Origin of the sequence: Moraxella marmotae, from assembly GCF_042219885.1 — a bacterium.
Taxonomy (GTDB): Bacteria; Pseudomonadota; Gammaproteobacteria; order Pseudomonadales; family Moraxellaceae; genus Moraxella; species Moraxella marmotae.
Genome location: NZ_JBHJHR010000002.1, coordinates 1900832 through 1958502 on the forward strand (window position 1 = coordinate 1900832; position 57671 = coordinate 1958502).

Here is a 57671-nt window from a genome sequence, read left to right on the forward strand (position 1 = left end):
AATCGGCTCAATGTACTCTCGCCGCATCAAATCCACTGCCTGCACAAAGGTCTTGAGCGTTGCTGGGCTGATTGCCCCCAGCGGCACTCGCCCAGAATGCAGCCCATCGATGCCATACAGCTGATTTGGCTCAACATCTAATGCGTCCAAATTCGGTGAATCGGGATTGGTGGCGGTGGTGGCAAAGGCAGGTAAACTGCTTGCCATGAGCATTGCCGCCATCAGTGCTACAAACTTCATATGCGATACCTTTTGTGTGGTCAATCTGGTGCAATCAATCACCAACTGTCAATCAACAAATGCCAATCACTCGACCAACAGGCTCTCACCAGTCATTTCACTTGGCTTATCCATGCCCATCAAATACAAAATGGTTGGCGAAACATCGCACAATCTGCCGCCTGTGCGGACGCTGACTGCCTTATCACCGACATAAATAAACGGTACCAGCTCAGTGGTGTGCTGGGTATGTACCTGTCCGCTTTCGTAGTCTTGCATTTGCTCACAGTTGCCATGATCGGCAGTGATGAGCAAGTGGCCGCCTGCCGCTTTGACATGCTTCACCACTTCGCCAATGCAAGTATCCACCGCTTCAACCGCTTTTACCGCCGCTTCAAAAACGCCAGAATGCCCCACCATATCGCCATTGGCATAATTGACAATCAGCACATCATATTTGCCAGAGTCGATGGCGGCGGTGAGTTTTTCGGTAACTTCAAACGCACTCATTTCAGGTTTTAAGTCATAAGTTTTGACATCAGGGCTATTGACCAAAATGCGATCTTCGCCTTGATACAACTCTTCACGGCCGCCACTAAAAAAGAAAGTTACATGGGCGTATTTTTCGGTTTCGGCAATGCGTAGCTGGGTTTTGCCCAAATTTTGCAGATATTCGCCCAGAGTATTTGCCAAACTGGTTGGGTGATAAGCGATGGTGGTTTTTGGGTTGTTTTCCAATTCGTCAGAGTATTTGGTCAGCATGACAAATGCCGACAGCTCAGGCACAATGTGGCGATCAAAACCGCCAAAATCAGCATCAACAAACGCCAAGCTGATTTCACGGGCTCGGTCAGCACGGAAATTCATAAAAATCACGCCATCATTATCGCAGATCACGCCATCTTCTTCGATGAATGTCGCTTGGACAAACTCGTCCGTCTCACCAGCAGCATAGGCTTGATGGACAGCATCGATGGCACTGTCGGCACGGCGGACGGATTTGCCTTCGGTCAATAGCTCATAGCAGGCTTCGACACGATCCCAACGCTTATCACGATCCATGGCATAAAAACGGCCAATCACGCTGGCGATTTTGGCATCGCCGTCAAATTCGCCATTAATTTGGGCAAAATAACTTTCAATATCGGTCACATAGCTTTCGGCAGACTGCGGCGGCGTATCACGACCGTCCAAAAACGCATGCACAAAAACCTGCATCGCCCCTTGAGACAGAGCCAATTTGGCAGCAGCTTTGATGTGGTCAATGTGTGCATGCACGCCGCCATCAGACAATAAGCCTAAAATATGCACCGCCCCTTCGTTATCCAGCGTGGCTTTGACAGCGTCAGTTAGGGCAGGATTTTGGAAAAACTCACCGCCCGCAATCTCATTCATGATACGAGTTGAATCTTGGAACAAAATCCGACCAGCACCCAAATTCATATGCCCCACTTCTGAGTTGCCAAATTGACCATCAGGCAAGCCGACATCAAGACCTGAACCTGAAATCAGACCGTTTGGACAGCTGGCAGTCAGGGCGTCAAGATTGGGAGTATTTGCTGCCAAAACCGCATTATCTCTGGGATCTTCACGATGTCCCACACCGTCCAAAATCATCAGCACATGGGGGATTTTTTTGTTATCAGTCATGTCAAGCTCCAAGCCAAATGAGAGTAATTTTTCTTATTGTATCATATTTGCATCACATTTTTGTGTCATATTTGATAAAAACTGCGATGAAATGATACGTTGGTTTTTTTTGGTCAAAGTTTTGTACCCAAATTTGTACCAGAATTTTGCACCCAAGTTTTCACCAAATTATTCACTCCAAAACAAAACCTTAGCAAAATCCCAAAATCTGCTTGCAAATTTCGCCCCACTTTTATAAAATCTGATATAAAATCCGACCAGTTGGTTTTTGAAAAAACCATCGTCAATTTTGGGATAAATTTATGACCACAACAGACCTGTTTACATCAAATCAGCCATCATCAGCAAGCCACAATCCGCTTGGCAATTTACTTAAAAATTCACCTGAAAATTTGTCCAACAATCCGATGGATAATTTGCTTGATAACCACCCAAATGATGGCAAAGATGGCACAAAAAAGCGTAAAAACAACCCAGAGTTACTTAAGCATAGCTTAATTATGGCGGCCAAAGACTTGATGGTCAAAGAAGGCGTTGCCAATTTATCGATGCAAAAAGTTGCCGATTTGGCAGGCACCAGTAAAGGCGGTTTGTTTCATCATTTTAAAAACAAAGATGAGCTGCTTGGTGCGGTGATTGGGCTGTTTATCGCCCAGTTAAACACCGCCATTCTTGCCAAAGTTGATGAGTTGGGCGACATTGATGGCAAATTTACCAAGGCCTATGTGCAAGTGATGTTTGAAAACCCAGAAATTGGGCTGGACAGTGGCTGGACGGGGCTGATTCGTGCCATCAATGCCGATGCCATCATGCAGCAGCAATGGCACGCATGGACCGCCCAAAAGCAGCGACAATTTGCCGATACTGACAGCGCCCCACGCTATGCCGTCATTCGCTATGCGGTGCTGGGAGCTTCGTTTGATGCTCATCTAGAGTCAGATGCCGATAAAAAAGCCGACATTTATCAGACACTGCTTGAGCTTTTGCCGTGATGAGTTTTTGACATTGTTAATTTTAGCATTGCTAAATTGTCCGTTTTATGACAATTAGCCAAGCCAAATAAAAGCAAAATCCCCTGTCAGTTTAAACCAACAGGGGGGTATTTTTATTAACATACTAATTAATAAAAATTAAATGGCATAGCCCAAAGCATAAAACGCCACAAGCACAATGGCAATCAGCACTGTGCCAATGTTGAGTTTATTAAACTCACCAGCAATCAAGCGGCCAAGCACCAACGCCCCAAAGCCAAGCATAATGCCAGTAACGATATTTGCCGTCAAAACGATAAACACCGCACAGACCAAGCCACTCATCGCACCGACAAAGTCATCAAAATCCAGCTTTGAGACATTGCTTAGCATCAGCAAACCCACATACATCAAGGCAGGGGCAGTGGCATAGCTTGGCACCAAAAACGCCAGTGGTTGAAAAAACAACATCAGCAAAAATAACGCACCAACGACAATTGCCGTCAAGCCTGTTTTGCCGCCAACCGCCGTTCCTGCTGCCGATTCGATATACACCGCCGCTGGTGCCGTGCCAAAAATGCCCGAAAACAAGCTGCTGATAGAATCTGAAGTCAAAGCACGGCCGCCATTGACGATTTGACCGTCTTTATCAAGCAAATCCGCCTGACCTGCCACCGCACGAATCGTCCCTGTGGCATCAAAAATCGCCGTCATCACCAAAGCAAACACCACTGGCAAAATCGCCGCATCTAACGCACCCATCAAATCCATTTGCATAAATAGCGAATCGGAGCCAAAACTTGGGATTTTTAGGATTGCACCATCGGATTTGACTTGGGGGTCAAAAATTAGCCCAATGATTGTGATGGCAATGATGACCCACAAAATGCTGCCTTTGACACGCAATTTTTCAAGGCCGATAATCGCTGCCAAGCCCACCAAGGACAAAATCACTGGCAAAGAGACAAATTCGCCCATCGTTACTGGCAAGCCTGCGTCATTTTTGACGACCAAACCGACGCCGTTAGCAGCAATGAGTAGCAAAAACAGCCCAATGCCGATACCAGCACCGTGAGCGATGCTCGATGGCAAATTACGCAAAATCCACGCACGAATGCCCGTTACCGAAATCAAGGTAAACACCACACCCATCAAAAAAATCGCCCCCAGTGCCACAGGAATGCTCACGCCCTGCCCCAGCACCAAACTAAATGCCGTAAACGCCGTCAAAGAAATCGCACAGCCGATGGCCATCGGTGCATTTGCCCACAAGCCAATCAAAATCGAACCCAGACCCGCCACCAAGCAAGTGGCGATAAATACTGACTCAGCTGGAAAACCTGCTTGCGAGAGCATATTTGGCACGACAATCACCGAGTACACCATCGCCAAAAAGGTCGTCAAGCCAGCGATAACTTCTTGACGCACGCTAGAGCCACGCTCAGAAATTTGTAAAAATGAAGATAAAGACATATAAAATCCACGCAGTAATTTGCCCAAAAGGACTTGCCATCATCATGGCAACGACTTTGCCACCGATAACGATTAATAAAATTTGTTAATTTTACCGCAAAGATGCAATTAAGCCAAATAAAAACTGACAAAACCGCAAAAATTTGTACAAATTGGTAACTTATTACAATAAAATTTGACAAAATGCGTGGCAAAATTGGCTTTTTGCCCCCAAAATTTGCTACAATGTGGCGAAGTTTTATCAATAGTTGTTAAAAATTATCAATCATAAGGGAAAAATATGCTAAAAAATTCAAACGAAAACATCGCTTTGCCAGATTTTGAGCTGCCATTGGTCGCTGCCGATGCTCAAAAAACAATCAATTTAAAATCGCTCATCACTGACAATGCTGATAATGCCAATAATAAAGGCTTGATTTTATATTTTTATCCCAAGGACAACACCCAAGGCTGCAGCGTGCAAGCCATTGATTTTAGTGCAGATGTAGCAGCATTTGATGCTTTGGGCTATCGCATTATCGGCGTGTCAAGAGATGGCGTCAAATCGCACCAAAATTTCATCAGCAAAAAGCAATTGAGCATTGAATTAATCAGTGATGGCGACGAAAAATTGTGCCAACATTATGATGTCATCAAAGAAAAAATGATGTACGGCAAAGCACATTTGGGTGTGGTTCGCTCAACATTTGTCTATGATAAAACTGGGCAAATGATTGGCAGTTTTCGCAATGTCAAAGCCAAAGAACATGCGGCAAATTTATTGTCATTTTTACAACAATACACACAATCAATTTAACAAAAATAATGAATTGACCAATTGATAATTAATAATAAATTAACAATTGGTCAGCCATCATACCAATCATCATCAAATCTATCGGTTGGCAATATGAAAATTTTGCAGTTGTCATCATCGTTAAAGCATGATGAATCCGAACGGGGCATTTATCCGATTTCTCAGGCTTTGATTAAGGCAGGTCATCAGTCGATTATTGTCGGTAGCGTGGACAAACACCACGAGCTGATCACTCGCTTGGTGCGTGGCGGTGCGATTTATCACCGCTTGCCCATGTCCAAAAAAAGCTGGTTTGCCCTGTTTCAGGTTTTTGCTCTACGCCATTTGATTGATAAATATCAGCCAGACATTATTCATGTGCATTCTCGGACGCCTGCTTGGGTGCTGCATTGGGTGCTGCGTCCTTATCCGCCTGCCAGCCGCCCAAAAATCGTCTCGACTTTGTATGGTTTTTATCCGCTCAATTCTTATTCCAAGGCGATATTTCAGGCTGATGTGTTAATCAGTGCTTCAAAAAGTATTGATAAGCATTTTCGCACAATTTTTGAAAAAACCAAAACCGAAAAAGCGGACAAAACTTGCCAAAAACCAACCATGGTCTGCGTGCCTAGGGGCATTGATGTGCGTAAATATCCTTATCGCCATCATTCGTCCGTGCATTGGCTGCAGCAGGTTTTTGCTCAATTTCCCGAGCTTGAACACAAAAAATGGCTAGTATTTCCCACGCCAGTTGGCTCACAATACGGTCAAGAATGGCTGGTAGATATTTTAGGAAATCTACAAGAAAAATTTCCAAAAATTCACGCCATCATCATGGACGACGATCCAGCAACACGCATGCATCAGTGCGTTTTTTATGAAGAATTTATCCAACGGCTGCACGCCCTAAATCTGAACGAGCGGATTACTTTTGTCGGCAAAAATCCACCAGATATGCGAGAATGGCTGTCTTCTGCCAATGTCGTGCTGGCACTTGCCAATCGCCCAGAAAGCATCGGCATGACTGCCCTGCAAGCCATTCACTTAGGCACGCCCATTGTCGGCTGGGCAAAGGGGGCGTTTGCTGATATTTTGGGCGATTTGTATCCACAAGGCTTGGTCAAAGAACAGACGGCACTGGCACTGTGTAAGACGGTGAGTTTTTTGTTGGCAAATCAAATTCCGCCAGCAATGACTCGTGATTATGTCATTGAACAGATGGTTGTGCAGACGCTTGAAGTATATCGGCAGGTGGTGTCGCCGCCAGTAGATTCAGCTGTCAATCTGACTGCCAGTCAAACCCAAAATCCGACTTAGCCGATAAATCTTGGGTAAAACTGAATAAAACCAATCGAAAGCCCAAATTTTATCATCAAGCCTATTTATTTTTAGAATTTCTAATCACCAACCATCATCAAACGAGCAACCATTTCCAGACCTGTTTGGCGAATGGTTGGTGTGTTAATAGCCTGTACCACCGCCGATTGCGTGCTAAAAATCTGCACTTGCATTTTGGCACGAGTTACCGCCGTATAAATCAGCTCTTTTGACAGCAGGCGAGCATTGCTATCATCAAAAACAATCGCCACTGCCCGCCATTCCGAGCCTTGCGACTTATGCACGGTCATGGCATAAGCAGTTACCACATCGGCATTGGCCAGCACATCGACCGCCACCGAACGCAGCTCGCCGCCATCAAAATAAACCGTCAAGCCTGATTTACCCCATAGACAAATGCCGATATCGCCATTAAATAAGCCCAATTCGTACAAATTTTTGGTGATCATCACCACACGCCCATGATACCAAGGCGATGACGATGGCGGCATCTTGAGTAGCTCTCGGTGAATCCGCGTCAAAAAGCGGTTAATCGCTTCATCACCAAATGCCGATGCGTGCGATGCACTCAAAATGCGGTATTGATTGAGCGTATCAAACAGCTCACTGACCACCGACACTGCCTGAGTGTCGGACAATTTGGCAAATTCAAAGCGTAATTTTTTGCTTTGATAAAAATACTCTTGATAACCTATGCTTAATTGCTCATACAATTTATTTAAATTATCAAACCCAGCGGTGTCGGTAAATTGAATCTGGGCATCGTCGGCACACAGTTGCCAAAAATCACTAAAGTCAATTATATCTGGCTGATTGATAAGTTTTGCCAATTTACCTACGCCAGAATCATCACCAAATCGGCGTGATTCGCTCAAATGCACCCGCAGATGTGCCAACGCCTTGATACGGCATAAATCCGCCAGCACCGCCCCAGCATCGACTGCCGCCAGCTGATGATCATCGCCCAATAAAATCACTCGGCAACCAGACGCAATGGCAGCAAACAGCTGACTGGCAAGCTCCGTCCCCAGCATCGACGCTTCATCAATGATAATCATGTCCAACGGCAGCGGATTTTGGGCATGATATTTTGGTGTGCCTTGACTGCCAATCCCCAGCAGGCGGTGAATGGTTTTTGGTTCGGGCAACGCCATGCCAGCTTCATCAACCAATGCCGCTTGCAGTGATTCGCTCATGCGTTGAGCCGCCTTGCCTGTCGGTGCTGCCAAGCCTAGCCGCAGTGCCGACTTATCCGCCTGCCGACTCAACGCCAGTACAATCTGTGCCACCGTAAAAGTCTTGCCCGTCCCCGGCCCACCAGTAATGATACTAAATGATTGATTTGCCACCAATTTTACCGCAGCCACTTGAGCGGCGTTCATCTGTTTTGGTAAATCATCTAAAGCAAAAACCACCGCAGGTGAGCGGCTGATACGCTCAATGTGTCGCACAAGACTCAGCTCCGCCTGATACGCTCGCTGCGTCCACAAAAACAAATTTGCACCATCATCATAATAACAAATCGGTGCTTGATAATGGGGCAAATCTGCCTGTAAAATGTCGGCAAACAGCCGATGCTGCTTGAGCATTTGAATAAACTTATCCAAAGTCTGTGCCTTGGTAGCAATGACATAGTGCAGACGAAATACTGACAAAAACTGTGCAGATAATTGTTCAATTTGCCAATCGCCCAATTTGTTTTTATCAAGTAAATTTAAATAATTATCAAGCAGTTGCTGCACGATTGTCGGCAGATTTTTTGGCTGATTGGCGATGGTATTTTGTATCAAAACAAACATTTGGGCAAAATCTGGCGGCTGGCTGGCTTGTTGTGCCAGCTGATTCAGTGTCGGCATCAAGCATTGGATTTGCCAATTTGGTAATATGTTCGCCAAAACAAATTCGTCAATCACCGCCTGCGTGCCAATCTGCCACACTGTATGGCCTTCGTCAAGCAGCTCAAACAGCGTCTGCTGTAACAAAAGATAGCTTTGCTCATCACTTTTTGACAGCTCAAAAGGAGCTTGCAAGGCATTTTTACTGGCATACCAAGCGGCATTTTCACGAATGCGCGCCACGACATAACTGCCAATCATATCCTGTGTCATTATTTAGTATTCCTAATTTATTACTAACTTAAATTGCTATCAGTATCAAATTTGCAACGCTAAAAAATTGCGTCCAATGCATGAATTAGGGCTAAAGGTGGCTGCCATACCAAGCGTCCTGCCGTCTTATCATTGGCATCGACACCACGCAAAAACACATATTCCACACCGCCCAAATACTGCATTTCATTGCCAACATAATCAGCAATTCGGATTTTTAGCAGCCGATGCAGTGCCACCTGATAGATTGCCGCTTGCAGCCAATAACCCGCCCTATCCATCGCCGCCATCATTGATGCGTCTTGATAATCGGCTGGCTTGTCGCCCAGATAGTTGGATTTATAATCCACGACAAAAAACCGACCGCCAGACTCATAAACCAAGTCAATCTCACCACGCAAATAACGATAACAGATGCTGTGATGGCTGTTGTGATAATCATCATCAATCAAAATCAGCTGCCGATCGCTGTAAGTTGTGAATATTTCGTTGATTTTGGCAATGCTAAAATCGTCGCCAATCCCCATGGTGAAGTTCAGTTCACGCACTTGTGATGATGGCGGTAAATTTGCCAATGATTGATTAGATAATCTAAATGGTGATTGCATGATGTCATAAAGCCAAGTCACCAATTCGCTATGCTCGTTGCGTACAGGACTGTCGGCTGGGTTTTGTGGGTTTTTGTCCGCTAGGTACTTGTCCGCCAAGCCAAGCCGTCTGCCACGCTCACTGATGATGGCACTGACATGGGCATAAGCGTCAGCAAATGACATTTGTCCAATCACATCGGTGGGCAAATGCTCCAGCACTTGATGTAAAAAATTCCCCGCCAAGCTACCACGCAAAAAGTCACTGCGAATGTCCGCTATGGCAAAACTTGCAGGATCTTGGGCAACTTGAGCAGTCGGCTTAACGGCTGGCTGCTCGGTCAGTACGCCAAGCTGATCCATATCTGGCTCATCGGCCAATGCTGCTTTGGCGGACTTATCCAGTCGTGTAATCAGTGCGGTAAAGCTGGTCTTATACTCACCCACAAAATCCGTGCAAGCCATCACTGCCTGCCAAGCTGCATAGGTTCTGGCGGTAGTACTGGCTGATTGCGATTGATAAGCTGTGCTAATAAAATTGGCATCAGACACCGACAGCCAATTTGCCGAATTTTCCAGACGCTTTGGCAAACTTAGCTGCTTATTGTCAGTGCATTGTAACCACTGAAAAATGGGTATCGTGTCCAAATCACTGGCTCGAAATTTATCACTGATCACGATATACAGCTGCTCAGATGCTCGTGTCAATGCCACATAACCCAGCCGTCTTTTTTCGTCAATTTGCTCTGCCATGTCCTGATTGGCATAAAATTTATCGCCATCTTGCCTATCTGCCCAAGCGGACAAATGCCGCTGATATTGCTCATCGCTATAAGCATATAGGCTCAATTCTCCGTGTTTTTTGGGAGCATTATCCAGTCCCAGTACGTACACGATGGGAAATTCTAGACCTTTGGATTTGTGAATGGTCATCAAATTCACGCCAGATTCACTTGCTAATGCCAGCCGCTTGTTGGTGTCGTTGGCTTCGGTGTGCATTTGCTGCACATACCAATCCATAAAATGCAGCTGATTGAGCGTGGATTGTTCACTCGACAGCTCAACAACTCGCTCAAGGTCTAACAAATACCGCTCGCCCAAGCGTGCCGCCATCAGCCATAATGAAGGCTGTGTTTGTGTTTCATCTTGATTTTTATTGGTGATTGGTGAATTTTGTAAGGCATAAGACAGAGCTGCCGACAGCCCCAGTTTTTGCCATTTGTCATTAATTTTTTTAAGATAAGTTAATAAATGGGATTTAAAAGATGCACCTGCTTGCACCGCTTGGGCTTGGCTGGATTGATCAGTGTAAGCTTGGTCAATCTCAAGCAGCTGCATTGCTGTATCTAAGTCAAAGCCCACCAAATCACTGATGAGCAGTTGTAGCAAATATTGGTTGCGATTTTGGTGAATCACCGCTTGCAGCAGTGTCAGCATATCTGATGCCGCCGCACTGCCAAAGACATTTTGATCTCGTGGCAACACCGAACCGATACCCAACGCCTGTAAAGATTTGCCAATCATCTCAAGCGGTGCAGCAGCGTATGACAGCACGGCAATGTCTTGGGGCAAAATCGCTCGCCCATCAAGCGTCTGTCCGCTTTGTAAAATCTCATTGATATGCCCTGCGATGGTGTCGGCTTGGCGGCGACTTTGTTTGGCTTGTGCCAGATAATCAAAATGCAGCAGCGTGACAGGACTACTACCAAAAGGCTGCTTGCTTTGCTGGTCTGTTTGTTGGCTTATCTGTTGGTCTGCTGGCTGATTTTGCCAACTGAGTGCTTGGGTTTGCTTGTGTGCCAAAATGGTTTGATAATAAATATCATTGCCCAAATTGGCAGGATTTAGCACGCCCTTTTGTTGATTATTTTCAAACCAAGTGTTTAATGCTGCGATCAATTTGGCATTAGAACGGCGGTTCATCGTCAAACTCAAACTTCGATTGATCAGCGGCTCATCGCCAATGTTTTGGTCTTCGGCAAAATGCTTGATAAAATTATAATTGGTAACATCGCCGCCACGAAAGCGATAAATCGCCTGCTTAGGATCGCCAACCAACAACAAAAATCCCTTGGGCAGTTTTGGCTTATCGCCGCCAACGGCTTGATAACGCATAAGATTTTTACGATAATTGAGCAATTCGTCCAGATACACCAAGCGAATCAGCTCGGCTTGCAGTCCGCTGATGTCTTGGGATTCATCAATCAGTGCCACGGGATAATGATGGCGAATGTGGCGAGCCAAATCAGGATTTTTACTTAAGGCATCGTTTAGTCGAACCATTTGCAGCGTAAAAGTCGTCTGTCCAGCACGCTCCATCAAATCGCCAATCTGCCCACGGATTTGTTCGGTGATTTTGGCGGCAGTGATGGCAAAAAATCGATTTACATAGCGGCCAATCCAATCTTGAAAACCCAGCAAATCCGCCAACGCCGTCAAGGGCAATTTTGAAAAATTATCCACATCACAAGCATCGGCTTTGTCGGTAAAAATTTGCCAGCCGCCATCGGCAATCTTTTTGATTTGCCCACAAAACTTGCGTTGCTCATCGTCAAGATAATCCAGAAAATCGATGCCATACTGCTGGGCAAGTGCCACGATTTGCGGTATTTGGTGCAGGGATTTTGTCAGTGCCAATCTGCCGTTGATTTTGATTTTTTTGCGGTAATTTTCATCAAAATATGGCGTAAAACCGCCAAAATCCTGCTGCAAAATCGTATCTAAATGCCGCTTGATGCCTGCCATACCGTCGCACACTGGTAGCGTATCAATCGGCGAACCAAAAAAATTCATCGCCTGATTGACCATTTGTGCCACGCTTGCCACATCAGCAAAAAAATGCGGTGCTTGGTTTTTAATCAGTTGATAAAATTCTGGCTGCGTGTTTTTTAATCGCACTTCTTCGGCACGCAGTCCGTCATGCACCAAGGCGGTGATTTTTTCGCCAGCGTCGTTCAAAATCTCCATGCCTGTTTGATGCCCAATTTGCGTGGCAAATTCTTTGAGCCATTTTTGAGCCAAACTGTCCAGCGTACCAACAAACAGCTTATCTAGCGAAGTTAAAAGCAGCCCTGTACGATAAATCACTTCACCCAAAAACGCTGGCGGCTGATCAAGCACAAATGCCAAAAGGTGCTGATTGATGGGGTCGGCTGCATCATAGCCAGCATGCTGGGCATGTGCCACCATCTCATCAATGCCAAGTTTAGCATCATCAACAAACCATTCGCCGTGCTTGGCTTGCATGGCTTGTAACCACCGCATCAAGCCATAAAAACTGTGCAGCCGCTCGCTGATACGCTCTTGCATCTCAGCAGCGGCAGCACGAGTAAAAGTCGTGGCAATGATGCGTTCTGGGGGGTATTTTTTTTCGATTAATAAGCGAAGGATAATGCCAGTGAGCGTCCAAGTTTTGCCTGTGCCAGCGGACGCTTCGATAAGATACGCCTGATCCAGCGTGCAATCTAGAGCGGCGATGCCTGTTTGAGCTACCAAGGGGGATAAAAGCTGTGTCATGATGCCAAAATGGTGATGGTTTGGGCTATTTTAGCAAATTTATGAGTGAAATTCACGACAAACCATCTCATCATTATTCTAAGAGATTGTGCAAATCATCGATCAAAGATGCGGTCTATTGTTTTGTAGCTTCTTTAAATTCTTTAATGCATTTGATTAAATCCAGTTGATTCAATATCCATACTTCTGCCGCAACCATGAATATTATCACTGACCCCAAGGAGTAAACAAATTCGGGAAATTCAAGTTGCAGACCAGATCCTTCGGTATAATAATTAATCCCTATGGCAACTATTATGGTAGCTACTATAGCAACAAGACATATAGCGACAATAAACCATCGTTGAAACCAAAGCAAACTTGCCTTTCTTGTATCCAGCTCAAATCCACACTTATCGCTTGGTACAATCAACTTTTTTCGATATAGTTTCTCAATTTGATAAGTAAGATTGTTAAAGTTTTTATCAAAATTTTGGAATTTGATAATTATCTCAATGGCATTACAATCCATTTTATTAAAATGCTTGATGTTTTTAAAATATAGCATTCTTAAAATTGGGTTCTTCTCCAAATCATTTTTTAGGCGATAATCACACAAGCAAGCTCTCATTTTGGTAAAATCATTCTCTTGTGTCTTATCCTTTCGTTCAATAACATACTTCCAAACCACCCAAACTGCCGCAAAGACAGATGCTAAGTATTTAAAGTTTGAATTTATATCCATAATATTAACCTATTTTACTAACAACTCTTTTAAAGCAATCACTGTATCACGCACTTTTGCCGCTTCTTCAAATTTTAGCTCACGAGATAGACTTTGCATCTGTTTTTCAAGCCTTGAAATTTCTTTGGCGAGTAATTTTGGTGAGTGCAAAATGTTTTCATCAACGCCAGATAACGCTTCAGACAGCACGATATGCACCACTTCGCTGTTTTCTTCGTCGCCTGTGTCAATCTTATCAGTGATGGCACGGCTGGCGGATTTTGGGACAATACCATGCTCGGCATTAAAAGCAAGCTGCTTGGCACGGCGACGCTCAGTTTCATCAATCGCCTTTTGCATGCTGGGTGTGATGCTGTCGGCGTACAAAATTGCCTTGCCGTTCACATGGCGAGCCGCTCGCCCAATGGTCTGAATCAGCGACCGCTCCGAACGCAAAAAGCCTTCTTTATCGGCATCAAAAATCGCCACCAAAGACACTTCTGGCATATCCAAACCTTCACGCAATAGGTTAATCCCCACCAGCACATCATGCACGCCTGTTCGCAGCTCATGGATAATTTGCATTCGCTCCACCGTGTCAATGTCTGAATGCAAATACGCCACTTTGATGCCGTATTCTTTGAGATAACTGGTCAAATCTTCTGCCATGCGTTTGGTCAAAGTGGTAATCAGCACACGCTCATCAAGCACTTTACGCTGGTTAATCTCGCCCAAAACATCGTCCACTTGGGTCAAAACAGGACGAATTTCCAAAATCGGATCGACCAAGCCAGTCGGACGCACCACCTGCTCAACCACTTGCTCGCTGTTTTGTAATTCATAAGCGGCAGGCGTGGCGGACACATAAATGGTCGCAGGGGCTATCCGCTCCCATTCTTCAAACTTCATCGGGCGATTGTCCATGGCACTGGGTAAGCGAAAACCATACTGCACCAAGGTTTCTTTGCGGCTTCTGTCGCCTTTGTACATCGCACCAATTTGCGGTACGGTTACATGGCTTTCGTCAATAAATAACAACGCATCTGGCGGAATGTAGTCAAACAGTGTCGGCGGTGCTTCGCCAGTAGGACGACCTGACAAATGCCGAGAGTAGTTCTCGATGCCATTACAATAGCCCAACTGCCCAATCATCTCAAGATCGTACTGCGTGCGTTCTTTGATTCTTTGGGCTTCGATCAGTTTATCATGCTCATAAAAATACGCCAAACGCTCGGCAAGTTCGTCTTTAATCGTGCTGCTGGCGGCTTCTAGCTTATCTCTTGGTGTTACATAATGCGACTTGGGATAGATGGTAATGCGTGGCACAGATTTGATATTTTTGCCAGTCAAAGGGTCAAACCAGACGATTTTTTCCACTTCATCATCAAACATCTGCACACGCACCGCCAGACTTTCGCTCTCGGCAGGATAAATATCCAAAGTCTCACCACGGATACGATACGCACCCCGAGCAAATTCCAGCTCATTGCGTTCGTATTGCAGCTCCACCAGTCGCTTGATGATGGCATTGCGATCCACCCTATCGCCCACGACAATGTGCAGCAGCATTTTTAGGTAACTTTCGGGATCGCCCAAGCCATAAATGGCAGATACTGATGCGATGATAATTGCATCACGGCGTTCGAGCAATGCTCGAGTTGCCGACAGTCGCATCTGGTCAATGTGGTCATTGATGGCAGAATCTTTTTCGATAAAAGTATCAGACGCTGGCACATACGCTTCTGGCTGATAATAATCATAATAACTGACAAAATATTCCACCGCATTGTGCGGAAAAAATGCCTTAAATTCGCCATATAGCTGTGCTGCCAGCGTCTTATTGTGTGCCATGATAATCGCTGGGCGGTCACATTCGGCGATTACCTTGGCCATCGTGTAGGTCTTGCCAGAGCCAGTTACCCCAAGCAATAGCTGCCCATGCATGCCATCATTGATGCCACGCACCAATTTTTCGATCGCTTGCGGCTGATCACCTGATGGCTCAAACTCTGTTACCATCTCAAAGGCTTGGCTTGAGATTTGCGTGCCTGAGACATTGATGCCAGTAAGCTTGGCTTGGTCTTGTAATTCACGAGCAAGCTGATTGGTCTGGCGTTCGCTGCGGCTGGTTTTTGGTAATTGCATGATTTGATCTTTTTTTTGGTAATTAATTAACTTGTTGGGGGTGGATATGATAAATTCAAGGTGTAAAAAAGGCGTAATTACAATTACGCCCATTGGATAAAATACAAATCAATATTTAATCAACTTAAACCATCGAACCATCTTCGTTATAAACATTACCACGAAAACCTTCAAAACTTTTATCTTCGATGGCCAAAAACACATCACGAGCTTTATTGCCAACCAGGTTGGTTGTGAAAGCATCAAGTCCACCACTTATCACACCACCCAGCACAGGCACAAGTTTGGTTAGATTAATTACCCCTTTTGTCCCAGTTCTAGTGAGCAATCTAAAACCTATTGCCTTATTAATCTTTGTAAGCATCGCTCCTGTAACATGTTTTTTAACAAAATTTTCAAAAGTTTTTGTACCAATTGTAACACCTATATCTTTTAAGGCTTCATTGGCACCATTGCCCAATAGACACAAATAAATCATTGTTTTAACTTTATCGTGCTTAATATCCAGTCCAGTCATATAAGCAATGGCTGCAACCATGCGGATTTGGACATAAAGTGTTGATGCAATATTGGCAGGCAAAGCAACTGGCATGGTTATTGCACCACCCAATCCAGTAACAAACCCTGCCGAACCAGCTTTGGTATTTTGCCAGCGAATAAGGGAATTAACTTGATCTTCTAAAGTGCCTGGCTCTTTTAAATAATCTTCCGCCATCTCAACAGCCGTACCCAAGCCTACGCCATCAACGGCTTGCTTATACGCCCATTCCATAACTTCATACATTGTTTCTTTACTGATTAATTCACCCATTGAAAAATCCTAATTGTTTGCACCTAAAACAGGTTCATTATATAACAAACCTAAAATAGGTGCAATGAATAATCTAAGAAAATCCATTCATGCCCCAGAGCATGAAAAACTTCGTCAAATTCTCATCAAGCGTCGCCAAGAATTAGGGCTAACGCAACGCACACTTGCTGAACGCTTGGGCGTCATTTACTCTTTAATCGGTAAAATTGAAACTGGCGATAGAAGGTTGGATGTTATTGAATTTATTGAATATTGTCATGCCTTAGAATTATCACCAACACAGGTAATTGATTTAATTAGCTCATAAAAAAAAGAGTGTCTTACGAGTATTTGCACCAGCGATACGCTTGGCAAGTAGCGACACACCTAGGGCATGGCTTGATGAATTGTTATAAACACGAATGGTGTCAAAGTTTTTGGTCATTTACTGCGGCTGGTTTTTGGTAATTGCATGGCGTAATTCTTGATTATTTCAAAGTTAAAATGTGCTTAAAATGCACTAAAAGCATCAATATGCCAAAGGCACAAAAAATACAAATCCTTACCATCATGGGGGCGATGATAAGGATTTACAAGGGTGAATAATAAATCAAATGGCAGATTTTGATTTTATCGGTAGGTTATTTTTAAAATTCAATTAATCAATTAATTTCAAAACTGCTTACTAATATCAACAAACACCTTGCCCTGATGGTGGCGGTAATAAAAATGGTTGCTGTCCACCGCCGAATAAGCCGCATTCAGGCGGGGCATAAAGCCTTTGTAGGCGATTTTTTTGTGGGACAAAGAAAACTGGGCGGCGTATTCGGTTTCTTGTCGCTGAATGTTGAAAATGTCGGCACTGCGATAGCGGCGGTGCTGCACTGAAGTTTCCAAAGTGGTTGCAAAATTCTGCTGACTGCCCCAATTTTCGTTCCACGAAATGCGGACATTGCTTTGGCGGTAAGCGTCCGACAAATCTTTGGCGTTTTCCAAGCCGCTGCCGATGCCGAACACAAAAGAGCGTTTTTCAGACGGCCTATAAAGCGTACTGAGCGATGCCGAATGGCTGCCGCCGTCCAAAAAAGCGCGTTCTTGATATTTTTTATGGCCTGACTGCCAAGCACCAAAAATCTGCCATTTTGGGGACAATATCCGTGAATAGCGGACAACGCCGCCGATTTTATCGTAATAAGGCTCGGTGCCGAACCAGCGTTTTTCGTAAAATGGGGAAACAGAAATTTCCTGTGCAGCGTCCCGCCACATCGGGCCGGCTTCCGCTCGGGCGATTAAATCGTCATAGTCGTGAGCGTCCCAATAAAACGAGCCATAAACCGAAGCCTGAACCCGTGCCGCCCAATGCCCTTTGATTGGTATGGTTTTGTGGGCGGCGGCGTTGTATGCAATGCCGTGTGCCGATTGCGGCTCGGCAAAATGCCAGTTTCCGTATTGTCGTTGCTTGGGCGTTTTGGCGATATTGTCGTCTTGCTGATAAGATGCGTTGCCATAAAACTGCCATTGCCTGCCCTGTTTTATGGCAGCATCAAAACCGTTCAGATATTGTTGCACGGATTCGGGAACATCGGACATTTGGCGGACAGCTTGGATTTGTGCCGCCGCTTCGTTAAACTGCTTATCCTGAGCCAGTGTCAAAGCCTGTTGCAGATGCAGCGGTGCATGGTCAGGATATTCCGCCGCCAGTGCCGACAATGCCTGCTCTGCCTGTCGGTATTTGCCTTCTGCACGCAAAATCAGAGCTTCGGTATAACGGATAATCGCCGAATCGGCATCAGGCAGTTGGCGGTAAAGCGGCAACAAAAAACGAAGCGTGTCGGTATTGACCTGTTCCAAAGCAATATTCATAGCACTGTGCAGCAATTCAGGCTGCTGCAACAGCTCTTCTTTGGTCATGGATTTGGGAGCATTAGGCTCAACTTTGGGCAATGGCTCGGCCGCCTGCTTTGCCTGAAGTATCTGCTCTTGATTCAAATCGGCAAGGGTGTCATTGGGTGTAACCAGTGGTGCAGCAACAACGGCAGCTGGCAGCAAAACAAGAAAAAACGGAAAATATCGCATAATCATCGATTCTGGATAAACGGTATGCCGTCTGAAAATGGCATTTGGTCTTGGCAGATAACACAAAACCCGCTCGGTCAAACCAAGCGGGCTGCGAAAAAAAACAGGCTTATTGTTTTATAGCACCGAATGAGCCTTGTACATCATTGCCTTTAAAGACACCTGACAACTCAGCAGCGGCAGGGCCGTAGAAATTACCTTTCATGGCTACGCCGTCTTTGGTACCTTCAAATGCTGCACCGTTGATTTTGCCTGCCAAAGCAATGTTTGAAGCAGAACCTGCGATGGTTTTTGCACCAAAATCCACATCAAATTTGGCATTACCAGGAATAACATTTTGACCTTTGATTACAGCAGCATCACCGACATAGCTGGCTTTGCCGCTTGTAGGCACATCTTTGGTCACGCTACCGACAGCAAAGACATACGGTGTGTTGCCATTGACTTTATCAATCTGTGCACCAAAACGCACATGGTTGAAGTTTGTGCCACTGGTAATAGTGTGAGCTTTAGAATCATTCATATTGAGAAATCTACCAATATAAAATCCTGGGTATTCTACTGTGATCTGATGACCATCAACAGTAATTACTGATGAGCTACGATCACCACTTACCACTGCTTCTTTATTGGCAGCAAAGCCTTGATTACCCACAGGTGATTTGGCTGGTTGTGGTGCTGGGGCAGGGTTATTCTGAGCTGGTTTATTTTGGTTTGGTGTGTTTTGGGTTGGTTTATTTGGTGTTGCTGGAACCAAAGGGCTTGGTGCATTTGCTGGACCGCCATCATGACCACTAGAGCAAGCCGTCAAAACCGCAGCAGCAACCGCCACGCAAGCAACATTACGGATTAGAGTGTGTTTTGCCATCGTCAAATTCTCCATAAAAAGACACAGCGGTATGCCATGCTGATAACAAATTTAGTCTAGTTTACCCCCCCCCTTGCGGAAAAATCAAGTAATTTTTTTAAAAATTTTGTAAATAATTTTGTAAATCAAATATTTGTTTGTCATTTAAAAAGCAAAATGGCGATTAAATACACCGCCCAAATTATCCAAAACACAAACAAACATCAGCACTTTATAAAAATGCCGATGGTGATTTAAATCGCTATAATCAAAAAATAAATAGCTTACCAAGCCAAATTGCCCGCACTACGCTGACTAATAAAGCCATCAGGGATTTGTCCATTGGCGGCTTGCCAACGAGCGAATGCCTTACGAGTATTGCCGCCTGCGACACCGTCAATGCCTTGGGTGTCATAGCCTTGGGCGGTCAGATTGCGTTGCAGATTTTGCACCTGTGTGCGTGATAGCGGCTGCTCGTGGCGTGGCCATGATTGCACCAAGCCGCTACCGCCAGCGATACGCTTGGCAAGTAGCGACACGCCCAAGGCATAGCTTGATGAATTGTTATAAACACGAATGGCGTCAAAGTTTTTGGTCAAAAGCAATGCCGGGCCATTAGCACCAGCAGGCAGCCACAATTCTGCTTCAGACGCACCGCCAAAATACTCGCCATTGACCGCAGTCAAACCCACACCCTTCCACGCATCTAAACTACGCTTACTGCCCAGCAATGTATAATCAAAACCTGCCGGCAAACGCACTTCATAAAACGGAGCCAAATTGCGTACCCAGCCAGCATTTGCCAAATAACTGGCGGTGGAAGTCAGAGCGTCTTGGCGATTCCACGGATCTTTGTGGCCATCGTTATTGCCATCGACCCCTTCCACAATCCAAGTGCTTGGGATAAACTGCGTATGCCCCATACCACCTGCCCATGAGCCTTTGAGCTGCGATGCACTCACATCGCCACGCTCGATCATCTTGACCATGGCGATCAGTTCATTTTCGGCAAATTCTCGGCGGCGACCGTCATAAGCCAGACTTGACAAGGCATTGACCAAATCAGAATTACCCGTGCCTGCCCCATAAGATGACTCCATGCCCCAAATCGCAACGGTAATTTCTTTTGGCGTACCATAAAGCGACTCGGCGGCAGACAGCACGCTGTAATTTTCACTCAATTTGCTTTTGCCTTGGCTGATGCGATTGGACGACGCTGCCGACTCGACATATTCCCAAGGCATTTTGGTAAATTCTGCCTGACTGCGATCCAAATCAATGATGCGTTGGTTCAGCGTGGCATTTGCCATCAAACTGTTTAGAATACTGGCATTAACCCCTTTGGCAGTGGCACGGCGGACAAAATCGCTACGCCATTCGCCAAAACTGCCATAGTAGGCTTGAGTGGGTGCTGGCGTGGGAGTTGGAGCGACAGCAACGGTCGGCTGGGCAACAGGCTGCGGCTTGGGTGCTGGCTTGACAACCACAGGCTGAGTGGTCGGCTGTGGCTGTTGTGGTGTGGCTTGTACCACCTTAATCGGCGCTCGCTCGGCGGTCGGCTGCGATGTGCAAGATGCCAATAATGCCGCCAAAACGGCCACAGACAAGGCACTGAGCGTTGGGAGTTTTTTCATCATAATTTTTCCAAATTTTTAAATTTAACTTAATAAATAATCAAGAAATTTCACAAGGATTTATCAAAAAAAAATTAATCATCATCGTGTGATTTTTTATGCAATTTTATATAAAAAAATTTACAAATATCTTTTGATAAATTTAATCATCTTTGATAAAAATACCGAAATCATGCACGGATTTCGGTATTCTGGGCATGGCAATGGTTATACCGATGACACGCCTGTCATATCCACTGGCGTATCAACAAACACATTGCCCTTGTCCTTGGCGGCATCATTACGCTTGTTTTGTAGTGCTGATAGATAATCTTCGTCAATCTTACCTGCGATGTATTTACCATCAAATACTGAGCAATCAAAACCATGCACACGGCTGTATTTGGTGTCATTGACCGCTTCGATCAGATCGTTCAAATCTTGGAAAATTAAGCGGTCGGCACCGATGATTTCACGCACTTCTTCGACACTGCGACCTGATGAAATCAGCTCACTGCGTACTGGCATATCGATGCCATAGACATTGGGATACAGTACTGGCGGTGCTGCCGATGCAAAAAAGACATTTTTTGCCCCAGCGTCTCGTGCCATTTGGATAATCTCATGGCAAGTCGTCCCACGCACGATCGAATCATCAACCAATAGGACATTTTTATTTTTAAATTCCAGCGGTACGGCGTTGAGCTTTTGGCGGACGCTTTTTTTGCGTTGCTGCTGCCCCGGCATGATAAAGGTGCGTCCGATATAGCGGTTTTTATTAAAGCCTTCACGGTATTTGACATTCAGACGCAACGCCAGCTCAAGGGCGGAGTTGCGAGAAGTGTCTGGAATTGGAATCACCACATCGATGCCATGATCTTCGCCCCACTCACGCAAAATCCGATCGGCCAGTTTTTCGCCCATACGCATGCGTGATTTATGCACCGAAATATTATCAATAATCGAGTCAGGGCGTGCAAAATACACATATTCAAAGATGCATGGCGTGTATTGACCGTCTTTTATCTCAACGCATTGATGGGTGTGGATATTGTGATGCAAATCAATAAAAATCGCTTCACCGGGGGCGACATCACGCACAATCTCAAAGCCCAACGCCTGCAATGCCACCGACTCAGATGCCACCATGTATTCCACGCCCTGTTCGGTCGAGCGGCGACCATAAACCAAAGGACGGATACCGTTAGGATCACGAAATGCCACCATGCCATGACCAGTAATCAATGCCACCACCGCATAAGCACCGTCGCAGCGTTTATAAACTTTACGCAGTGCTTCAAAAATATCGCTGGGATCTAGTGAAGTTTTGGTAAATTTTTGTAATTCATGGGCAAAAATATTTAGCAAAACTTCAGAATCTGACTGGGTATTTAGGTGGCGGCGATCTTCTTCGTACAACTCTTTTGCCAATTTTTCGGCATTGGTCAAGTTGCCATTGTGTGCCAAGGCGATGCCGTATGGTGAGTTTACATACAAAGGCTGGGCTTCGGCGGTGCTTGATGTGCCAGCGGTTGGATAACGGACATGACCGATGCCACAGTTACCCACCAGACGCACCATGTGCTGATTCATAAACACATCTCGCACCATGCCGTTGTCTTTGCGTAGGTAGAGTCGGTTATCTTTTAAAGTAACGATACCTGCCGCATCTTGCCCACGATGCTGCAGCATGGTTAAGCCATCATACAGCATCTGATTCACTGATTCATGCGCCATGACGCCGATTACACCACACATATTTGCTCCAATTTGTTGGTAAAGTTTTAAAGTTAGAATTTAAGATAATTTTAGTAAAATTTGTACAGCTTTATAAAGCATCAGCCGATATTACACGATTTATTGGCAAAATTATTCATTAGCCAAACTTAAATCCAATGATGCTCCCATCAATCTTTATAGGGATTGTCTAGCTGATTTAAAGTGTCATTCATTGCTTTTTGTAGGATTGTTTTTGCCAATGGTGCATAAGGCAGCAGACTTGGGGCAAGCTGCGAATTTTGCCACGCAGGTAAATTGACAATCCAAGGAGCAATCACGCTCATCACCATCAACACCTTTAGCACGCTTGTCATCGCCCCAAACAAGCCACCGCCCAAGCGATCAATGATGCCCAATTTTAAAAATCGCACCGAGCGTGTCAAAATCCCAGCACAGATATTCACCAGCACAACTGCAACCAGCATGATGCTCAAAAATGCCAAGGCAATTTGTAATATTGGATTGTCCACCAAGCCAACAAACAGCACCGCAAAGTCTTTTGCCAATTTTGAAGCAATAATCAAGGCAAAAAACCAAGCAACAAGCGAAGTTAGGCTCTTGATCAGCCCTGCCAAAAAACCACGCCACAGCCCCAGTAGTACCACCGCCGTGATGACAATATCAATCGCCGACATCATGCCGCCCCATCAGCCATGGCGATCGCCTGTCAAGGCCTGCACACAATCCATCACCAGACCTGGACCTTTATAAATCAAGCCTGAATACAGCTGCACCGCTTTGGCACCTGCGTGAATTTTTTTGACCGCAAGCTCGCCTGTCTCGATGCCACCCACGCCAATCAAATCCACCTTGTGAGCGATACGATCGGCAAATTGCGACAAAATCAGCGTGCTTTGGTGATTGACTGGTCTGCCAGACAAGCCGCCTGTTTCATCGCTATGGCGAAAACCTTCAACGCCTGTGCGTGATAGCGTGGTGTTGGTGGCGATTAAGCCATCAATCTCAAACGCCAAAACCGTGCGTGAGATTTCGTCAATTTGGTGCAAATCCAAATCTGGTGCGATTTTTAGAGCAAGCGGCACATAAAAGCCGTATTGATTGGCAAGGCGGATTTGGCAATTTTTGATACCATCAAGTAGTGCTGACAAAGCATCGGCACTTTGTAGACTGCGTAAATTTTTGGTGTTTGGGCTTGAGATATTGATCGTGATATAGCTGGCATACGGATAAACCCGCTCTAGACAATACACATAATCGTCCAGTGCATTTTCGACAGGCGTTACGGCATTTTTGCCAATGTTAATCCCCAGTACGCCTTGGTATTTGGCACGCTCGATATTGTCAATCATCGCATCGACGCCATGGTTATTAAAGCCCATGCGGTTAATGATGCCGTGTGCTTCTTTGACACGAAATAAGCGTGGTTTGTCGTTGCCGTCTTGGGGTTTGGGCGTAACCGTACCAATCTCAAGATAGCCAAAACCAAGCTCGCTTAGGGCATCGATGTACGCACCGTTTTTATCCAAGCCTGCCGCCAGCCCCACAGGATTGGGCAAAGCAATGCCCATGCATTCGGTTGGCAGTGCTTGCTTGGCATAGACAAAACCCAACAAGTGTGCATTATTGGCAGCTTGCAATATCTCAAACGTTTTTTCGTGTGCTTGCTCAGGATCCATGCTGAACAAAATTGGACGAAGTAACGCATAAGACATAAGCAACCCCTTAGAATAAATAAAAAAGAAATATAAATCGTCTAATTATAACACACTTTTATGGGCAAAAATAAAACAAAAATAAAATTGTGCCAAAATTTTGTGGCAAATTGGCGGTATTGGTAGTTTTTTTGGTGATGATTAGGGTGGTAATTGACTGAATTCACTGCAATTATTTGCAATAAATACAATCAAGAAAAAGGATTAAAAATTCGTAAACCGCCGATGCGGTCAAAATCTGAAGTATTGCGTGTAACCAGTGTCAAATCATATGCCAAGGCGGTGGCTGCTATCATAGAATCACAGTCAGGTCTTGGGTTGGGAATGTGTAGCCCAGCATTGATAAAAGCAGCTTTTTCATCAAATGGCAAAATGCGATTTTGAAACATCGGCATCACCGTGTTATCAATCCAAGTGTCCAAAAGGTCAGCTTGTAAAATGTCGCCCTTGTGCCTTTTGAGCAATGAGCCTTTTTTAAGTTCAAATAACACAATGCTGCTAATAAACAAATCATCATTAGCTTGTTTTATAAACCAAAGTTCAAAGTTTGGATTGGCTTTTGCTGCTTTAATCTTGCGAATTTCTGCAATGATATTGGTATCAAGTAGATACATAAAATCCCTTAAAACTCAATGTCAGCCAAGGCTTGCAACTCTTCTTCTGAGTAGTTTGCCATCAATCTTGTCAAAACTTCATAAGCATTTGATGATGATTGTGATTGCAAGGCGACCAATGCTGCATCAATTTGTTGTTTTGCAGCCAATAAATGGGCTTTGGCTTGCTCATTTTGCATGGCATGATAAGACGGTGCAACTTGGACGAAATTTGCATGGTTGAAGTTTATATAATTTGGCATATAACCCCCTTAATTTTGAGTCGATACCTAAGTGCATTATAGCACAATGGCACAGCACAATAGACATTAAAATTTTGAACAAAATCGTTATGGTGATAAGGAAAAATAAACCAAAACCGCTTGATTTTTTTGTGTCTAAAGCGGATGATATTTGGCTTCGTGATTGAGTAGTGTCTCTTTGATTTGCACGCCGCCAGTATAGCCACCTAACGAACCATTGGCGGCAATCACTCGGTGGCACGGAATGATTAGGCTGATGAGATTTTTGCCATTAGCATTGGCACAGGCACGAAATGCCGTTGGTTTGCCGATATTTTTGGCAAGCTGGGCATAACTGATGGTCTGCCCATAGGGAATCTGCCGCAACGCCTGCCAAACGCTCTGCTGAAATGCCGTGCCGTGCGACAAATCCAAAGCAATATCAAACACTTGCCGAGTGCCTACAAAATATTCGTCCAGCTGCTGACACACCTTTAGTAGTGCCGCTTGATCAGCATCATGGGCATCGAGCAAATGCCGCTTGATTAAGCAAGTATCGGCACTTAGCTTATCGATGAGTTTGGTGGTTTTTTGTTCAAACCAATCGGCAATCAGCAGCCGACCGTCCTTGGCGGTCAGACGCATGGCTGGCAAGTTGTATGGCGAATGATAATGCGTGCTAATCATACAAATTTGTTAATTATTTACTTAAATTTATTTAATTAAATGAATCATTCAATCCATTGATCATTTAAAATCAAGTGGTTATTCGTCTTTTTCGAGTAAAGCATCAACAAATTGCTTTGGCTCAAATGGCTGCAAATCGTCAATGCCTTCACCAACACCGATAAAGCGAATCGGAATGTCGGTATTTTGGGCGATATTAAAGACCACACCGCCTTTGGCTGTACCGTCCAATTTGGTGATGCTGATGCCTGTCAAATTCACCGCTTCAGAAAATACCTGCACTTGATTGATGGCATTTTGACCTGTGCCAGCATCTAGAACAATCATCGTTTCATGCGGTGCGGTTTCGTCGCCTTTTTTGATGACACGCACCACTTTTTCAAGTTCATTCATCAAATAAGTCTTGTTTTGCAGTCGCCCTGCGGTATCGGCAATCAGCACATCGATGCCCTTGGCACGAGCCGACTGCATGGCATCAAAAATCACCGAAGCACTGTCTGAGCCATGCCCTTGGGCGACCACAGGGATTTGATTTCGCTCGCCCCAAATTTGCAGCTGCTCAGTGGCGGCAGCACGGAAAGTATCGCCTGCTGCCAGCATCACGGACTTGCCTTGTTTTTGCAGACGCTTGGCAAGTTTGCCGATGGTGGTGGTTTTGCCCACGCCATTGACCCCCACCACCAAAATCACATAGGGTTTTTTGCTGTCGTCAATCACCAAAGGGGCGACTTTTGGCGTCAAAATCTCAGCAAGCTCTGACTTTAATGCCTTGTACAGCGAATGCGAATAAATCAAATCGCCACGAGCGGTCTGCTCAGTCAGATTTTTGATAATGCGATTGGTGGCATTGACACCGATGTCAGCAACCAATAGCTGGTCTTCAACTTCTTCAAGCAGCTCATCATCAATCTCTTTGCCGCCCACCAAAACATTCATCAAACCTTCGGACAGATTTTTACTCGACTTTGATAGCCCTGCTTTCATGCGGGCAAACCAGCCGCCTTGTTGATTTTCGCTCATAATTGACCTTTTATAAAACTTTGACAAATATTAAATGCAAATATTAAATACTAAAAGCTAAATGCTAAGAATAATTTGCTTTGATTTTAGCACAGTTTGCCAATGCTGTGTTGATTTTTGTCATCATCTGCCCATCACCTAAGCCAAAAATTATCAAAATAAAACTGATGGTATTTTTAGTAAATTTTATTAAAATGGATAAAATAACAGCTGATGATAAAAATTTTGGCAAAATTTTGCGATTTTTGTCAAAACAGTGTAAGATTTTAGCTCCAAACTGCGTCTAATGTGTGTACCGATTTTATGAGTATCCATTATGCAAAAGACAACGCAAACCAAATCCGCTGTTGGTATCAAATTTATCATCAGCCTGATGGCGATTGTTGTGGCATTGATTTGCCTGTCGCCATTTTTTAGTAATGCTCAAGCAAACACCGTCCCTGATATGCTTGCTAAGCTCAAAACACCGACCGCCCAAGCTGCCCCTGCTTTGGCAAAAAACAAGCCCACGCTGATCAAGTTTTGGGCAAGTTGGTGTCCGCTGTGCCTATCTGAGCTTGGGCATACCGAACAATGGGCAAGCGATGAGCGGTTTAAGGCGGCAAATTTAATCACGGTGGCATCGCCTGATTTTTTGGGCGAAAAAGAAGACGGTGAATTTCAGACTTGGTATCAAGGGCTTGATTATCCCAATTTACCAGTGCTGGTAGATGCTGGCGGCAGTATCGCACAAAGCCTAAATATCGCCGTTTATCCTTCGTGGGCGGTGCTAAATCCACAAGGCAAAGTGGTGCGTATCATCAAAGGCAGCATCAATGAAAACCAAGCCTTGGCACTCATTGACAATCCCAATGCTGATATTAGCCAATTAAAAACCCAGCCCACCACTTTTCACAAAGCAACAGACACAAAGGCAAAACCAATGAATACCAAAACCATCTATCTGGCAGGCGGCTGCTTTTGGGGCTTAGAAGCCTATTTTCAACGCATTGATGGCGTCGTCGATGCCGTCTCAGGCTATGCCAATGGCAAAACCGCCAATCCTACTTATGAAGATGTCTCACACCGCCACAGCGGCCATGCCGAGACCGTCAAAGTTACTTATGATGCTGAAAAATTGAGCTTAGATGACATTTTGCAGTATTATTTTCGTGTCATCGACCCAACCAGCTTAAACAAACAAGGCAACGACCGTGGCGAGCAATACCGCACTGGCGTGTATTATACCGATAATGCCGAACAAGCCATCATCACCGCTGCCTTAGCTCGTGAGCAACAAAAATACAGCCAAGCGATTGTTGTCGAAAACCAACCACTACAACATTTCTACGAAGCTGAAGAATACCATCAAGATTATCTTATCAAAAATCCTAACGGCTACTGCCATATTGACATCAAAAAAGCCGATGAGCCATTGCCTAATAAAGGTGGACAAACGCCCAAAAAAGGCTTTGATGCTGCCACTTATCATAAGCCAAGCGATGCCGAGCTTAAAAAAATCCTAACCGATGAGCAATATCGAGTTACCCAACAATCAGGCACAGAATACGCCTTTAGCCATGAGTACGACCATCTGTTTGCCCCGGGGATTTATGTCGATGTCGTCAGTGGTGAGCCATTGTTTAGCTCTGCTGATAAATTCAACTCAGGCTGTGGCTGGCCGAGCTTTACTCGCCCCATCAATGCCGCTGCCGTAACCGAGCATGACGACACCAGCTTTAATATGCACCGCACCGAAGTGCGTAGCCACGCTGCCGATTCGCATTTGGGACATGTATTCCCTGACGGCCCAAAAGACAAAGGCGGCTTGCGTTATTGCATCAATGGAGCCAGCCTAAAATTTATCCCATTGGCACAGATGGACGCTGAAGGCTATGGCGATTACAAAGATAAAGTTCGTTAATTTGATTAAAATTCAATTGATTAAAATGTAATAAACTTCATAAATTAAATAAATTGAATTAAATCAGTCTTAATGATTGGCTTATTAAAAAATACCTGAGTTTTTTGACTTGGGTATTTTTTTATGTTTTTATGGTTGTTTTTGGGATTGCTTTGTTGAGTTTTGCTGATTTTTGGTGGTTTTTGGGCGTTTTTTTGGATAATGCAGATAATATTGCCATTTGGTGGTATTGTGCTTGATTGTCATCGCTGATAAATTATTGCTATGGTATAAATTGCAATCATTCACATTTTGTAAAAAAGAATTATTTGCATTTTTGGTCAAAACATTATAAAATTACACCCAATCTCAATAGTATATTTTTAATGAAGTTTTTACAAAATATGCTGATATTTTACGATTTTATATAAACAAATCTACCCAAGCAAAGGAGTTCATCATGTCGTTTTCTTATGCTAAATTGGCTGCCTTAGGTGCAGCTTTGTTGGTGTCAAGCAACAGCTTTGCCGACATTACCCTGTATAACGGTCAGCACAAGGAAGCTGCTCAAGCAGTGGTTAATGCCTTTACCAAAGCCACAGGCATCAAAGTCATCATCAACAGCGGTAAAAGCGATCAGCTGGCAGGTCAGCTGCAAGAAGAAGGTGCTAACAGCCCTGCCGATGTGTTCTATTCTGAACAAATCCCACCACTAGCAGCGTTATCTGCTGCCAAGCTGCTTGAGCCTTTGCCTGCCCAAACCATCAAAAATACACAGCGTGCAGGCGTGCCACTGGCTCCCAAAAAAGACTGGGTTGCTCTAAGTGGTCGCTCTCGTGTGGTCGTTTATGATGCTCGTAAATTGTCCGAAAAAGACCTAGAAAAATCAGTGCTAAACTACGCCACACCAAAATGGAAAGGTCGCATCGGCTATGTGCCAACTTCTGGTGCGTTTTTGGAGCAAGTGATTGCCATTGTGAAGCTAAAAGGTGAAGCAACTGCTTTGACTTGGCTAAAAGGTCTAAAAGCCAATGGTAAAGCCTACTCAAAAAATACCGTCGCTCTACAAGCAGTTGAAAATGGTGAAATCCCAGCGGCATTGATTAACAACTACTACTGGTACGCTCTTGCCAAAGAAAAAGGCGTTAATAACCTACATTCTCGCCTAAACTTTATCCGTCATCGTGATCCGGGTGCATTGGTTTCTTATTCAGGTGCAGCGGTACTAAAACACTCAAAAAACAAAGCCGAAGCCCAAAAATTCGTACAATTCTTATCAAACAAACAAGGTCAGCAAGCCTTTGCATCAGTGCGTGCCGAGTACCCTTTGGCAGCTGGCGTCAAATCAGCCTTTAACCTAGAGCCATTTGACAAATTGCAAGCCCCTGTGGTTTCTGCGACCACTGCCGCCGATAAAGAATTGGCAAACAAACTGCTTGAAAAAGCTGGCTTGAAATGATTTAAAGTGAGTTTGGTTTGCATAAGCCAAACTCAACAAACTCAAGCGGCTTAAGTGCTTATAAATTTAAGTCGCTGAACTGCTTAAATATTTAAATTGATTTATAAGCATTTAAATATTTAATAACAAAACATACAATGTGGCAATTTGGTAATAATAAGAATTGGGCAAAATTCGACAAATCAATTTGGCAAACCAATTAATTGAGCAGTTTGGTCAAATTTGGTGAGTTTGATCGATTTGATGAGCTTTACCCAATCATTGCCCAAAATGCCATGTCGGTCGGATAATTTTGTTGTCCGACCGCTTATCTTTTTTGGTCATCTGGGATTGGTATGCAAAATCGCTCTTTGCCTTTGTGGCTTTCATTGACAACCCTACTGATCGGCTTGCCTTTGTTGCTGCCGTTTTTGTATGTGTCATTGCGTGCTTATGATGTGGGCTGGGTACGCAGTGCCGAGCTGCTGTTTCGTCCACGAATGTGGGATTTATTACAAAACACTTTATTGCTCATGGGCTGTGTTACCAGCGTGGCGATTGTGTTGGGGATTATCAGTGCGTTTTTGTTAGAACGATTTGATTTTTTTGGCAAATCGTTTTTTCAGACTGCCATGACGCTGCCCTTGTGCATTCCTGCCTTTGTCAGCTGCTTTACATGGATTAGCTTGACTTTTCGTGTTGAAGGCTTTTGGGGCAGCATCATGATTTTGAGCCTAAGCTCATTCCCACTTGCCTATTTGCCCGTATCCGCCACGCTAAAACGGCTCGACCGCTCACTCGAAGAAGTCAGCCTATCACTGGGAAAAACTCGCTGGCAGACCTTTTTTCATGCCATTTTGCCGCAGCTGAAGCCAGCCATTGGTAGCAGCATTTTGCTCATCGCTTTACATATGTTGGTAGAATTTGGGGCGGTGTCCATTTTAAATTACGACACCTTTACCACCGCCATTTACCAAGAATACGAAATGTCCTTTAATAACAGCACCGCCGCCCTACTGTCTGCTGTGCTGATGGCGATTTGTGGCATTGTGGTGCTGGCAGAAAGTCAGTTTCGTGGCAAAGCCAAGCTGTTTCATAGCGGTAAAGGCGTTACTCGCCCTTATCCAGTCAAAAAATTACCCGCCATCTGGCAGCTGCCTGTGATTGGCTTTTTTTCGTCTTTGTTTGTTTTGAGCATTGTTGTGCCGTTTGGCATGCTGGTGTACTGGCTAATTGTCGGCAATTCACATGATAATATCACCGATTTTGCGGCATTTTTTGAAGCCTTTAGCCACTCACTGATGATTTCGGCAATGGGGGCGGTTTTGACGGTCGTATGTGCCTTGCCTTTGGTTTGGGCGGCGGTGCGTTATCGCAACTGGCTGACGGTGTGGATTGACCGCTTGCCGTATCTACTGCACGCTGTGCCGGGCTTGGTGATTGCTTTGTCGCTCATTTATTTTAGTGTTAATTATGCTCGCCCAGTTTATCAGACCTTTATTGTGGTGGTGGTTGCTTATTTTATGCTGTATTTGCCCATGGCACAAACCACGCTCAGAAGCTCGCTCGAGCAGCTGCCCCAAAACATGGAAAAAGTCGGTCAATCGCTTGGTAGAAGTCCTGTTTATGTCTTTTATACGCTGGTTGTGCCTGCCATTTTGCCGGGGATAACAGCGGCGTTTGCCTTGGTGTTTTTAAACTTGATGAAAGAGCTGACCGCCACGCTGCTACTGACCGCCAACGATGTGCAGACGCTATCCACTGCCGTGTGGGAATACACCAGCGATGCCCAGTATGCCGCCGCCACGCCTTATGCGTTTATGCTGGTAATTTTTTCGGCGATTCCTGTGTTTTTATTAAAAAAATACGCATTCAAATAGGCAAAAATTGATTATCATTTTATCATGATTAAAGTTTTATTTTAATGATTTTAATAATTTTAATGGTAGCACCATGACAACCCCCATTTTACAAATCAATCATCTGTATAAATCCTTTGACCAAATGCCTGTGCTTGAAGACATTTGCCTAGAGTTAAACGCTGGCGAAATGCTGTTTTTGCTCGGTGCATCAGGCTGTGGCAAGACCACGCTGCTGCGTAGTATCGCTGGCTTTGAGTCGCCAGACAGTGGCGAAATCGCTGTGCAGGGCAATATTATTTTTGATAAAAACAATAATGTAGCACCACAAGCACGCAAATTGGGCTATGTGGTGCAAGAAGGCGTACTATTTCCCCATTTGACGGTTTATCGCAACATCGCCTATGGTCTGGGCAATGGCAAAGGCAAAACCGCAGACGATAAGCAACGCATTGAAGCGGTGATGGCATTGACTGGCATTAGCGAACTTGCCAACCGCTATCCGCATGAATTATCTGGCGGACAACAGCAGCGAGTTGCTTTGGCTCGTGCGATTGCCCCCAATCCAGAGCTGATTTTGCTTGATGAGCCATTTAGTGCCTTAGATGAGCATTTACGCCAACAAATCCGTGATGAGATGCTCACAGCCCTGCGTCAAAGTGGCAAATCGGCGGTGTTTGTTACCCATGACCGTGATGAAGCGTTGCGTTATGCCGATAAAATCGCCATTATCCAAGCTGGCCGCATCGTACAAATCGGCAGTCCCCGTGAATTGTATTGGCAAGCCAAGCATCTGGAAGTTGCCAAATTTATCGGCAACAGCTTGATTTTACAGGCGAAATTAAACGGCGATGGACAAAGTGCCAACTGCAGTTGGGGTGATGTGCCAGTGCAAGTACAAAGCCAAACTTCAGCGGTGGGCAGCGTGCTGTTTCGCCCTGAGCAGCTTAGCTTGACCAGTCGCCACCCAGACGATTTTGGCTTTACCGCCACTGCTAAGCAGATTGAGCTTAAAGCCTGCGTCGCCCAAATCCACCTAGAAGCTGGCGGCGAAATGCTGACTTTGGAACAAAGTTTTGCCCCAAATGTGCAAATTGGCGAAACGGTGTCGGTGTTTGTGCATGGCAAGGGTTTGTTTTTTGGCGAATAATTTTAAATTTTGATGATAAATATTTAAATTAATTTTAAATTCAAAATCAAATAAGGCTTTGACTGTCAAGTTAATTACTTTATGGTCAAAGCCTTGAGTTTTTGCGATAATTTTTAGGTTTTAGGATTGTAATGCCGCTTGGATTGCGGTTTTTAGATCCGTTGTTGGACAGCCGAGCAGTTTGGCCAAAGTTTTATCGGTGCTAAATACCGCATCTTGTGCCACGCAGCTGTCCCAGTATGCCAAGGCTTCGGCCAGCTCATCAGGTAAGCCTGCTTGCTGCAGTGCTGCTGCATAATCGGCTTGTGGCATATCGACATAAGTGATGTCTTTGCCTGCCAATTCGCTCAAAACAGCAGCAAAATCGCTAAGCGTATAGGTTTCATCACCAGCCAATTCATAGGTTTTGCCGTGATGTTCATCGCTACTTAATACGATGGCATCAGCTTCGGCCAAATCCGCACGAGTCGCCGATGAGATTTTGCCATCTTTGGCACTGCCGTACAAGGCGTTATTAGCAAGGGCGGCTGGCACGGATTCGGTGTAGTTTTCACTATACCAAGCATGGCGTAAAATGGTGTAATCCAAGCCTGATGCTTTTAGGGCATCTTCGGTTCCACGGTGCTTAGGCCCCAAATCAGCAAACGGTGAATTGTCGGCATTGACCACGCTGGTATAAGCGATGTATGTTACGCCAGCTTTTTTGGCGGCATTGATGACATTTTGGTGTTGATTGGCACCTGCTGCACCCGGCATCATGCCTGAAATGAGCAGCAATTTATCCACGCCTTGCAAAGACGCTTCCAATTCATCAGGCTTATCATAATCGCCAGCACGCACCGCCACGCCCAAATCTGTGGCTTTTACTGGATCACGCACCAAGGCGACGATGTTGTCGGCTGGCACTCGTTTTTTAAGCTGTTCTAACACCAAACGCCCCAATTGGCCGTTGGCGGCGGTGATTGCAAATGTTGTCATGGTACACTCCATCAATCTTAAACAAAATCAAAAATAACAACAAAAATATCGTTAATGCGATCATTATACGCAAAAAGATTACTTTTAGTCAGTACTTACATTTTTGTAAGTTTGGAAAAAATTGCAAAAATTTTATAACCGATTGATTTTTATCGTATTTTTAAATTAGCAAAAACATTTACGCTATCTAAAATGCTGTTTTGGGTGCTTTTGTTGATGATAAATTTACCGCTTAAGCTAAGTACTGGACATTTATCAAAACACTGATTAAAATTGTCAAAATTGCCAAATCGCTAATTTTTGAGTGATTAAATTATCAATTTGTCCAATTATCAAATGATTAAATAATTAAATGAAGGATTGTAGAATACATGAAAACAAAAGATTGGTTGATTATCGCTGGCGTGATTTTTGCTTGGGGTATCAATTTTTTATTCATCAAAACCGCCTTGGCTGATGTTTCACCGATGGTGCTTGGGGCATTGCGTTTTGCTCTGCTGCTCGTGCCTGCGATATTTTTTATCAAATTGCCCAAATGCGACTGGCGTTGGCTGGCTTTGTATGGTTTGGCGATAAGTTTTGGGCAATTTAGCCTGATGTTTTTGGCCATTTGGCAAGGCATGCCGACGGGTCTGGCGGCTTTATTACACCAAAGCCAGATGTTTTTTACCGTGGTTTTGACCAGTGTATGCTTTGGTGAGCGAATGCGTGCGTGGCACATTGTCGGCATGATGATGGCGATGGCAAGTCTGGGGCTGATTGGCGTTGGGCAATATCAAGGCGTGCTGCCAATGATGGGCGTGTGGCTGATGCTCGCCGCTGGGCTTTCTTGGGCGGTGGGCAATTTGATTGTCAAAAAACTCGACAACATTCCGCCACTGTCTTTGGTGATTTGGGGCAATGTCTCGACGCTGATGGCTTTTATCGTGGTTTCTTTGATTTTATATGGCATTGATGGCGTGGCTGATCAAATCGGCAATCTTAGCGGACAAGGTTGGCTTAGCGTGCTGTATTTGGTGTATGTGGCAGGTCTGCTCGGCTATTCTGGCTGGGGTTATTTGCTAGCTCGCCACCCTGCCAGCCAAATCACGCCATTTGCCCTACTGATACCTGTCATTGCCTTGTTTGTTGGTTTTGGTATTTTGGGCGAAAAGCTCAACGCATGGCATCAGCTTGGTGCGATAACCTTGATGCTGGCACTGGTTGTGCAGGTGTTTGGTGGGCGTTTATTTAATAAAAATAAATTATAAAAGTAAAATTTTAAAAATTAAAAGCCACGCAAATAGGTGGCTTTTTTAATTAAATCTAGGCAATAAAGTTAAATGTTGTATCGGAATATTGTACCAAATCAGCCTTGATTCTCACCCACCTTCAATACAGCCACTTCGCCCATCTCTTGCCACAGCTGATGCGTTGAAATCAAGAGCAGTCCGATTTGCTTGGACTGTTGGGCTTGGATAAGGTTTTGCCAAACGATTTGCCGAGTTGTGTTATCCAGACCTGCAAATGGTTCATCAAGCAGCATCACCGCTTTGGGTGCAAGCAACAGGCGAGCCAAGGCGATGCGGCGTGCTTGACCGCCAGATACTGCCATGCCATATTCACCCAATGGCGTCGCCAGTTGCTTAGGTTGTGCTTTTATCCACGCCCCCAAATTGACTTTGTCAAGCACGGCATACAGCTCATCATCGGTGGCGTCTGGCTTACCTAGGCGTAGATTGTCCGCCAAAGTCTGATCAAAAATATCCACCGTTTGACCCAAAAATCCCAACCGATCACCAAAATCCACCGCCTGCCAGTCGGCACTGCCTGCACTGCCTTGCAAGCGGATTTCGCCTGCCTGTGGACGATATTCTGATGCCAATGTCTGCAAAAGCGTGGATTTGCCAACGCCAGACGGCCCAACGATAAGACAAGGCTTGTCAGAATCAATCACCGCCGACAGCCCTGTCGCCCCAATCACCGCTTTGGGAGCTTTGACCGCCACATTGTCCAAAACCAACGCCAGCTCATCACCCATACTCGCCAAAGGTTGACGCTCGCCATGTGTTTTGGTTGTAGTAATCATCTCATTTAGGCGGTTTTTTGCCTGTTGGCTGCGGCCCAACGCCAGCGGCTCAGACACCAGATTTTGGATAAATTCACCCAAACCAGCCAGCACCAACACCACCGCCAGCACCACTGCCGAGCTAAACACCGTATAATCATTGAGCGTATCAGGCAAAAATGGCATCACATCGGCTGCCGAAAACACCAGCCAAGCCAGCACCAACACTACAACCACAGCAATCGCCATCGACAGCTGAATGATTAGCATACTGACACGGCGTAGCTTATGTGATGACAATGTCAGTGCTACTTGCTCACTGTCCAACTGCTCAAGCTGGTCAATGTGGTGCTGCCATCTTTGCCAAATCAAAAGCGAAGTTAAGGCCGGCAGCACATCAAGCAATTTGGATTTGCGAGTTTCTAACAAATGGCTTTCTTGGCGTGCCAAAGCTACCCCAAAACGCAGCGTCAGCACCGCCACGATGAGTGCAAAAATTATCGGCAATAAGCCCAACCACCCTTTGGGCAAAAACCACAGCCCCACCGCCAGCATAACGACTGCACCGATTGCCATTACCCAAGGCGTTACCAATCGCAGGATAAATTCATCAAGCACATCAATGTCTTTGACCAAGCGGTGCATTTTTTGGCTGCTGGATTGTCCTTGCTGATTACGCTCAATAAAATCCAGACCAACCCATTGGCCAAAAAATCGTACTCGCAAATCCTTGAGCAAACCAAACACCGCATGGTGCGACACCATCAGATCGCCATAGCGTGATAAAGTACGGACGATGGCAAAGGTGCGGATAATTGCCGCAGGTGCCAGATAATTGAAGGTATGACTGCCCACCGCCACCAGTCCAGCCACCGCCGACATGGTAACAAACCAGCCAGACACCATCGATAAGCCCAGCACCGACCACACGGTCAATAGTCCCAAAAACCATGCCAAAATCCACAACCAAGTTTGTGTACTGATCAGCTCACGCAGCATAAATGGGCGGCTGTTTTTTTGATTATTTTTCATTTGACACCCCCAAAGTGCAGACATGGTCAAATTGCGTGGCGATGCTTGGATCGTGGCTTACCCAAATCACGGTTTTGTCGCCAGATAAGCGATGCAGCAGCATGGTAATCGCTTCGGCAGTTTGGGCGTCCAAATGCTCGGTCGGTTCGTCAAGTAGCCACACTTTGGCATCTTGGAGCAGCAGCTGAGCGATGGCAAGCCGATGAGCCTGCCCACCAGACAGGCCGCCACCACGCTCAGACAGCACTGTTTGCATCGCATTTGGCAAACTGGCAATCAGCGACCAAAGTCCCACCGCTTGCAAAGCAGCGACCATTTGCTCATCGGTGGCATCAGGTTTTGCCAATCGCAAATTATCAGCAATGCTAATCGGCAGCAGTGCTGGCGTCTGTGCCAAGTACCCAAATTGACTGCGTAACTGTGCCAAATCCAGTTCATCATAGCGGTATTGCCCATGCTCATCATGCACCACGATTTTGCCTGTGTATTGACCAAAGCCGAGCAAAGTCTGCAGCAGCGTGGATTTGCCAGAGCCGCTCTCGCCTTGCAGCAGCGTGGATTTGCCAGCAGTAAATTTCACCGTCGTTGGCGATAACCGCACTCGCCCATCATCGCCAAACACGGTAACTTGCTGCAAATCAAAGCCAATTTGCCCTGATAGCCGCACCTGTTGCCGCCCTGTTTGAGCATTTTTAAAATTGAGCATATCCACCATCGCCTTGGCAGCACCGACCGCCTGCCCTTTGATGTGGTATTCTGCTCCCAAACGGCGTAGCGGTGCATAAAACTCAGGGACAAGCAGCAAAATCATCAAAGCCGATGAATAATCGGTAATCGTCTGACCTGCATGCCACGGCAAAATGCCAATCAAGCCAAAACCCAAATACACCGCCACCAAAGCAATCGATAACGCCGATAAAAATTCAAGCACGGTGCTGTTTAAAAAAGCGACTTTTAGCACAGACATGGTTTTTTGGCGGTAAGTTTCGCTGCTGTTGTCAATATCGCCAATGGCAATGGGCGTGGCGTGCAATCTTGACAGCGTGTTCGCCCCACGAATCCAATCAAAAAACCGCCCGCCCAGCTGTGCCATGGCGTCCATTTGCTCACGGCTTTTTTTGGCAGTTGCCACGCCGATGATTGCCATAAAAATCGGTACTAAAGGTGCAGTTGCCAATAAAATCAGGGCGGCTGTGCCATTAAAAACCGCCACACAAGCCGCCAATAAAATCGGTGTCGTAACCGCCGTCTTTTTTTGCACTTCAAAACGAGCATAACCAATCAAATGCTCTGGCTCATCGATAATTTTACTTGCCAAAATGCCATCAGAACCAAAAAACCGCCGTGCCAAGCCCATCTCGCCCAGCTTATTCAATAACTGCGTCCGCACACGGCTGGCAGTCTGCACACCGATTTTGGTCAATATCGCATCACGCCAATAGCCGATGAACGCACGCAATCCCATGATGACAAACAACGGTAATAAATACCCAACCAAAGCCAGCCATGTCATGCCTTGATGGGCGGTATTTGGGACAAATAGCTGCAACCAATCATTAAAAATCTGCACCAAAATCCATGTTTGTGCCACCAAAAGTAAAGTATTTATCGTGTCGCATAGCCATGCCAGACTTAATGATTTTTTGGCAGGTTTAAAGACAGTTTTTAAAAAATTATTGGCAGCGATGTCTGCTTGTGATTGCCAAGCAGCTTTAGATTTGGCTGATTTGGCGGTCTTGGCAGATTTGGGTGAAGTGGCAGCGGTCATAAGCAGGCAATTGGTTATTATGGACAAATGTCTTATTATCGCCAAATTGTGTGCTTTTTTCAACTAAAAACACCGCCAAAGATAAAATGGCGGCGTTTTTGTGCAAATTTATCAAACTGATTTATTAAAACCGTTTGCTCATTTGTCAATTTGGCGCAATCATTTGCTCAGGTCTGACAATTTGGTCAAATTGCTCGGCGGTCAATAGACCCAGCTCTATCGCTGTTTGTTTGAGCGATTGGTTGGTTTTGTAGGCGGTTTTGGCGACTTTGGCGGCATTTTCATAACCGATATGGCGGTTAAGTGCCGTTACCAACATCAGCGAATGATGCAAATAATGGTCAATTTTTTCGGTGATTGGCTCAATGCCCACAGCACAATTATCATTAAAACTGTGTATCGCATCGCTTAATAAACGAATTGACTGCAACAAATTATAACCAATCACTGGCATATAGACATTAAGCTCAAAATTCCCCGAAGCACCTGCCATGGCGATGGTTGTGTCATTGCCAAACACTTGAGCGACCACCATCGTCATCGCTTCGCACTGTGTTGGATTGACCTTACCGGGCATGATGGACGAGCCGGGTTCATTTTCTGGAATGGCAAGCTCACCCAAGCCGCAGCGTGGGCCTGATGCCAGCCAGCGAATGTCATTGGCGATTTTATTTAGGCTGGCTGCCAGCGTTTTTAATGCCCCTGATGCAAAAACTTCGGCATCTTTTGCCGCCAATGCTTCAAATTTATTGGGTGCTGTAACAAAGTCAATGCCAGTCAAATCAGCCAAAGTCTGTGCCGCTTTGACGGCATAATCTGGGTGGCTATTTAGCCCTGTGCCGACCGCTGTACCACCCAAAGGCAATTGGCACAAGCCAAGCAATGCCTGCTCGATACGCAAAGTAGCATTATCCAACTGGCAAACATAGCCGCTAAATTCTTGACCCAAAGTCAAAGGCGTGGCATCTTGTAAATGCGTGCGGCCGATTTTGATAATGCTGTCAAATGCTACCGATTTATCCGCCAAAGTCGCACGCAATTTGGCGATGGCAGGCAACAGCTCGGCACGGATTTGCTGGGCGGCTGCCACACGAATGGCGGTTGGAAAGCTGTCGTTGGTGGATTGGGCGTGATTGACATGATCGTTGGGGTGGACTGGCTGATAACTGCCTTTGGGCTGCTCTGCGATTTCATTGGCACGGTTGGCGATGACTTCGTTCATGTTCATGTTGGACTGCGTGCCTGAACCAGTTTGCCAAACTACCAAAGGAAATTGTTCATCAAACTGCTCCGCCAGCACTTCATCGCACGCCAAGACAATCAGCTTGGCGGTGTCGTCTGGGATTCGCCCAAGGCTGGCATTGGTGATGGCGGCGGCCTTTTTGACCAATGCCATGGCGTTAATCAAAGGCTTAGGCAGTCTTTCACCGCCGATGCGAAAATTCTCACGGCTACGCTGCGTTTGCGCACCCCAATATGCCGCCGCTGGTACGGCAATCTCGCCCATGGTGTCTTTTTCAATGCGTGTTGTCATCATTTGCTCCGTTGTTATTTGGCTTTTGCCAGTCTGTGAATAAATCATTAAGATAATGGATAAAAAATTGTCGATTGGTAAATGTTAAAAATTATGCTAATCTAACCAGATTACCGTGAAATCATCGTTAAAACCGCACCAAAGCAACACCTAGCATATCATTGTTGAAAATAAATTTCAATATCTAATAATAATCATTATCGTTTTATAGGTCAATTATTTCAGGTGGAATATTAAAATATGGACAAAATGCACAGCCCTGCACAAATCCGCAAGCAAATCAAAAGCCAACGCCGTAAGCTCACCGACCGCCAACGCCGCCAATCGGCATGGCTTGCCAGTCGTTTTTTGCCAAAACTTGTGCCATTATTACCCAAAGGGGCAAAAATTGCTTTTTATTTGGACAGCTTTGGTGAAATGCCGACCGCCGTCATCGCCAAATTTTGCCAAAAATACGGCTATCAAGGCTATTTGCCCATCACACGCCAAAGCCAGCCGCTCACTTTTGCCCCCATCATGGCGACGCTGACCAAAACACCGCTCAAAAAACACCGCTTGGGCATGCTTGAGCCGATTTGCCGACCGCACCAAGACGCCAAAGCAATGGACGCCATCATTTGCCCTTTGGTGGCAGTGGATAAGGCAGGCGTGCGTTTGGGCATGGGTGGTGGCTATTATGATCGCACCTTTGAGCGGACAAAGCATTGCCTAAAAATCGCATGGTGCTATGAATTTCAAGTGCTTGATAAATTAAATAAACAGCCTTGGGATCAAAGCGTGGATATTATTATTAGTGATAAAACAATACGGCGGATTTTTTGATGATTTGAAGATTTGATGGTTTTAAAATTTTTAAAACTTGGCAAGTGTTATTTATTAAACATTTGGTACATATTATTTAAAAGATGATAAAATATCAAAACAACAAAAGGTCAAAACTGTAAATTTTATTAAAAATATATTATTAGAATAATAAATCAAAACCCCAAAAGCCAAACGGTCTTTGGGGTTTATTATAAGTGAATTAATAATAAAGTAATTTATAAAATTTTATCAACTGTAATGCACTGGCTCTTCGTCATACACATGAGCATGCCAAAAGTTAGACTGCCGCTGAACAACGCTGGCAATCGCCGCATGAATCATCGCCTGCCCAACAATGCGAGCGTCATTGCCCAGCATGTCTTTGACTTGCTCCGAAAACGCAATACTCACCAAGGCTTCGTCCGTACCGACTTCACGCAAAGTCATCGCCCCTGATGGCTCTTCGATAAATTCCAATAACGCTTCTTGAACAAAGCCGTTTTTGGTTTTTTTGGCTCTCTTGCGGCGTTTTTTGGGGGTGGCGGTATGGTCAATATCGCTGGCACTGTCGGCAGCCACTGTATCATTTGCCAAACCATCGGCATTGTCCGAATTGTCCGTTTCGCTGTTGGTGATTTTTTTGCGAGTACGGCGTTTTTTGGGAGCGGTATCGGTGCTGTCAGCATTGCCATCTTGAGCGGTGGTATCATTGGCTTGGCTGGTTTTTTTGCGTGTCCGCTTAGGCTTAGATTGGGACTGGGGCAAAAATGCCGCTGGCAAATCCACGCCCAAACTGCCCAAATGCTCACCGATTTGGGTCAGTACTTCAGGATCGACAAACTGAGCAATCGCCATGGCAATCGCATCAATCACCGTCTCATCGCCCTGCCCATGCACTTCTTGAAAAAACAGCTCATGCAAAACCGCCAAAGTCTCGCCATTGTCCAAAGTCTGCTCGACCAACTCATTGACAAAAGACAGCCTGTCTTCAACGCTCATTGTTTGCCAATTTTTAATTGTCTGTGAAGTTTGTTTTGTCATTATATCAGACCGTTATCGTTATGGTGATTGGGTTTGTATCATGCCGATATATATGGTATCGCTGGCTTAATTTTCAAGTGAAATCAGGTTTATCTTTATCAATCCAAATCGCTAGCTGCCATAATAACTGCCATCGTCCTGCCGCCATGACACAGCAGGGGCGGTAAGATAAAAATACAAATTGACTTCTTCGTCCAATTCATCAGTGGCATCTTTGGGGAAATTATCCTTAAGATAGGCAACGATTTCATCTGATGGTGCGTCCCAAACATCATAGCCTTCGTGCCAAAGATGATTAGGCGGGGAAAATTGAATCAGCCCACTATCCAAAGCTTCTTTGGTGAGCTGAAAAAAACAGGGATTTTTGTTCTTCAAATGTAATATTTGGCAAAGACGCTGGAATGTTTTCAAATAACGCAGAAAACCATAAGTTTTTGGCATCTCTATACATTTCTTGCTTGATTTTATCAGAAATTTCAATCATGCTTTTTCTCTCTTTTGGGTCAATTTGATGGTTTTATCATCGCCCAACACCCAAGCCAATCCTTAACGCCAATAACGCAATTTTGCCATCATAAATAAAAATGCCACAAACATGCCCAAATAATACGCCATACGCACATCAAAATCGGCATCACGCCATTTCATCGGCATGGCAACCAATGCCGTAAACGCTGGGATAATAATCAAAGTTATCAGCCAATTTTCTAGCACATGCAGCCAGCCTTCTTTGCCGCCATAGCGAAGTCCTGACAGCCCAATGAGCAAGCAGGCGACAATTAATAGCAAAATCAATGGCTTGGGAATGTCCTTGGGCGTGATGGCATCTGGGATAAGTTTGTTTAACATCAGCTGTATATTCCCATGATGGATAATAAAGCAACAACAGACAAGAGCCAACCGAGCGTCAGAGCGTTTCTGGGGTGAATGGCTGCCTTGGTAAAATGATTGACACACAGACTGCCAAGCCATATCAAAACTGGCACGCCGATGACAAAAGTAAAAATAACAACCGCCGCTTGTGGCAACATCTGCGACAATTCATCACCAAACATCAGGCGAAACGCATAGCCAGCGACACTCAGCACAACGCTCGCCAAGCACAGACCGATAGTAAATGACATCGGCACGATGCCAACTTTTGGGGTTTGGGCGGTATTTTGATTGGATTGATTTGGCTGATTGGGTAAATTTGGCATAATTATTCCCATCATTAAGAAATTTTGGCTTGGGCGGCTTTGGCAAGCTCATCTCGCATGGCATCAATCACCGCTTTATAATCGGCTTGATTAAAAATCGCCGAACCTGCCACAAACATATCTGCACCCGCTTCGGCGATGGTGCGAATATTCGCCACATTCACGCCACCATCGACTTCTAGGCGAATATCTCGACCGCTGGCATCGATACGCTGACGCACGGCACGCAATTTATCCAGCGTACCATCGATAAATTTTTGACCGCCAAACCCGGGATTGACGCTCATGAGCAAAATTTGATCCACTTTATCCAAGGTATAATCCAAATAATGCAGCGGCGTGGCTGGGTTAAAGACCAGACCGCACTTAGCACCGCCATCTTTGATAAGCTGTAAACTTCTGTCAATATGATCCGACGCTTCTGGGTGAAAAGTAATGATATCCGCCCCTGCCTTTAAAAATTCTTCAATCATGCGATCCACAGGCGACACCATCAAATGCACATCGATGGGAGCGGTGATGCCATAATCCTTGAGTGCTTGGCAAACCATCGCTCCAAAGGTGAGATTTGGCACATAATGATTGTCCATCACATCAAAATGCACCACATCGGCACCAGCGTCCAGCACCGCTTGAACATCATCGCCCAAACGAGCAAAATCAGCGGATAAAATCGATGGTGCAATCAAATAAGGCTTGGTCATAATCAATTCCAATATCAAAGTTTAATGCAAAATGCTCAAAAAAAAGTCAGATAAAATATGCACTATCATACCAAAACAGACCAAAAAAAGCCAATAAACAAAAGCCGAACCTTTGGTTTTGTCCAAAAGTTCGGCGAAATGGGTAAATTTGGCTGCCTTTATCAAATCAAAGTTGGTGAATCGAAGTTGTCAAATACGCTTGGATTCATGCAATTTGATAAAAATCACAATTGCCATTAACTGATAATTAATCGTTAATTAATAACAATTGGCAGTTAGCAATCCATCATCATTCATCGCTTGCCATTGCCATGATTTGCTCGCTGATGGCGACGGTGTTAAATCCTGCATCGACAAACAAAATCTCGCCAGTTACGCCACTTGCCCATGGCGACAATAGGAACAATGCCGCATTGCCGACTTCTTCTTGGCTGACATTGCGTTGTAGCGGAGCAATTTTTTCGCTGACATCAAGCATACGGCGGAATGATTTGATGCCGCTGGCTGCCAAGGTGCGGATTGGTCCTGCACTGATGGCATTGACACGAATGCCTTCACCGCCCAATGACGATGCCAAATAACGCACGGACGCTTCAAGACTTGCTTTTGCCATGCCCATAACATTGTAATTTGGTAACACAGAAATGCTGCCTTCATAAGTCAAAGTCAATAACGAACCTTGGCGTGCTGCCAGCAATTCTCGCCCTGCTTTTGCCAGTGCCACAAAACTGTAACTGGAAATATCGTGGGCAATTTGGCTGCCTTCACGAGTGGTGGCAGCGGTAAAATCGCCGTCCAATTGATCGGCAGGGGCAAAACCGATGGCGTGAACGATGCCGTTAATGCCTTGATCATCGCCCTGCCCCCAATGCGTCGCCACTTCAGCAAAGCACGCCGCAATGGACGCATCTGAAGCGACATCACACTCGATCACAGCAGTGGCGTTGAACGCTTCGGCCGCCATCTCGACACGCTTTTTGATTTTGTCATTGGGATAAGTCAAAATCAACTCAGCACCTTCACGATGCAGGCTCTCGGCGATTGCCCAAGCGATGGATAATTTACTGGCGATACCAGTAACCAAAAAACGCTGACCTTTTAGTAGCATGGCTTTTCCTTATTGCATTAATTGCAAAAATTACAAAAATTTCGCCTATTATAACACGGAAAATTTAATTATGCGATAAAATTGGTACAAATGTAAACTTATCAGCCAATAAAAAGTCAAAATTGGTAAAATTTAAAAAAAAGCAATCAAAAAAATCAGTAAAATCGGACAATCAGTAAAAATGGGAAAAACAACAAACCAATGGCGGTTTATTGAATAGAAGGGCAAAATTTGGACAAAAAAATGACTTCATCAGCACATCTTCGGCACACTTTGTATCTACTACCGTTGCTACCTTCCGGTCCTGGCGGGGTTCATAGTACACAGTTGCGAAGCTACCGATGAAGCCAAGTCCGTATTATACGCAAAATTTTGGCATTTGCAAGTAAAATTTTGGCATTTGGACAAATTCATGCATGAATTAGGGCTGCACTGGCACAAAGCGATCCACGCAACGCCCCAAATCCGCCGCCAAAACATGGGTTGTCAATACACGACATTCTGCCAATTCAAAAGACGCAGGACTTAGACCGTCAAGGTGAGCCACCATATAGGCGACAATAGGCATATGACAAACCACGGCAATGCATTTATCATCGGTATCATCGCCAAACTTACTGGTAATGGCATAATCAATGTCAGCAATCGCCGTGTTGGGATCATCATCAGGGGTGATGCTGCTGACCGTGATAAAACTCGGCTCCTGCCCTGCGGCGTTGGCGTGTGCCAGCAGCGTCTTGGCGGTTTGATCGGCACGATTATAAGGACTGGCGATAATCAAATCCAGCGTATGCCGTGCCGTGATGTATTCGGCAGTCTGGGCGGCTTGAGTTTGCCCAAACTCGGTCAGATTTCGCCCAGCGTCATCATCACAATATGGTTCAGCCTGCCCATGTCTGATAAAAATCAGTTTCATGTTTTATCCTTGATTTTGTAGTTTAATTTTATAGTTTAAATTGAAATTTAATCATTAAAATTTAGCAATCAAACAATTTCAACAATTGCAATTTGCCCATTGAGCAATTTATCAAATCACCAAACCTGCCAAATTTTGACCGCTCTACTCATCAGTCGGTGCTGACAAATCAGGCTCATCTTGCTTTGGCTTGGCATCGGCACTGCTTTTGAGTACTTCGCTAAATTCTTGGCTTAGGCGGACATTACTCTCATCTTGGGGCAGGACAAATTCAACATCACTTCTAAAACCCGTTTCCATCAAATTTAACGCCACGCCCAAAGCGGACTTATCTTCGTACAGCACGGCATATAACGCATGCGTAATCGGCATATAAATGCCCAATTCCTTGGCTCGTGTGTGTACCTGAGCGATGGTATTGACCCCTTCGGCAGTTTGCCCCAATTTTTTGACCGCACTGTCTAGGCTAGCTCCTTTGCCCAGCATATGCCCCACTCGGTAGTTGCGACTTAGCACCGAACTGCAAGTGGCGTACAAATCGCCCACGCCAGACAAACCCAAAAAAGTCAATGGGTCAGCACCCACCGCCACCCCAAAACGGCTCATCTCCGCCAAAGCTCGAGTCAAGAGCATCGCCTTAGTATTCTCACCAACTTCATAAGCTGCTGCCATACCCATGGCGATGGCGTAGATATTTTTTAATGCCCCACCAAGCTCAACGCCCTTGATGTCGCTACTGGCAAAAACACGAAAAAATGCACTGTGCAGGGCTGTTTGCACCGCTTTTCTAAGCAGCTCAGACTCGGACGCAATGACCGTTGCTGATGGCATATTATCCATGATTTCAACTGCCAAATTGGGGCCGCTCATGACACCAAAATTCACTTCAGGCAGCACTTCTTGGATAATGTCGCTCATCATCGCAAAAGTGTCTTTTTCCATGCCTTTGGTCAAAGATACCACCGCTTGATGGCTGATAAACGGCTTAATATTGGTCAATAGCTCACGAAATGCCGAACTTGGCACGGCAACAAAAATCACATCAACGCCTGATACTGCCGCTTGCAAATCGTGGCTAAATTTTAATCGGTCGTCCAGTTTGTGATTGGGCAGATATTTTTTGTTAATGTGGGTTTTGGTCAATGATTTGACCGTTCTCTTATCACGCACCCACAAGGTCGCATCGCAGCCATTTTTGGCAGCCAAATTCGCCATCGCCGTGCCAAAACTGCCACCGCCCAAAAACGCAAATTTAAGCGTCTGCTGTGTCGATAATGACCGCTCTGCCGCCTGTATCGATTCGGCAAGCTCGACAGATTTTTTCTTTTTTAGTCCTGCCAATTCGGCAATGCTTGAGATAATCGGTGCATTGGACAACTCCGATTCTTTAAAAGCATTCACCGCATCATCAATGCTCACACTGGCAGCATCGACAATTTTTTTTACTTTGGGGTTTTTGACAGCAGGTTTGCGTAGCTTCATGCTTGCGTCCTTGATTAATTAAGTTTTATTAAAAAAATTAGCTTCGGTACTCAACAAAATCCGCCAAATCAACCGCTTCTCGTGGCGGCATCTGCACAGAGCTTGAGCCAGTATAAATCAAGCCACAAATGGTGTCTGCCTGATCCACACCAAAATGTGCCTTGACCGCTGGCGTGTTACACAAAGGCCCTGTCCGCCAAACGCTGCGATAGCCGATAGACTCAAGGGCAAGCAGCATATTTTGGGCTGCCGCCCCTGCACTGAGTAGCTGCTCAAAGGCTGGCACTTTTTCGTGCTGCTTTAGGCAAGTGGCGACGACAATAACCATCGGAGCTCGCAGCGGCATATTTAGCACTTTATTCATCGCTGCATCGTCGAGCGTCTCGCCTTTGGCAGCCGCTTCATCTTTAGCAGCGGTGAGTAAAACTTGCCCAAACTCAACCAATGCCCCATCAGTCAGCACCCAAAACCGCCAAGGCTTAAGCTGCTTATGGTCTGGGGCAACCATCGCCGCCGACAGCACCGCTTGCAATTCATCATCATTGGGCATCGGCAGACACAGCTTGCCAATACTGCGGCGTTGGTGAATGATGTCTAAAATGTCATTTTTCATTATATTATCCTTGTTTGGGTTTGTTTCGTTTGGGTTTGTTAAGCTGTTTTTAATGATTTTGACTGATGATTTTATTAATTTTGTCAATTATCAATCCAAGCGATGCTCGGCTGCCAAATAATCTTCAGATTGCATCTCAAGCAGGCGTGAACGAGTTCTTTCGATTTCAAAAGCCAGTTTTTCGCCTTGATACAAATCAAGAATGGATTGCTCGGCACGGATTAATAATTTGACACGGCGATCATAAAATTCATCAACCAAATAAATAAATCGGCGAGTCGGATCCATCAAAGTATCATTCAAAAATGGCACATTGTCCACCATCACCGTGCTAAAATCGTTGGCAATTTCAATAAAATCCGCCGCCGAGCGTGGCTGCATGCACAAGGCACGAAAATCCGCCAGCAGCATGGTTTCAGTGCGTTTGACAATCTCAATTTCACGACCGCCAATGACAATCGGCTTACTGCTCGCCGCTTGACCGCCTGCCAAGCTGTCAAAACGCTCAGAAAGCCAATTTTGGCTGTCGGCAGTCAGTGGCGAAGTGTAGAGTTTGGCTTGTTTTAGCAGTCGCAAACGATAATCGATGCCTGCATCAATATTCATCACCGTGGTGTGCTTTTCGACTTGGGCAATCGCTGGCAAAAAGCGATCTCGATGAATGCCGTTTTTATAAAGTCCAGCTGGTTCAATGTTTGAAGTCGCCACCAAAGTAATGCCACGATCAAACAGCATGGTGAACAAATCGCCCAAAATCATCGCATCAGACACATTGGAAACAAAAAATTCATCAAAACAAATCACCACCGCTTCTTTGTGGATAATGTCGGCAACTTTTTGCAAAGGATCGACCTGCCCTTGCAGTGCCACCAGCTCTTTTTGTACACGCTGCATAAAGTGGTGAAAATGCATACGCATCTTTTTTTCGATGGGCAAGCTGTCATAAAACATGTCCATCATCCAAGTCTTGCCACGACCCACGCCGCCCCACATATACAGACCCTTTGGCATAGTAGGTTTTGATTTGAACAAACTGGCAAACCAACCGCCTTGATTGGCTTGGTTTTTGACAATTTGTTGATGCAGCTCGTCCATATAAGTGACTGCCGCCAGCTGAATGGCATCTTCGCTAAATTCACCCGTTGCCAAGGCAGCATGATAACGAGCTAAGGGGCTTTGCTGTGTCATTATTTATCCTTTTGGGTATTTTAATTTTTACTAAATTTTATCACTATTTTAAAGGTTTAAACTCTCAAAATTTAAAAATCTCAAACCATTTAAAATAACTTAAATATTTAAGCCTTTTATCAAGCAAATTTTAATCGTATTTTATGGCAGCGTGTGTGCTTGCAAAGCGTCTTTTAACTCAACCAATTTGGCATGGAAAAAATGCCCTGTTGGAATCACGGTGCTGGCAATTTGATAACGCTTGGCAAAATCCGCCAACAAAGCAGGACTGACCAACTCATCAGCATCACCATAAATCATAAAAGTGCGATCTGCCTGCCAGCTGGGAATTTTGCCGCCAAATCGCTGTATCGATGGGGCAATCAGTGCCAGATTGTGCAGATTTACTTCACCCAAATCAAGTTCACCAACTTCATCACTGCCCAGCAAATTTGCCAAGCGGCAAGCAATATAACCGCCAAAGCTAAACCCACCTAGCCACAATTTGCGGGCAGGCGTACAACTTAGGGCATAACGCAGCACCGCCAAAGCGTCCGCCAGCTCGCCATCGCCTGTACCCACACTGCCTGATGAGCGACCCACGCCACGAAAATTAAAACGAAAAACATCCATATTGGCATCACGGCAAAAGCGGTACATGGTGCTGACCACCTTATTATTCATCGTGCCGCCTTGGGTTGGATTGGGGTGGCATAAAATCGCCAACGCATCAGACGCACAGCGTTCGCCGTCCTGCAAGATGCTATCAATCTCCAAAACGCCACTGGGGGCATCGATGAGCTGGATTTGTTGTTTCATAAATCGTTATGCCAATTTTAGTGTACAGTTTTTCACTGACAATGTTTTAATTTTAAGTTTGTTTTTAAACTATGTTGGCTTTTAATCCATTTAAATCAATCAAAAAACCAATAAATTATCGCATTATACCATATTTTATGCTGGTGCAAAATCCACAAAATCAGCAAGCGGCGTTTTGTCAATTTTTATCCATCAGACCCAAAATCTATCCCAAAGCCATGCCTGCCGTGCCTTGCCAATATTGTCCGCCTGTTATCTGCGGTGTAATTTGCTCACCTGTAAAAATCACTGTACAAAAATCCCACACACAAGCAATCTTAGCGTCTTGTAATGCTGTTGTTTCTTGCTATACTGGTAGTTATTGCCAATGTTGTTGAGCATTGATTGAAAATTTTTAGTTAAACTTGGGTTAAAAATTGGTATCAAATGGCATTGGTTGCTTTTGTGCCATTTGACATCGCAATTATCGGATAAATTTTTAATATTTACTAAACTTGTCATAAGGTGGATTTATGAAAAAACTACTTTGCATCGCTGCTGCCGTCACTTTGCTGTCGGCCTGTGCCAGCACCAGCAGCACCGCCCCTGTCATCACTCGCACCGATGGCGTTCACGAAACCACAGGACTTGGCGTAAGCAAACTAAAAGCCCAAGAAGCCGCCCTAGCAGCCGCCAAAAAACAATGTGGCAATCGCACGGTGCTGATCGTTTCGGATAAGACCACCTATAATGGCGTTTTGGACGAAAAAACAGGACGCATCATCGAGCAAGGCGTGGGCGTTATCGGTGCTGTCTTTGGGCAAGCAACACCAAGCCTAAGTCGCAATGACGATTATGAATATCAAATCAAATTCCAATGCCAAAGATAAGCCATACTATCATTTGAGCAGATTTTTATTTTAAAGATTTGATTTTGTGATTTTAATAAAATCTAAACAAAACCTGAGCATTTGATTGGCTTGGGTTTTTATTTATCTTGGTTTTGATTTTTAGCAATTATTAATAAAATAAGTTTGTTAATAAAACAAAAAACAGCCGCCAAAAAGACGACTGTTTTTATAATCTTGGCTAATCAATAAGCAAAGATTAACGAGTGCGTGGATAGATTTCGTCAGCACCGAAGAAGTAAGCGATTTCACGCTCAGCAGAAGCCACAGAGTCAGAGCCGTGTGCTGCGTTTTCGTCAATGCTTACTGCAAAATCTGCACGGATTGTGCCAGCAGCAGCTTCTTGTGGGTTGGTTGCACCTAGGATTTCACGGTGTGCCAATACAGCATTTTCACCTTCTAGAACCGATACCACAACTGGACCTGAAGTCATGAAAGCCACTAGGTCAGCAAAGAAACCACGCTCTTTATGCTCGGCATAAAAACCTTCGGCGTCTGCTTGAGATAGGTGCTTGTATTTCATTGCAACTGGCTTAAGGCCTGCTTTTTCAAAGCGAGCAACGATGTCGCCGATGTGGCTTTTGCCAACTGCGTCTGGCTTAATGATAGATAAAGTGCGTTCGATAGCCATGGGTAAAATCCTTATGCTAAATGAAGTTTAGAAAAATCCTAAAAATTATAGCAAAAATTTTGGCAATTTTCATCTTTTTTTTCGCCTTTATTTTGCGTAAATTTTGGGATTTGCTGAATTTTTGTTGCATTTTTGCCAATTTTAGCCGCTTTAGCACAATTTTTGGCAAAATTGCCCAGCTGCCTTTAATTCTTGTTTTGATTCTGTTTAATATTTTTAAAATTTTTAAATCGATTTAATTTGATGGCTTAAAAATTTACCCAAAGGCAGCCGAAACCAGACAATCTTGCCAAAAGCAAAGCAACAAAACCAACAAAAGCTATAAAAAACCGATTATCTTTGGTATAATGGCAAATTTGACAATCAACTTGACAACCTAACCGCTTTAACCGATAGAGAATTGATTATGGGCTTTAACTGTGGCATCGTAGGCTTACCTAATGTTGGCAAATCTACCCTTTTTAACGCATTGACCAAAGCAGGTATCGCTGCTGAGAATTTTCCATTTTGCACCAAAGATCCTAATACTGGCATCGTCCCTGTGCCAGATCCACGCCTAAAAGCATTGGCAAAAATCGTCAATCCTGAACGCACGATTCCGACCAGTATGGAATTTGTGGATATTGCTGGCTTGGTCGCTGGTGCATCAAAAGGCGAAGGCATGGGCAACCAGTTTTTGGCAAATATCCGTGAAACAGACGCCATCGCTCATGTGGTTCGCTGCTTTGATGATGACAATGTAATCCATGTTGATGGCCGTGTCAATCCGCTGTCTGACATCGAAACCATCAATACCGAACTTGCCTTGGCTGACCTTGACGCAGTATCTCGTGCCATCACCAATCTAAATAAAAAAGCCAAAGGCGGCGATAAAGACGCTCAAGCGGCGTTGGCTGTTTTTCAAAAAATTGAGCCATTTTTGGCGGACGGTAAGCCTGCTCGCTTGGCAAATTTGGACGATGACGAGAAAAAACTCATCAAAAGCTATGGCCTTATCACCCTAAAACCTGTGATGTACATTGCCAATGTCGCCGAAGATGGCTTTGAAAACAATCCTTATTTGGACAGCGTGCGTGAATTTGCCGCTAACGAAGATGCCATCGTTGTGCCACTGTGCAACCAAATTGAAGCCGAAATCGCCCAGCTTGATGAAGAAGAAAAAGCCGAGTTCTTAGAAGGCTTGGGCTTGGCGGAAGCTGGACTGGATCGAGTGATTCGTGCTGGTTATCAGTTATTAAATCTACAAACTTATTTTACCGCTGGTGTCAAAGAAGTGCGTGCATGGACGGTCAAAGTCGGTGCTACCGCCCCTGAAGCTGCTGGCGTGATTCATACCGACTTTGAGCGTGGCTTTATCCGTGCCGAAGTCATTGGCTATGATGATTTTATTGAGCATGGCGGCGAAAAAGGTGCTGCCGCTGCTGGCAAATCTCGCCTAGAAGGTAAAACTTACATTGTCCAAGACGGCGATGTGATGCATTTTAGATTTAATGTCTGATTTTATGGGTTGTCATTGCACGGCTTGATTGGCTTACCAATCTGTCCCAAAACTTGCTCAAACTTGGGCAATATTGGGGCAGCGTTGGGGCAATATTAAGATAATGACAATCATAGTAACAAAAATACCGCAAAGCATTTGAAACATGGCGGATTATTTGTTATATTATTACACCCAATTTGGTGATTTTATCATTTATTCTTAGATTTATCCTTAAATTCGTTTTATCAAAAAGAGTTCGTTATGAATCAAAAGTTACTTATCGCATCTGTTGTCGCTGCTTTATCATTGACTGCTTGTAATAAGCCTGCCCCACAGCCAGCCGATGCCGCCCAAACCGAACAAGCCGCCGATGCACACGAGCATCATGACCACGACCATGACCATGATCACGATGGACACGATCATGATCACGAAGGGCATGATCACGAACACCATCACCACCATCATGACGAAGGCGACGCTTACCAATGCGGCGATAAAACCGTACATATCGTTGTCCACAACCACGATGGCAGAATCGAAGCTCACCTAACCGATGATGGCGTGGTGTATGACCTAGACCAAGACCCAGCCAACGCCAACCGCTACATCACTGATGACGGTATCCAAGGCGATGACAAAGCCATGAGCCTTGAGCTAAAAGACGATAAAGCCATCGTTGCTGGCAGCGACAATGCCGTATTGCTAGACTGTGTCAAACAAAAATAATCGGCTTTATTATTGCGGTATCTGATTGGCATTTGCTATCAGTATCACAAACAACCAGTCATCACCCATCAACAATCCGCTGATGGGTGATTTTTTGGCGGTGTTTTGGCGTAAGCTGTCATCAGTGGGATATATTTTTGCTAAAATTTTTATGTATTTTAAATAAAATATACACCCAAACCAACCAATAAAACCGCCCAAATAACGCACCTTGGTGTATTTTTGATAATTTTTTATCATTTTTTTATAAAAATCAAACAAAACAATCCGATAAACACTTGCAACAATATCACTTTTTATCCATAATATACAACCATTCTCTGAAATGTTTACTTAACAAACGCCAATCATTGGACGAACTATGAGCATCGAAAAATCAACCAATCGTGAACAAAAAAAACGGCAAACTCGTCAGGCTTTTTTTAATGCCGTGCTGGATTTGTGTATGAATGGACAGGGTTATAGCTCCATCAGTCTGCGGCAGGTTACTCGTGAAGTTGGCGTTGTGCCGACAGCGTTTTATCGCCATTTTGATGATATGGAAAGTCTTGGCAAAGCCTTGGTTGAAGATGAGCTTGGCGGCGCACTTGCCATGCTCCGTGAGCATATGCAGTTGGGGCGTAAGCGGAGTTTTGATCGCCAAATCGCCAAAAGCGTGCAGCTGTTTTTTAAGGCGGTGAATGCCCAGCCCCGCTATTGGCAATTTATCGCCAGCGAACGCTTTGGCGGCTCAGAAGCGGTTCGCCGTGCCATCGGTGAGCAAATCGGCACTTTTGCCAAGATTATGGGTGAAGATTTGGCGTTGCAGCCTGCTTTTGAGCATATCAGCAGCTATGATAGATTTTTGCTTGCTGAAACTGGGGTGAACTTGTCGTTTTCGTGGATTATTGATTGGCTAGATTTGACTTATGTTTCTGATTTTCTTGATAATGAAACTCGCCCAAGCCAAGCCGAACTTGAACTCAAAAAACAAGAAATGCTACACCGCTGCACTCGCCAAATGCAAATGGTGCTTTATGGTGCGTATAACTGGAAATCCAGTGAAGAAACGCTACTGGACGAGAGCATTAAAAATTAAAACCTGTGTTTAATTTATCATTTATCATTTATCACAATTTAATCATTTATCGCAGATTATCGCAAATTCAGGCATAAATTTAATGATAGGTTTAATAATCATTTCATCATAATTTAAGTTTAAGTTTAAGCACAGCCATTGGGTCAATTGATGTTTTTGAATGCAAATTGAAGGTAAAAAATGTCAATTGACCAAGTGTTTTAAACAATAACTTGTGATTTAATGATTAATTTTGATTATCTTTTATTTTAGTTATATTGTTAAAATAAAAACAAATTTCGATTAAAAATTAACTTTTATGACCAGCAGTAAAACCAACAAACCCAAATCCATTCTTAATAAAACCCCACAGCCACAGCCATCGCTCACGGCTGATGCAGTAGATACAGATACCATCATCAAGCCCAAACGTATCGCCAAGACTGCCACCACCAACGCCCCAAAAGTGGACGGCAACAAGCCACAGCCTGCCATCAAGCCTAATGATGTCGTGCCTTCTAAGGCGATTTATGACAATCCTAATCAGGTGCTGCGTGTCGTCTCCATCAATGTCAATGGGCTGCGTTCGGCAGAGAAAAAAGGCTTTTTTGACTGGTTGGCCGTCAGTGATGCCGATGTCGTCTGTATCCAAGAATCACGCATTACCCACGAGCAGTGGACGGATAAATTCCACCCAGACGGTTGGCACACCGCCCTATTTGCCGCTGAGCGTGCAGGCTATGCTGGCACGGCAATTTATAGCCGCCTGCCTTTTGTGGCAGTAACAAAAGGCTTGGGTTTTGAGCTGGCGGACAGTCAAGGCCGCTTTATCACTGCCGAATTTGACTTGTCCGCCAAAGGCATCGACTATCCTGTGCATATTGCTTCTTTGTACTTGCCATCTGGCTCATCAGGCGATGAAGCCCAAGCCAGAAAGGACAGTTTTTTGCAGGATTATCGGCAAATTCTCACAGACTGGCGACAACAAAACAAATCCATCATTGTCTGTGGCGACTATAATATCGTGCATAAACGCATTGATATCAAAAACTGGTCAGGCAACCAAAAAGCGTCAGGTTGCCTACCGCATGAGCGTGCTTGGCTGGATCACATCTATGATGATTTGGGTTATGTGGACACTTTTCGAGTGGTGCGACACGATGCCGATATTTATTCTTGGTGGTCAAATCGTGGGCAAGCTCGTGCCAAAAATGTCGGTTGGCGTATCGACTACCACGCCTGCTCACCCGATTGGCGTACTCGCACCATTGGAGCTTGGGTGTACAAAGACACTTGGTTTAGCGACCATGCCCCTGTGATTATCGATTATCAGTTATAATTTATAATTGATAGTTTGTTAAGTAAATTAGCATCATTATCAAATCCAAAAAGCAATGCTGTCAAATGATAGCATTGCTTTATTTTGCCCTGAAACATGGGCATTGATTACTCTTTACCATTTGCCATTTGCATTGTTCATTGCCAATCATCACAAAATCCGCCCATTTTTTCTCTTTTTTGCCATCATTATTCACAAGTAACATTTTTATATTTTATTATTTCAATAATGCTATTCATAAATAAAAATGATTAACAAATCAAAATATGTAGAAATTGGCATAACGATTCGGTAAAATACGCTGTTTTTGTAAATTAATATAGATGACTAGATGATTGTCATTTTGGGTGGCTGCGTTTGGCAAATGCCCTTTGATAAAGACATTATCCTTTCTTTGTAATTACAAAATCTTTGCTATCGTTGATGTATTTTATCTATCTAATACTGCAAACAAGGAGTTGGCATGTATACTTTTTTGGCAATGTTGCCAATCATTATCGTATTTGTTCTACTGGTGATCATGCGTCTGCCTGCCAAATACGCCATGAGTTTGGCTTATCTTGCAACCGCTTTGCTGTCTTATTTTGTCTGGCAAACCAGCGGTAATCAAATCGCCGCTGCCACCATTCACGGTGTTTTGACAGCGGTTAATGTATTATTTATTGTTTTTTCAGCAATTCTTATTCTAAACACCCTAAAACAAAGCGGTGCAATCTCAGCGATTCGCCGTGGCTTCATGGACATTTCGCCTGACCGCCGTGTACAGATGATTATTGTCGCTTGGCTGTTTGGCTGCCTAATCGAAGGCTCAACAGGCTGGGGTACACCGTCTGCGGTCGCCGCCCCACTGCTGCTAGCCCTAGGCTTTCCTGCGATGGCGTGCGTGATGGCGGTATTGATTATCCAATCTACGCCTGTGTCTTATGGTGCGGTCGGTACGCCACTGCTAATCGGTGTGAACTCAGGTCTTGAAAATAAAGACGATGTCGCCGCCGCTTTGGCAAATGCTGGTCTGGATTTGCCTGCGTATATTTTTAATATCTCTGGCAATGTCGGCTTTATCCATGCCAGCGTTGGTTTCTTGATTCCGCTGATTTTGTGCGGATTTTTGACGCTGTTTTTTGGTCAAAAGCGTTCTTTTGCCGAAGGTCTAAAAGCCGCTCCATTTGCCCTGTTCGCAGGTCTGGCATTTACCATTCCTT

The 57671-nt window shown here is 44.8% G+C and carries 52 protein-coding genes and 1 other RNA gene (2 of these 53 running past the window's edge); 16 read left to right on the forward strand and 37 right to left on the reverse strand.

Translation table 11 applies throughout. The features are described 5' to 3' along the window. Both ACFBZI_RS08905 and gpmI read right to left on the reverse strand, forming a co-directional pair. Positions 1 to 240, reverse strand: the 5' portion of a protein-coding gene (locus ACFBZI_RS08905) for a S41 family peptidase (protein WP_375715976.1). 1014 nt of this gene lie to the left of the window's left edge; 240 of the gene's 1254 nt are visible here — the first part of the coding sequence; its start codon is at positions 238 to 240; its stop codon lies off the left edge, out of view. A gap of 66 nt (positions 241 to 306) precedes the next feature. After that, entirely contained in the window at positions 307 to 1869 is a 1563-nt protein-coding gene (gene gpmI, locus ACFBZI_RS08910; RefSeq protein ID WP_375715977.1) for a 2,3-bisphosphoglycerate-independent phosphoglycerate mutase, read from the reverse strand. A gap of 302 nt (positions 1870 to 2171) precedes the next feature. On the opposite strand from gpmI, the gene ACFBZI_RS08915 reads away from it, so the two are divergent. Beyond that, positions 2172 to 2861, forward strand: a complete 690-nt coding sequence (locus ACFBZI_RS08915) for a TetR/AcrR family transcriptional regulator (RefSeq protein ID WP_375715978.1) — start codon at positions 2172 to 2174, stop codon at positions 2859 to 2861. 138 nt (positions 2862 to 2999) lie between these two features. Here ACFBZI_RS08915 and ACFBZI_RS08920 read toward each other — a convergent pair whose 3' ends face one another. Next, positions 3000 to 4313: an NCS2 family permease gene (locus tag ACFBZI_RS08920; RefSeq protein WP_375715979.1), complete on the reverse strand. Its 1314-nt coding sequence runs from the start codon at positions 4311 to 4313 to the stop codon at positions 3000 to 3002. Positions 4314 to 4593: 280 nt separating this feature from the next. Here ACFBZI_RS08920 and ACFBZI_RS08925 point away from each other — a divergent pair, with 280 nt between their 5' ends. Then, positions 4594 to 5109: a peroxiredoxin gene (locus ACFBZI_RS08925; protein WP_375715980.1), complete on the forward strand. Its 516-nt coding sequence runs from the start codon at positions 4594 to 4596 to the stop codon at positions 5107 to 5109. A gap of 93 nt (positions 5110 to 5202) precedes the next feature. Next, entirely contained in the window at positions 5203 to 6405 is a 1203-nt protein-coding gene (locus tag ACFBZI_RS08930; protein ID WP_375715981.1) for a glycosyltransferase, read from the forward strand. A gap of 80 nt (positions 6406 to 6485) precedes the next feature. Here ACFBZI_RS08930 and recD read toward each other — a convergent pair whose 3' ends face one another. The 5 genes from recD to ACFBZI_RS08955 all read right to left on the reverse strand — a co-directional run bounded on the left by recD (position 6486) and on the right by ACFBZI_RS08955 (position 16296). Further along, on the reverse strand, positions 6486 to 8534 hold the full coding sequence (recD, locus tag ACFBZI_RS08935; RefSeq protein ID WP_375715982.1) for an exodeoxyribonuclease V subunit alpha: 2049 nt from the start codon (positions 8532 to 8534) through the stop codon (positions 6486 to 6488). 59 nt (positions 8535 to 8593) lie between these two features. Beyond that, positions 8594 to 12637, reverse strand: a complete 4044-nt coding sequence (locus tag ACFBZI_RS08940) for a UvrD-helicase domain-containing protein (protein WP_375715983.1) — start codon at positions 12635 to 12637, stop codon at positions 8594 to 8596. A gap of 115 nt (positions 12638 to 12752) precedes the next feature. After that, positions 12753 to 13361 (reverse strand): hypothetical protein, encoded by a 609-nt coding sequence (locus ACFBZI_RS08945; RefSeq protein ID WP_375715984.1) that lies wholly within the window; start codon positions 13359 to 13361, stop codon positions 12753 to 12755. Between the two features lie 9 nt (positions 13362 to 13370). Then, on the reverse strand, positions 13371 to 15485 hold the full coding sequence (uvrB, locus tag ACFBZI_RS08950) for an excinuclease ABC subunit UvrB (RefSeq protein ID WP_375715985.1): 2115 nt from the start codon (positions 15483 to 15485) through the stop codon (positions 13371 to 13373). Positions 15486 to 15609: 124 nt separating this feature from the next. Further along, positions 15610 to 16296, reverse strand: coding sequence for an EcsC family protein (locus ACFBZI_RS08955; protein ID WP_375715986.1), 687 nt, complete (start codon positions 16294 to 16296; stop codon positions 15610 to 15612). Positions 16297 to 16309: 13 nt separating this feature from the next. On the opposite strand from ACFBZI_RS08955, the gene ACFBZI_RS08960 reads away from it, so the two are divergent. Beyond that, the gene (locus ACFBZI_RS08960; protein ID WP_375715987.1) at positions 16310 to 16603 is read left to right on the forward strand and encodes a helix-turn-helix domain-containing protein; all 294 of its coding nucleotides are present in this window, start codon (positions 16310 to 16312) and stop codon (positions 16601 to 16603) included. Here ACFBZI_RS08960 and ACFBZI_RS08965 read toward each other — a convergent pair. The 11 genes from ACFBZI_RS08965 to ftsY form a co-directional block, all read right to left on the reverse strand. Next, entirely contained in the window at positions 16598 to 16720 is a 123-nt protein-coding gene (locus ACFBZI_RS08965; protein WP_375716353.1) for a hypothetical protein, read from the reverse strand. The two genes, ACFBZI_RS08960 and ACFBZI_RS08965, sit on opposite strands and share 6 nt — an antisense overlap. A 227-nt stretch (positions 16721 to 16947) precedes the next feature. Then, positions 16948 to 18351: a surface lipoprotein assembly modifier gene (locus ACFBZI_RS08970; protein ID WP_375715988.1), complete on the reverse strand. Its 1404-nt coding sequence runs from the start codon at positions 18349 to 18351 to the stop codon at positions 16948 to 16950. Positions 18352 to 18460: 109 nt separating this feature from the next. Then, the gene (locus ACFBZI_RS08975) at positions 18461 to 19219 is read right to left on the reverse strand and encodes a transferrin-binding protein-like solute binding protein (protein ID WP_375715989.1); all 759 of its coding nucleotides are present in this window, start codon (positions 19217 to 19219) and stop codon (positions 18461 to 18463) included. Positions 19220 to 19482: 263 nt separating this feature from the next. Further along, positions 19483 to 20835, reverse strand: coding sequence for a lytic murein transglycosylase (locus ACFBZI_RS08980; RefSeq protein WP_375715990.1), 1353 nt, complete (start codon positions 20833 to 20835; stop codon positions 19483 to 19485). Between the two features lie 204 nt (positions 20836 to 21039). Further along, a complete protein-coding gene (gene purF / locus ACFBZI_RS08985; protein ID WP_375715991.1) occupies positions 21040 to 22569 on the reverse strand; it encodes an amidophosphoribosyltransferase in 1530 nt (509 codons plus the stop codon). A gap of 149 nt (positions 22570 to 22718) precedes the next feature. Further along, positions 22719 to 23228, reverse strand: a complete 510-nt coding sequence (locus ACFBZI_RS08990) for a CvpA family protein (protein ID WP_375715992.1) — start codon at positions 23226 to 23228, stop codon at positions 22719 to 22721. 9 nt (positions 23229 to 23237) lie between these two features. After that, positions 23238 to 24263 carry a quinone-dependent dihydroorotate dehydrogenase gene (locus ACFBZI_RS08995; protein WP_375715993.1) on the reverse strand — a complete coding sequence of 342 codons (1026 nt, stop codon included), beginning with the start codon at positions 24261 to 24263 and terminating at the stop codon, positions 23238 to 23240. 191 nt (positions 24264 to 24454) lie between these two features. After that, the gene (locus ACFBZI_RS09000) at positions 24455 to 24877 is read right to left on the reverse strand and encodes a type II toxin-antitoxin system VapC family toxin (RefSeq protein WP_375715994.1); all 423 of its coding nucleotides are present in this window, start codon (positions 24875 to 24877) and stop codon (positions 24455 to 24457) included. An 8-nt stretch (positions 24878 to 24885) separates the two neighbouring features. Beyond that, positions 24886 to 25119, reverse strand: coding sequence for a hypothetical protein (locus ACFBZI_RS09005; protein ID WP_375715995.1), 234 nt, complete (start codon positions 25117 to 25119; stop codon positions 24886 to 24888). Positions 25120 to 25254: 135 nt separating this feature from the next. After that, positions 25255 to 25785, reverse strand: coding sequence for a methylated-DNA--[protein]-cysteine S-methyltransferase (locus ACFBZI_RS09010; RefSeq protein ID WP_375715996.1), 531 nt, complete (start codon positions 25783 to 25785; stop codon positions 25255 to 25257). A gap of 78 nt (positions 25786 to 25863) precedes the next feature. Continuing rightward, positions 25864 to 26805, reverse strand: coding sequence for a signal recognition particle-docking protein FtsY (ftsY, locus tag ACFBZI_RS09015; RefSeq protein ID WP_375715997.1), 942 nt, complete (start codon positions 26803 to 26805; stop codon positions 25864 to 25866). A gap of 316 nt (positions 26806 to 27121) precedes the next feature. Here ftsY and msrAB point away from each other — a divergent pair, with 316 nt between their 5' ends. The 4 genes from msrAB to ACFBZI_RS09035 all read left to right on the forward strand — a co-directional run bounded on the left by msrAB (position 27122) and on the right by ACFBZI_RS09035 (position 33134). Then, positions 27122 to 28708, forward strand: coding sequence for a bifunctional peptide-methionine (S)-S-oxide reductase MsrA/peptide-methionine (R)-S-oxide reductase MsrB (gene msrAB / locus ACFBZI_RS09020; protein ID WP_375715998.1), 1587 nt, complete (start codon positions 27122 to 27124; stop codon positions 28706 to 28708). Between the two features lie 439 nt (positions 28709 to 29147). Next, positions 29148 to 30146, forward strand: coding sequence for an iron ABC transporter substrate-binding protein (locus ACFBZI_RS09025; RefSeq protein ID WP_375715999.1), 999 nt, complete (start codon positions 29148 to 29150; stop codon positions 30144 to 30146). A 335-nt stretch (positions 30147 to 30481) separates the two neighbouring features. After that, the gene (locus ACFBZI_RS09030; protein ID WP_375716000.1) at positions 30482 to 32005 is read left to right on the forward strand and encodes an ABC transporter permease; all 1524 of its coding nucleotides are present in this window, start codon (positions 30482 to 30484) and stop codon (positions 32003 to 32005) included. 73 nt (positions 32006 to 32078) lie between these two features. After that, positions 32079 to 33134, forward strand: a complete 1056-nt coding sequence (locus ACFBZI_RS09035) for an ABC transporter ATP-binding protein (RefSeq protein WP_375716001.1) — start codon at positions 32079 to 32081, stop codon at positions 33132 to 33134. A 120-nt stretch (positions 33135 to 33254) separates the two neighbouring features. Here ACFBZI_RS09035 and ACFBZI_RS09040 read toward each other — a convergent pair whose 3' ends face one another. Continuing rightward, positions 33255 to 34112 carry an SDR family oxidoreductase gene (locus ACFBZI_RS09040; RefSeq protein ID WP_375716002.1) on the reverse strand — a complete coding sequence of 286 codons (858 nt, stop codon included), beginning with the start codon at positions 34110 to 34112 and terminating at the stop codon, positions 33255 to 33257. Positions 34113 to 34483: 371 nt separating this feature from the next. Here ACFBZI_RS09040 and ACFBZI_RS09045 point away from each other — a divergent pair, with 371 nt between their 5' ends. Beyond that, the gene (locus ACFBZI_RS09045; RefSeq protein WP_375716003.1) at positions 34484 to 35362 is read left to right on the forward strand and encodes an EamA family transporter; all 879 of its coding nucleotides are present in this window, start codon (positions 34484 to 34486) and stop codon (positions 35360 to 35362) included. A gap of 98 nt (positions 35363 to 35460) precedes the next feature. Here the strand turns inward: ACFBZI_RS09045 and ACFBZI_RS09050 are convergent, their stop codons facing one another. The 3 genes from ACFBZI_RS09050 to fumC all read right to left on the reverse strand — a co-directional run bounded on the left by ACFBZI_RS09050 (position 35461) and on the right by fumC (position 40493). Then, positions 35461 to 37191 carry an amino acid ABC transporter ATP-binding/permease protein gene (locus tag ACFBZI_RS09050; protein WP_375716004.1) on the reverse strand — a complete coding sequence of 577 codons (1731 nt, stop codon included), beginning with the start codon at positions 37189 to 37191 and terminating at the stop codon, positions 35461 to 35463. Next, positions 37181 to 38959: a thiol reductant ABC exporter subunit CydD gene (gene cydD, locus ACFBZI_RS09055; RefSeq protein WP_375716005.1), complete on the reverse strand. Its 1779-nt coding sequence runs from the start codon at positions 38957 to 38959 to the stop codon at positions 37181 to 37183. The genes ACFBZI_RS09050 and cydD overlap by 11 nt, the downstream gene beginning before the upstream one ends. 145 nt (positions 38960 to 39104) lie before the next feature. After that, a complete protein-coding gene (gene fumC / locus ACFBZI_RS09060; protein WP_375716006.1) occupies positions 39105 to 40493 on the reverse strand; it encodes a class II fumarate hydratase in 1389 nt (462 codons plus the stop codon). Between the two features lie 240 nt (positions 40494 to 40733). On the opposite strand from fumC, the gene ACFBZI_RS09065 reads away from it, so the two are divergent. Further along, positions 40734 to 41315 (forward strand): 5-formyltetrahydrofolate cyclo-ligase, encoded by a 582-nt coding sequence (locus ACFBZI_RS09065; protein WP_375716007.1) that lies wholly within the window; start codon positions 40734 to 40736, stop codon positions 41313 to 41315. Positions 41316 to 41546: 231 nt separating this feature from the next. Here the strand turns inward: ACFBZI_RS09065 and ACFBZI_RS09070 are convergent, their stop codons facing one another. The 13 genes from ACFBZI_RS09070 to ACFBZI_RS09130 all read right to left on the reverse strand — a co-directional run bounded on the left by ACFBZI_RS09070 (position 41547) and on the right by ACFBZI_RS09130 (position 50346). Then, positions 41547 to 42338, reverse strand: a complete 792-nt coding sequence (locus ACFBZI_RS09070; protein WP_375716008.1) for a hypothetical protein — start codon at positions 42336 to 42338, stop codon at positions 41547 to 41549. 111 nt (positions 42339 to 42449) lie between these two features. Next, positions 42450 to 42668: a hypothetical protein gene (locus ACFBZI_RS09075; RefSeq protein WP_375716009.1), complete on the reverse strand. Its 219-nt coding sequence runs from the start codon at positions 42666 to 42668 to the stop codon at positions 42450 to 42452. Further along, positions 42661 to 42822 carry a hypothetical protein gene (locus ACFBZI_RS09080; protein WP_375716010.1) on the reverse strand — a complete coding sequence of 54 codons (162 nt, stop codon included), beginning with the start codon at positions 42820 to 42822 and terminating at the stop codon, positions 42661 to 42663. Before ACFBZI_RS09080 ends, ACFBZI_RS09075 begins: the two co-directional genes overlap by 8 nt. 62 nt (positions 42823 to 42884) lie before the next feature. Next, complete coding sequence (locus tag ACFBZI_RS09085; RefSeq protein ID WP_375716011.1) at positions 42885 to 43187, reverse strand: hypothetical protein; 303 nt, start codon at positions 43185 to 43187, stop codon at positions 42885 to 42887. After that, positions 43187 to 43537 (reverse strand): hypothetical protein, encoded by a 351-nt coding sequence (locus ACFBZI_RS09090; protein ID WP_375716012.1) that lies wholly within the window; start codon positions 43535 to 43537, stop codon positions 43187 to 43189. The genes ACFBZI_RS09085 and ACFBZI_RS09090 overlap by 1 nt, the downstream gene beginning before the upstream one ends. A 14-nt stretch (positions 43538 to 43551) precedes the next feature. Next, on the reverse strand, positions 43552 to 44241 hold the full coding sequence (gene rpe / locus ACFBZI_RS09095; RefSeq protein ID WP_375716013.1) for a ribulose-phosphate 3-epimerase: 690 nt from the start codon (positions 44239 to 44241) through the stop codon (positions 43552 to 43554). Between the two features lie 289 nt (positions 44242 to 44530). Beyond that, positions 44531 to 45349, reverse strand: a complete 819-nt coding sequence (locus ACFBZI_RS09100) for an enoyl-ACP reductase FabI (protein WP_375716014.1) — start codon at positions 45347 to 45349, stop codon at positions 44531 to 44533. A gap of 247 nt (positions 45350 to 45596) precedes the next feature. Beyond that, positions 45597 to 45693: signal recognition particle sRNA small type (gene ffs, locus ACFBZI_RS09105), an RNA gene on the reverse strand. A gap of 77 nt (positions 45694 to 45770) precedes the next feature. Continuing rightward, a complete protein-coding gene (gene sixA / locus ACFBZI_RS09110; RefSeq protein ID WP_375716015.1) occupies positions 45771 to 46265 on the reverse strand; it encodes a phosphohistidine phosphatase SixA in 495 nt (164 codons plus the stop codon). 144 nt (positions 46266 to 46409) lie between these two features. Then, the gene (locus tag ACFBZI_RS09115) at positions 46410 to 47747 is read right to left on the reverse strand and encodes an NAD(P)H-dependent glycerol-3-phosphate dehydrogenase (RefSeq protein ID WP_375716016.1); all 1338 of its coding nucleotides are present in this window, start codon (positions 47745 to 47747) and stop codon (positions 46410 to 46412) included. A 37-nt stretch (positions 47748 to 47784) separates the two neighbouring features. Then, a complete protein-coding gene (locus tag ACFBZI_RS09120; protein ID WP_375716017.1) occupies positions 47785 to 48360 on the reverse strand; it encodes a nitroreductase family protein in 576 nt (191 codons plus the stop codon). A gap of 90 nt (positions 48361 to 48450) precedes the next feature. Continuing rightward, positions 48451 to 49548, reverse strand: coding sequence for a cell division protein ZapE (gene zapE, locus ACFBZI_RS09125; protein ID WP_375716018.1), 1098 nt, complete (start codon positions 49546 to 49548; stop codon positions 48451 to 48453). A gap of 141 nt (positions 49549 to 49689) precedes the next feature. Continuing rightward, entirely contained in the window at positions 49690 to 50346 is a 657-nt protein-coding gene (locus tag ACFBZI_RS09130) for an alpha/beta hydrolase (protein ID WP_375716019.1), read from the reverse strand. Between the two features lie 512 nt (positions 50347 to 50858). Here ACFBZI_RS09130 and ACFBZI_RS09135 point away from each other — a divergent pair. Continuing rightward, the gene (locus ACFBZI_RS09135) at positions 50859 to 51215 is read left to right on the forward strand and encodes a hypothetical protein (RefSeq protein ID WP_375716020.1); all 357 of its coding nucleotides are present in this window, start codon (positions 50859 to 50861) and stop codon (positions 51213 to 51215) included. Between the two features lie 217 nt (positions 51216 to 51432). Here the strand turns inward: ACFBZI_RS09135 and ndk are convergent, their stop codons facing one another. Further along, on the reverse strand, positions 51433 to 51864 hold the full coding sequence (ndk, locus tag ACFBZI_RS09140; protein WP_375716021.1) for a nucleoside-diphosphate kinase: 432 nt from the start codon (positions 51862 to 51864) through the stop codon (positions 51433 to 51435). A 406-nt stretch (positions 51865 to 52270) separates the two neighbouring features. Between ndk and ychF the strand changes: the two genes are divergently transcribed. The 5 genes from ychF to ACFBZI_RS09165 all read left to right on the forward strand — a co-directional run. Further along, a complete protein-coding gene (gene ychF, locus ACFBZI_RS09145) occupies positions 52271 to 53362 on the forward strand; it encodes a redox-regulated ATPase YchF (protein ID WP_375716022.1) in 1092 nt (363 codons plus the stop codon). Between the two features lie 243 nt (positions 53363 to 53605). Beyond that, positions 53606 to 54073, forward strand: a complete 468-nt coding sequence (locus ACFBZI_RS09150; RefSeq protein WP_375716023.1) for a hypothetical protein — start codon at positions 53606 to 53608, stop codon at positions 54071 to 54073. Positions 54074 to 54434: 361 nt separating this feature from the next. Beyond that, positions 54435 to 55151, forward strand: coding sequence for a TetR family transcriptional regulator (locus ACFBZI_RS09155; RefSeq protein WP_375716024.1), 717 nt, complete (start codon positions 54435 to 54437; stop codon positions 55149 to 55151). A gap of 298 nt (positions 55152 to 55449) precedes the next feature. Continuing rightward, positions 55450 to 56469 carry an exodeoxyribonuclease III gene (locus ACFBZI_RS09160; protein WP_375716025.1) on the forward strand — a complete coding sequence of 340 codons (1020 nt, stop codon included), beginning with the start codon at positions 55450 to 55452 and terminating at the stop codon, positions 56467 to 56469. Positions 56470 to 56932: 463 nt separating this feature from the next. Next, on the forward strand, positions 56933 to 57671 hold the 5' portion of the coding sequence (locus ACFBZI_RS09165) for an L-lactate permease (protein WP_375716026.1). Its footprint extends 1025 nt past the window's final position; the window shows 739 of its 1764 coding nt (coding positions 1-739); it begins with the start codon at positions 56933 to 56935; the stop codon falls past the right edge of the window.

Coding starts and splice junctions, on each gene's coding strand:
- gpmI (WP_375715977.1), bottom strand. CDS start 1,869: ATGACTGATAACAAAAAAATCCCCCATGTGCTGATGATTTTGGACGGT.
- ACFBZI_RS08915 (WP_375715978.1), top strand. CDS start 2,172: ATGACCACAACAGACCTGTTTACATCAAATCAGCCATCATCAGCAAGC.
- ACFBZI_RS08920 (WP_375715979.1), bottom strand. CDS start 4,313: ATGTCTTTATCTTCATTTTTACAAATTTCTGAGCGTGGCTCTAGCGTG.
- ACFBZI_RS08925 (WP_375715980.1), top strand. CDS start 4,594: ATGCTAAAAAATTCAAACGAAAACATCGCTTTGCCAGATTTTGAGCTG.
- ACFBZI_RS08930 (WP_375715981.1), top strand. CDS start 5,203: ATGAAAATTTTGCAGTTGTCATCATCGTTAAAGCATGATGAATCCGAA.
- recD (WP_375715982.1), bottom strand. CDS start 8,534: ATGACACAGGATATGATTGGCAGTTATGTCGTGGCGCGCATTCGTGAA.
- ACFBZI_RS08940 (WP_375715983.1), bottom strand. CDS start 12,637: ATGACACAGCTTTTATCCCCCTTGGTAGCTCAAACAGGCATCGCCGCT.
- ACFBZI_RS08945 (WP_375715984.1), bottom strand. CDS start 13,361: ATGGATATAAATTCAAACTTTAAATACTTAGCATCTGTCTTTGCGGCA.
- uvrB (WP_375715985.1), bottom strand. CDS start 15,485: ATGCAATTACCAAAAACCAGCCGCAGCGAACGCCAGACCAATCAGCTT.
- ACFBZI_RS08955 (WP_375715986.1), bottom strand. CDS start 16,296: ATGGGTGAATTAATCAGTAAAGAAACAATGTATGAAGTTATGGAATGG.
- ACFBZI_RS08965 (WP_375716353.1), bottom strand. CDS start 16,720: ATGACCAAAAACTTTGACACCATTCGTGTTTATAACAATTCATCAAGC.
- ACFBZI_RS08970 (WP_375715988.1), bottom strand. CDS start 18,351: ATGCGATATTTTCCGTTTTTTCTTGTTTTGCTGCCAGCTGCCGTTGTT.
- ACFBZI_RS08975 (WP_375715989.1), bottom strand. CDS start 19,219: ATGGCAAAACACACTCTAATCCGTAATGTTGCTTGCGTGGCGGTTGCT.
- ACFBZI_RS08980 (WP_375715990.1), bottom strand. CDS start 20,835: ATGATGAAAAAACTCCCAACGCTCAGTGCCTTGTCTGTGGCCGTTTTG.
- purF (WP_375715991.1), bottom strand. CDS start 22,569: ATGTGTGGTGTAATCGGCGTCATGGCGCATGAATCAGTGAATCAGATG.
- ACFBZI_RS08990 (WP_375715992.1), bottom strand. CDS start 23,228: ATGATGTCGGCGATTGATATTGTCATCACGGCGGTGGTACTACTGGGG.
- ACFBZI_RS08995 (WP_375715993.1), bottom strand. CDS start 24,263: ATGTCTTATGCGTTACTTCGTCCAATTTTGTTCAGCATGGATCCTGAG.
- ACFBZI_RS09000 (WP_375715994.1), bottom strand. CDS start 24,877: ATGTATCTACTTGATACCAATATCATTGCAGAAATTCGCAAGATTAAA.
- ACFBZI_RS09005 (WP_375715995.1), bottom strand. CDS start 25,119: ATGCCAAATTATATAAACTTCAACCATGCAAATTTCGTCCAAGTTGCA.
- ACFBZI_RS09010 (WP_375715996.1), bottom strand. CDS start 25,785: ATGATTAGCACGCATTATCATTCGCCATACAACTTGCCAGCCATGCGT.
- ftsY (WP_375715997.1), bottom strand. CDS start 26,805: ATGAGCGAAAATCAACAAGGCGGCTGGTTTGCCCGCATGAAAGCAGGG.
- msrAB (WP_375715998.1), top strand. CDS start 27,122: ATGCAAAAGACAACGCAAACCAAATCCGCTGTTGGTATCAAATTTATC.
- ACFBZI_RS09025 (WP_375715999.1), top strand. CDS start 29,148: ATGTCGTTTTCTTATGCTAAATTGGCTGCCTTAGGTGCAGCTTTGTTG.
- ACFBZI_RS09030 (WP_375716000.1), top strand. CDS start 30,482: ATGCAAAATCGCTCTTTGCCTTTGTGGCTTTCATTGACAACCCTACTG.
- ACFBZI_RS09035 (WP_375716001.1), top strand. CDS start 32,079: ATGACAACCCCCATTTTACAAATCAATCATCTGTATAAATCCTTTGAC.
- ACFBZI_RS09040 (WP_375716002.1), bottom strand. CDS start 34,112: ATGACAACATTTGCAATCACCGCCGCCAACGGCCAATTGGGGCGTTTG.
- ACFBZI_RS09045 (WP_375716003.1), top strand. CDS start 34,484: ATGAAAACAAAAGATTGGTTGATTATCGCTGGCGTGATTTTTGCTTGG.
- ACFBZI_RS09050 (WP_375716004.1), bottom strand. CDS start 37,191: ATGAAAAATAATCAAAAAAACAGCCGCCCATTTATGCTGCGTGAGCTG.
- cydD (WP_375716005.1), bottom strand. CDS start 38,959: ATGACCGCTGCCACTTCACCCAAATCTGCCAAGACCGCCAAATCAGCC.
- fumC (WP_375716006.1), bottom strand. CDS start 40,493: ATGACAACACGCATTGAAAAAGACACCATGGGCGAGATTGCCGTACCA.
- ACFBZI_RS09065 (WP_375716007.1), top strand. CDS start 40,734: ATGGACAAAATGCACAGCCCTGCACAAATCCGCAAGCAAATCAAAAGC.
- ACFBZI_RS09070 (WP_375716008.1), bottom strand. CDS start 42,338: ATGACAAAACAAACTTCACAGACAATTAAAAATTGGCAAACAATGAGC.
- ACFBZI_RS09080 (WP_375716010.1), bottom strand. CDS start 42,822: ATGATTGAAATTTCTGATAAAATCAAGCAAGAAATGTATAGAGATGCC.
- ACFBZI_RS09085 (WP_375716011.1), bottom strand. CDS start 43,187: ATGTTAAACAAACTTATCCCAGATGCCATCACGCCCAAGGACATTCCC.
- ACFBZI_RS09090 (WP_375716012.1), bottom strand. CDS start 43,537: ATGCCAAATTTACCCAATCAGCCAAATCAATCCAATCAAAATACCGCC.
- rpe (WP_375716013.1), bottom strand. CDS start 44,241: ATGACCAAGCCTTATTTGATTGCACCATCGATTTTATCCGCTGATTTT.
- ACFBZI_RS09100 (WP_375716014.1), bottom strand. CDS start 45,349: ATGCTACTAAAAGGTCAGCGTTTTTTGGTTACTGGTATCGCCAGTAAA.
- sixA (WP_375716015.1), bottom strand. CDS start 46,265: ATGAAACTGATTTTTATCAGACATGGGCAGGCTGAACCATATTGTGAT.
- ACFBZI_RS09115 (WP_375716016.1), bottom strand. CDS start 47,747: ATGAAGCTACGCAAACCTGCTGTCAAAAACCCCAAAGTAAAAAAAATT.
- ACFBZI_RS09120 (WP_375716017.1), bottom strand. CDS start 48,360: ATGAAAAATGACATTTTAGACATCATTCACCAACGCCGCAGTATTGGC.
- zapE (WP_375716018.1), bottom strand. CDS start 49,548: ATGACACAGCAAAGCCCCTTAGCTCGTTATCATGCTGCCTTGGCAACG.
- ACFBZI_RS09130 (WP_375716019.1), bottom strand. CDS start 50,346: ATGAAACAACAAATCCAGCTCATCGATGCCCCCAGTGGCGTTTTGGAG.
- ACFBZI_RS09135 (WP_375716020.1), top strand. CDS start 50,859: ATGAAAAAACTACTTTGCATCGCTGCTGCCGTCACTTTGCTGTCGGCC.
- ndk (WP_375716021.1), bottom strand. CDS start 51,864: ATGGCTATCGAACGCACTTTATCTATCATTAAGCCAGACGCAGTTGGC.
- ychF (WP_375716022.1), top strand. CDS start 52,271: ATGGGCTTTAACTGTGGCATCGTAGGCTTACCTAATGTTGGCAAATCT.
- ACFBZI_RS09150 (WP_375716023.1), top strand. CDS start 53,606: ATGAATCAAAAGTTACTTATCGCATCTGTTGTCGCTGCTTTATCATTG.
- ACFBZI_RS09155 (WP_375716024.1), top strand. CDS start 54,435: ATGAGCATCGAAAAATCAACCAATCGTGAACAAAAAAAACGGCAAACT.
- ACFBZI_RS09160 (WP_375716025.1), top strand. CDS start 55,450: ATGACCAGCAGTAAAACCAACAAACCCAAATCCATTCTTAATAAAACC.